Genomic DNA, 45,486 nt, shown 5'->3' on the forward strand with positions numbered 1-45,486 from the left:
GGTTCTAAAGGACTATTAAAAATAAATCAATAGGTATAAATAATTTTTTAAATATCATTAATATTTTTATAAAAAATGACTTATTGCTAATTTAAAATCGAAATTATACGAAAATGCTCCATATTATTCATGTTTACTGATTGTTACCTTTAAATTTTGAAGGGATAATAATAGAGATATAAATTACTAATAATGGTAAAAATTTAAATTTTTATAATTTTGTTTTATTAATAAATAAACCTTTTGTGATTCATAGAGTAATGAGATTTCCAAAGGATTTCAGAGGCTTGTTGTAGAATACACATCCCTTAGATGAGTATTCAAGTAGCAAGGAAACATTTTTCTAATAAACTATTTATTTTGGTTTTCTGTATTGAAAGTAAGGCATTAATTATATCAAAGGGTTATAAAGTGAAGCTTCAATCAGTGGGGGTTTTCCTTATCCCCCGCTGATTGTTGATAAAGGGACACAAGCTAAGAACTTCACATCCTGTGAAAATGCTTGTGTGACCAACATCATGTTGACCTCAATCGGGCTTTTACGGACTGTTATCGCCCACCTATCCTTTTTGTTTTTCTCAAATCTTGAGGTGGGCGTCTTACTGTCCGTTAATGCGGGATAAATAGGGATAAAAGATACCATATGTCTCCAAAATGAAAATAATAGATGAGGAAAAAGTAAAAATGCCAGCTCTTCTTATTCTCTGAAGATTTTCCAATACAGTAACAATAAAAAAGAGCGCTCAGATGAAAGAAATTGAACTTGTGATAGGAATCCGCTATGAAGAAAAAACAAAAGAAATGTGTACCTCTAGTATTTATATCATCAACCCTTTACTCGAAATACAAAAAGGGAATTTATAGCCTGCAGTCCTTTAATTGGAAAATTTTAAACATAAAAAAACTAGGAGCAGAATCTCTCGCTCCTAGTTCTCTGATTTCAACATATTTCTTTTTGTATAGCTACGCAAAATAACTAACTATTCTAGTAACTTTATAATTAATTCATATTCTACTTGTTTGCATTGAGAAGTAACTCTTTATTTCACCAATTCGACTACAGCCTGCTTCACCATCTCAAGTTTCTGCTGTGCTGCTTCCATCGTACTATCCACAACACCGATATAAAACTTACATTTTGGCTCTGTACCAGATGGACGAACGGCAATCCATGTGCCATCTGCTAAAACAAACTTCAATACATTTTCCTTTGGTAATGCGAGTGCCTTTATCTCACCAGTTACCAATGTCGCTTGTCCTACTAAGTAATCCTCCACTTGCTGTACAGCTAAGCCCGCAATCTCTTTTGGCAGACTCTCACGTAAATGTTGTAAAATAGCTTGCATTTCCTCTTGACCATTTTTGCCCTCAAATACTTGCGACACCAGTGTTTCTTGGTAATAGCCAAACTCTTCATATAAACGTTCTAGTTGATCTAATAATGTATTGCCTTGTAACGCATAGAATGCTGCCATTTCAGCTACCTTCAATGCAACTTGTACCGCATCTTTATCGCGTACAAACGTTTCAATTAAATAGCCGTAGCTCTCTTCATAACCAAATAAATATGTTTGCTCACCTGTTGCTTCATATTGCGCAATCTTCTCTGCAATATATTTAAAGCCTGTAAGCGTATTTTCTGTTACAATGCCATAGCTTTCTGCAATTTTTGCACCTAGTTCTGCAGTCACAATCGTTTTGACTACCACACTATTCTTAGACAATGTCCCATCTTGCTGCTTCGTAGCTAATAAATAATGCAATAATAATGCACCTAGCTGATTTCCCGTTAACAGTTCATAACGTACACCATTCCATACAGCGACGCCTAAACGATCTGCATCTGGATCTGTTGCTAACAAAAGTTCTGCGCCATTGCGCTGCCCCAGTTCCACCGCTAATGTAAATGCTGCTGCTTCCTCTGGGTTGGGATAAGATACTGTTGGAAATGCACCATCCTGTATAGCTTGCGCCTCCACAACTGCTACATCTGTAAAACCAAAAGCATGCAAGCCTTCTCGCACAGGAACTAAGCCTGCACCATGTAAAGGGGTATAAACAAGCTTCATATCAAGTGCTACTTCACGCGTATCCTTTAATGTCAGAAGCTGCTTTAAATACGCTGCATCAAGTTCTTCTAATAACCATGTGAAAAGTTCTTGCTGCACTAACTGTTCAAGCTCTGCTACCTCAATTGCAAAAATATCCTCAATCTCATGCATGTACTGTACAATCGCATTCGCCCCAGCTGGAACAAGCTGTGCACCATCTTCACCATACACTTTAAAGCCATTATACTGTTTGGGATTATGGCTGGCTGTAATCACAACTCCTGCATACGCATTTACTTCGCGTACAGTAAACGACAGCTGCGGTGTTGGGCGAGGCTCTTTATAAACATAAGCTCGAATACCGTGCGCTCCTAAAACACGCGCTGTTTCACAAGCAAACTCGTAAGAAAAATGGCGTGTATCGTATGCGATGACAACACCACGTGCCTTTGCATCTTCACCATTTGCTTCAACATAACGAGCTAGCCCTTCCGCTACACGCCGAATCGTATAAAGATTCATACGATTTGTACCAGCACCTAGCACGCCGCGCATACCGCCTGTGCCAAATGAAACATACTGATAAAATCGATCCTCTATCGCTTGTTCATCTGATGCAATCGCTGTTAATTCTTCGACCAAATACGCTGGCAATGTCTGTTGCTCCCATTGTTTAAATAGCTCTTTTACACTCACTCTGTTACCGCCTTTTCTTCTTTCAATAATTCTAACATTTTACGTTTATATGCTTCTACCCCTGGCTGGTCGAAAGGATTGACCTCTAATAAACAAGCACTCATCGCACAAGCTTTCATAAAGAAGTAAATTAAATAACCAAGATGGTATGCATCAAGCTTCGGCAATTCCAATTGAATCACTGGCACATTACCCTCCGCATGGGCTAAAGCTGTTCCTTGCTTTGAAATCGCATTAATCTCGTTAAATGTACGATTCGCTAAGTAATTTAAGCCGTCCTCATTGCGTGCATCATACGGTACTTCCATATCGCCTTCAATCTCATGGAAATGCAATAATGTTTCAAATAGAATACGACGGCCTTCTTGAATGTATTGTCCAATTGCATGTAAATCCGTTGAAAAGCTAACTGTTGAAGGATACAATCCCTTCCGCTCTTTCCCTTCACTCTCACCAAATAGCTGCTTCCACCACTCATGGAATTTACTTAAACCAGGCTCAAACGAAGCCAACAGTTCATTTGTATATCCCTGCTCATATAGCATATGGCGCATCACCGCATACTTATAAGCATCATTAAATGCTAAATCCGGCTCTGCAAGCTCTGCCGCTGCATGACGTGCCCCGTCCATTAATTCCTGAATATCAACACCAGCTACTGCTACAGGCAGTAAACCAACCGCCGTTAAAACAGAATAGCGTCCTCCTACATCATCTGGAATGACAAACTGCCGGTAGCCAGCTCTATCTGCAATATCTTTCAAGATCCCTTTTTCGGCATCTGTTGTCACAATAATACGCTCCACTGCTTTATCTCCGTAACGTTCCTCCATATAAAGGCGCAACACACGAAATGCAAGCGCAGGCTCCATCGTCCCACCAGATTTCGAAATGACATTCACATAAACTTGTTTGCCATCTAAATAAGCAAGTAATTCCTTGATATAAGCACCACTCATATTCAACCCAGCATAAACAACCTCAATACCACCTTTAGGCAAACCAAAATAAGGGGCTAATGCCTCCTGAATGGCACGTGCTCCTAAAAAGGAACCGCCTACACCAATGACAACAAGCACGTCTGCACAAGCTTTGATTTCACTAGCGACGTAGTTAATTGATGTCAAAAGCTCTTCATAATCTTGTAATGGTGCATCCATCCAACCTGTTGCATAATGATTTGGTAAATCTCCATGAATTTGTTTTACTCGATTTTTATATGTTAATATATCCTGTTCATTTAACGAACAGTTTAATAAAGTTGTTTGTAGAATTTCCTTTTTCACAATAAAAAATCCTCGTTTCTTCTTACAAGTATAATAGTCTTATTATGCCATAGAACCATCGGAAAAACCATTTATAATACAAAAAAGCATGTTCTAACGCAGAACATACTTTCATTTTTAAAATTGTTTTTGATGCCAAGCCCAAGCACTTTCAATGATAGTCTGTAAATCAAATTGTGCTTTCCAGCCAAGCTCCTGATATATCTTCTCTGCATTTGCGACAAGTATCGCAGGATCGCCAGCTCGTCTATCTATATACTGTATATTTGCCTGCTTGTTAGCTACTTGCTCACACATTGCTATAATTTCTTTAACTGAATATCCATGACTATTTCCCAGATTATAAACGGAAGCTGTCAGTGTACCATTCAATAAACCTTCAAGTGCCAATAAATGCGCTTTAGCTAAATCTGTTACATGGATATAATCTCGAATACATGTCCCATCAGGTGTATCGTAATCCGTACCATAAACTGAGATAGCGCTGCGTTGCCCTAATAAATGCTGTAAAACAAGTGGAATTAAATGTGTTTCAGGTGAATGGCTTTCTCCAATTTCAGCTGTCTCATCGGCTCCTGCTGCATTAAAATAACGCAACACAGCATACTTCAAGCCATAGCTATAAGCTAAATCCTTAACCATTTGCTCTACCATCAATTTTGAGTGTCCGTATGGATTAATTGGTGCAGTTACTGTATGCTCATCAATTAATTCAACATCAGGTGTACCGTATGTGGCAGCCGTTGAAGAAAAAATGAATTTATCAATATGGTTGTCTTTCATTAATTTCAATAAATTGAATGTAGCGATAACATTATTTTCATAATATTTCATAGGATCCGCTACAGATTCACTAACTAAGCTAAATGCCGCAAAATGTAACACAGCCTCAATCGTATAAGTATCGAATAAGCGCTGTACTGTGTCAGCATCTCCTAAATCACCCTCAATAAAAGTCGCTTTCTGGTCAACTGCCCACCGATGCCCTGTACTTAAATTATCTAACACCACCACATCATGTGTTTTCACTAGCTCTTTTACAAAATGACTGCCAATATAGCCAGCTCCACCGACAACTAAAATCATCCTTACTCACCACTCAGTTCCTTCGCTTTTTGTAAAATAAATGCCTTTATACCTTCACTCAAATCTTCACGGGCTAAAGCAAAATCAATTGTCGTCTCGATAAAACCTAGCTGCTCTCCAACATCATAACGCTGTCCTTCAAATGCATAGGCAAATACTCGTTGTATGCCATTTAGAGATTCAATAGCATCTGTTAATTGAATTTCACCATTTTTTCCTTTTTTCTTTTCATCTAAGAAACGGAAAATTTCAGGTGTTAATATATAACGCCCAATAATAGCAAAGTTAGATGGAGCCTCTTCTAAAACAGGTTTTTCTACAAATTTAGTTACTTGCATTAATCGATTATCTGTACTAATTGGATCAATAACACCATAACGATGTACTTCCTCATCTGGCACTTCCTGTACACCAATAATACTTGAGGAAGTTTTTTCATATTGATTCATTAATTGCTTTAAACAAGGCTTTTCACTTTTTACAATATCATCACCAAGTAGAACCGCAAATGGTTCATCTCCAATAAATTTACGCGCACACCAAATCGCATGACCTAAGCCAAGTGCTTCTTTTTGACGAATATAGTGAATTTCAACATTGGCTGACTCTTGTACTTTTTCAAGCATATCAAGCTTACCTTTTTCCATTAAATTCGTCTCAAGTTCCCATGCATTGTCAAAGTGATCTTCAATCGCTCGTTTATTTTTACCTGTAACAATAATAATATCTTCAATACCAGCTGCAATTGCTTCCTCTACAATATATTGAATCGTTGGCTTATCTACAATTGGCAGCATTTCCTTTGGCATTGCTTTTGTCACTGGAAGAAAACGCGTTCCTAGTCCTGCTGCTGGAATAATTGCTTTTCGGATTTTTTTCAACGGTCTCACCCAAATCTATTAATTAATACGCATTTTTATTAACAAAACCATTTACAATTGTCTTAAAAATAATACGGATGTCAAATAGTAATGTCCAGTTCTCAATGTACTGAATATCATGCTCTATGCGATCTTCAATAGACGTATCTCCACGTAAACCACATACTTGAGCCCACCCTGTAATACCAGGTCTTACATGATGCTTAATCATATATTTAGGAATCTCTTCTTTAAACTGATCGACAAAGTATGGGCGCTCTGGTCTTGGTCCTACAATACTCATATCGCCTTTTAAAACATTGAAAAACTGAGGGAATTCATCTAAGCTCGTTTTTCGAATGAATGTACCAAATTTTGTTCTCCTTGGATCATTCTCAACTGTCCATTGAGTATCTGAAGCTGTAGTTGGCATATCCTTCATTGATCTAAATTTATACATAAAAAATGATCGACGATTTAAACCAACTCGCTCCTGTTTAAATAAAATCGGACCTGGTGAAGTCAGTTTTACACCTATTGCAATCGCTATTAATAATGGCGAAGTAATAATAATCGCACATAAAGCAAACACAATATCAAATAAACGTTTCAACATTCTATTTACATATTCATCTAATGGAATGTCACGCACATTAATAACTGGTAAATCACCAAAGCGCTCAAAATGAGGCGTGGCAGGTAAAACATCGTAAAAATCAGGCACAATCGCTACACGTACACCAGCCTTTTCACATATAGAAATAATCTTATCGTATTTAGAAAATACAGTCAAAGGTAATGCAATCACAACTTCATCAATAATTTTATTTTCTAAAATTGTTGGTAAATCCGCAATTTTCCCTAATATTTTTTGTTTCCTATTCTCTTGCTTATAATCATCTAAAAAACCTATAACTTGCAAGCCATACTCTGGATGATTCTCTAAATTCTCAATATATCGCTTACCAATAGACCCCGCACCCAATATTAAAACAAATTGCTGATTAAATCCTTTTTTACGCATGCCTCTTAAAAATTGCTTTACAAAAAAGCGATATGTCACAATAATGAAGAAGCCTGTAAGTAAATAAATCACCAGGAACATACGTGAAATATCAATAGTTTTCATAAGAAACAAAACACTTAATAGTACAAACATACTATAGATTTGCACTTGAATAACTTTTGAAACTTCCTTCGCAAATTTCATCTTTCGCTTTGGAATATACAGATGTATTAAAAATCCAATTGCTAAAAAGGAGACAGCATAAATAATATGCCATGTAAAGTAATCAGACATTGGCAAATAAGACCCTTGCTCCTCTGGATTCACGACAAATCGTAAATACCATGCCAGAATAAATGCTAGCTGTAAAAAGAGGAAATCAGTTGTCATATACAACTGTGTAATAAAGCGTTCCTTTCCTCGTATCATTGTAATCACCTATTTTTCATATTTTATCGACCTTGCTTCAATACATTTGTGATTGTTGCAAGTGCTAATTTCAATGTAATCCCTGTATAGACGATACTGTTCACTAAAAAGTTATAGTTTTTAGCAAAATGCTTTTTATGAAATAAATACATCGCTCGATGAAATTCATAAACAATTTTAAATGGCTTCCTTCGGCTGCTTGCTCCCTTATAATGAAGAATCGAAACCAATGGATTATAAACAATCCGCCAGCCTGCCTCTTTTATTCGATAACACCAATCAATATCTTCTCCATACATGAAGAAATCTTCATCTAAAAGCCCTATCTGCTCAAATGCTTCCCTACGTACAATCATAAAGGCCCCTACTAAACAATCAATATCGTGTATTTCTTGCATATTCATATAGCTTTTATGATAACTATTAAACTTTGGACTGTCAGGATATTTTCGAGATAAGCCCATCATATAATAAAAAGAGGCTTCTGGTGTTGGAAACCCTCTATGACATGCTTTATCTAATGATCCATCTACTAGATTCACTTCACAGCCTGCTGCCCCAACATCAAAATGAGCATCCATAAACTGCACCATCGTATCGAGCGTATCTTCATGGACAATCGTATCTGAATTAAGTAGCAAGACATGGCGCCCTTTACAGATTTTAATTGCTTGATTATTCGCCTTAGAGAACCCTACATTTTGCTTGTTTGCTATAACAGTTATTTGTGGAAAAGCATCTTTTAATTGTTCAACAGAATTATCTGAAGAAGCATTATCCACTACATAAATTTCATATTGAATATTCAATTTTGCACTCAGTATTGATTGAATACAATCTATCGTCAATTTCGGTGTATTATAATTAACAATTACAATGCTTAAGTCCATTTTATTTTACCATATTCCTTTAAAATACTCATATATTTGTTTAGAAGGTACTTTACTATTCATTTGTATCCACCGTCTTTTCCTTTTTAAAGATTTATATTCTTTAAAAAGTAGTTGATACGCACTAATTAATTTCGGTTCCTTTAGTCCTATATATATTAAACAAGCTAATTCATATAGACAAATGATTGGCAAATGTAAAAGGAAATATACTATTTTATCATTCTTCAATATATAAAAATGTCTATTAATATACGAATGTTTTCTTGTTTTAAGAGAAATATTTTTTCTTGATTGATTACCCTTCCAACCTCTTTCATGCTGGGCAATGGCTTCTGGTACAAAACAAATTTCCCACCCTGCCAAACGAGCTCGCCAGCTAACATCTACATCTTCTTTATATGCAAAAAAGCTTTCATCAAAAAACTGCCCTTTATCAGATATACTTTCCATCATAGCTCTTTTATAAATTGCAGCTGCACCAGATACACCAAAAACATTTATGTCCTTATCATATTGCCCTTTATCTACCTCTCCACTACCACGATCTACTGCACGTCGATTCTTCTTTATGTTGATGCCTGTACTATCAATAATACGTGATTGCACATCTCGATATAATTTCCCTGTCGCCGCACCAATATAATCTTTTAGTACAATGTATTCCATAATTCGTTCTATATAAGTTGGTTCTAAAATAACATCTGGATTTAATACTAAAACGTACTCTGAATTCGAAAAATCTAGTGCCTGATTATGTCCACCTACAAAGCCATTATTCACACTATTTTTTACAAAATGAATATGAGGATATAATGTAATAATTTCCTCTATACTATCTTTTGAATTATTATCTATCACTATTACTTGCTGAATTGGATAAGTTTGTGCAAAAACTGAATCCAAACAAGTTCCTATATCATCTGCACTGTTATATGTCACAATCTGTACTGCTATACTAGTCAAACTACCCCTCGTTTCTATAACAAACTTTTCACCATAAAACCTTCATATTATATTATATCAATGATATTGGAATAGAAAAGGCTTCGATTCATAAAACAGAATCAAAGCCTAATTAAATTAAGTTTAATAAAATACTAAGTATCAATGCTACACTCACTATAAGTATTAATAAAAGAAGTGTATACTTCACATTTTTGGGCATGTAATGAAGCGTGGTTAACCAAAACTTAAATAACCTCATTACACTATAATTGGACTTGCTATTTCCCCTCATATGATGCTCTGTTAATATGTTAGTAATATTAGCTTTGCTTCTTAGTAATATTCCTTGAATTATGGGTTTAGTTGAGGAATCCATAACAATTACCTTAACCACTGATTTTCTCATAATCAGAAAATTACTAAATGAAATTTTTTGCTTCGTACTTAAAATTATAAATGATTGATTTAAACTAGACAAAAATTTCCTTAGCCATGTCTGATTATAAGTTATTCTTTTAGCAATAACAACATCATATCCTTCTTGAATCTTATTTATCAATTTTTTGACCTCAAAAGGGGGATTTTGCATATCATCATCCATTAAAACTACAAAATTTCCGCTACACTGTTTAAGACCCGTCATTAAAGCCTGATGTTGACCTTGATTTTTCTTATGATGTATTACTTTCACATTCGCATATAAGTTACCCATTTTCTCACAAATTTTTAGACTGTCATCTATACTGTTATCGTCAATAAGTATAATTTCTAATAGAAACTCTTTATTATAAAGGTAAATTAATGATTCTACTACAAGCCCAATCGTACTTTGTGAATTATAAACAGGTATAACTATTGATAATTCAACCTTTTTCACTTCCAGATACTATCCCATCGATTTTCTTAAAATATAATAAATTCCTTTAACTTCCAAACCAACAGACAAATTAGCTCTCAATGCTTCCAAATTATTACTTGAAACTTTTGTTGTAGCTTTAGTATACCCCATCTCAACTAACCAATAGAGAGCTTGCTGCAAAAATTCTAAACCAACGCCTCTTCTTCTAAATGTTTTGTATACACTAGCTAATACTGCTTGAATTATTTGATTGTCTTTTTCGGTGAAATAAAAAAACCCTACCCTATCTTCTTTATCTAGTACTTCAATAATTAAAGTGTCTTCCCTATCAAAACTATCTCTAATCCAATTAATATAACGCTTATGAGCTATTTTATTTCCTAGTAATGGATCTAGTGAAATTCTATCTGTAACAAAAAGATCTTCATCAATTTGAGCTAAAACTCTCTCTAAATGTTCTATATTATTGACAATTTCAAATTTTAATTTATCTACTTTTTTCATAGTTAATTGTAGGGACTTGTTTAATTTCCTCAAATTCATCGCCATTTCCATTTGTGTTTCTACAAATCTAAATCCAAATTCTTCAAGTTCATGTAAAAGTTCTATTTTACACTTAGGTACTTTAGCTACTATATAATTATAATTTAAAAAATCTCCTTGGAGAGTTCCTAAGCAATCCAGTGAATCATCCATCTCAAATTCAACTTCTAAAACTTTTTTATTAAAATTCTGTTTTTCCCAATAGGCGTCTACTTTTTTCATCTGAATTCTCCTTGTCGAAATAGTCCCTTATCAATGAAACTATATCGAAAATATCACTTTGCTTTAAACCATAATACATGGGGAGTCTCAATAACCTTTCACTTTCTATGCTAGTGTAGATATCTTCTTTGTTGAAGACTCCATGTACTTCTCCCATATCCGAGCTATGCAAAGGTATGTAGTGAAACGAAGTGGAAATTCCGTTTTCCTGTAAATAAGATATTAACCCACTTCTAATGCCCTTACTTGGAACCTTGATATAAAATATATGTGCATTATGATTTACTTGCCTTGGAATAGAAGGTAACGTAAGTTTATTTTCAAGATTTAAATTGATCAAAGCTCTATAATATGTTTCCCAGCTTTTTAGCCTATCATTATTAATATCCTCTGCTATCAATAGTTGAGGATACAAAAAAGCTGCATTCAATTCACTCATTAGATAGGAAGAGCCAATATCGACCCAAGTATATTTATCTACCTCCCCTCGAAAATAGTTTTTTCGATTCGTTCCTTTATCTCTTATGATTTCTGCCCTTTCAATAAATCTTTCATCATTGATAAGTAATGCTCCGCCTTCACCACAATGATAGTTTTTAGATTCATGAAAGCTAAAGCACCCTAAATGACCAATAGTACCCAAATATTGATTTTTATACTTACTCATTAGTGCATGAGCTGCATCTTCAATAACAATTAAATTATATTTATTTGCTAGTTTCATTATTACATCCATTTCGCAAGATACACCTGCATAATGAACTGCAATAATTGCTTTTGTTTTTTCACTGATTGCTTGCTCGATTAACATTTCATTCAAATTCATCGTATCAGGTCTAATATCTACAAATACTAATTTGGCTCCATGAAGAACAAAAGCATTTCCAGTTGAAACAAATGTAAATGACGGAACAATAATCTCATCCCCATTCGAAATATCTAACAACATAGCAGCCATTTCTAATGCATGAGTGCAGGAAGTTGTAAGAAGAGCCTTCTTACATTCTAAGGTACTCTCCAGCCATTCCCTACATCGTTGAGTAAATATACCATCGCCAGAAAATTTACCTGTTTTTATAGCATCATCAATATATAAACTCTCTCTCCCTGTTACTAAGGGTTTGTATAAAGGTATCAATTAATATTTCCCCATTTCTAATTACTCTGCTTCTGTATACCGCAAGAGAATATAGTTTGAAGGCAAATTTCCCACCAAAATTTCTTCATAATATTGATTAAAATATTCCCACAAAATAGGATGTGTATTGCGGAAACGCAATTCCTCCCTATTATCTAATGCTATATCTCCTAAGAGAACTAAAGTCACATTTTTCTCTTGCATTTCTTTAATCTGTTCATATTGTCTCTCTTCCGTTTCAGGAAATAATAAATAAATATCCCATATAGGAGATGTAATATTTAGGATAGGATATAGAGTAGGAGAATGTGGAGCTACAAAAAATTTTTCCCCTTCTTTAAGATGCTTACTTTTAATACTCTCCACTGTTTGAATAAAATTAGCACTATGTACATCTATCCATAAATTATTGTGTGTAATTGTGTAATTTACAAATTCAGTAGAAGGAGCTATTAATTTTTGATATAAAGGTTGTACCCTAACAATTGAAAGGTAGGATATACTTAGCATCCCAACTAAGAAAATAACCAACCTTTTTTTATTATTCTTAAAATATTCTAAAGCGAAAAAACAAATACCTAATAGTAATGGTGAAATAGATTGAGCTAAGTGCCCTAAATCTGCACGTGAAAAAGCTACATGGGCATAAGGTAGAGCTACAAATGCTGCAGCAATAATATACAAGTTTGCTTTCTTAGCAACGAATGCATAAATGATCCAGAAAATAGGCCAAATTACCATAAGTATAAAAAAAATTCCTATAATAACTTCACGAATACCATCCATTGTAGATAGCTGTGCAAAATCTACTCTCCAAGGCCATGGAGTAGGTAAAGGAAGGTTCGTACTCCCCATTTTTAGTAACCAAATAAGAGTATTAATAAAATTTTCAAATAAACCAGGAATAAATATAAACATAAGAAGCCGTGGAGAATAACCTATAATAATTCCTAGCCCCATCATTCCTATTCTTTTTAAAAATTCTTCTTTGTCAATTTTCAAAAAAATATATATACAGGTAATAGCAAAAGCAATAGATACATATAGACCGTGATTACTCCCTATAAAAGCGGCTAAGCCTATTACTATTCCACTACATAAATAACGTAATTGCTTTGGATTTTCTAACAATAAAATAACCATATAAACTGCAATCATACAAATACTCATATCAAATATCTTATGGCGAGGATATATCCATAATAGCAGAAGAATTCCTATCACTAATAAATGCCACCATGATTTAGTTAGACGTCTTACCGCTAATAATGCACAAGTAAGCCCCATTACTAAAAACAGCATTACAGCAATGCGAAGTGTAAGCATACTGGTATCTCCAAACACTTTGAACCAAAAAGCTGACCAATAATACCTCCCCGGATCATAAGATTGGAAATCTAACAATGGAACCTCTCCTAAATATGTTTGAATGGTTCCATACCAAAGATAGCCCTCATCTGCTAAATTAATGCCTATATTTCCTTGTAGCATAAACATAGCTGCTACTAAAACAGAGGATAAACCTGTAACGTATAGGCAATCTGGAACTTTTCTCATAAAGCCACATCCATTCAAAGTGTAATTTACCTAATTCACTTTTTATAACCTTGTACTATACACTTCGATTAATTTTATAGCGAATTATAATTAAATAGTTTATTATATGAATGTTAAATTTAGGTTAAAAAAACTAGAATTTTTTTGTATCTCTGTCTCAGCCTTGATTTTTTATCCACCGCAAATAAATGCACACAGAATTGTAGCCTAATTTTAGTTACATGAGATGTTTCAGCTGTTTGCAGGCACTGAAAGGAAATTTTATTGACTTATTGTTTGTAGTAGACATTTGTAGAAGAGATAGCTACTTATTTTTGCTCTTTGAACATAAAGGAAGGAGGAGAGGAATAAATGGCAACGAACGAACGGCTTTTAAATCCTCGTTATGAAATCATTGAGGGGGAAATCGTGATGATGACACCCAGCCCGTCAGTCAATCGTAATACAGTGATTACAAACTTGTCTATATTATTTGGTACTTATTTAAAAGGGAAAAAGTGCCGCAGTTTTACAGATGGCGTGGATGTGCATTTAGACGAACAAAACACTGTAATTCCTGATTCCATGATTATCTGTAACAAAGATATCATCAAACATAAGGGTATCTATGGAGCCCCTGATTTAATTGTTGAGGTACTTTCTCCTGCTACTGCACGTCATGATAAAATGAGAAAAAAGATGCTCTACGAAAAACATGGTGTCAAAGAATATTGGATTATCAATCCCACAGATAAATCCATTGAAGTTTATTTATTAAATGGTGCACAATATATCTTGGACAATGTTTATACTGTCATTCCTAATTGGCAATGGGTGAAAATGACGGATGAAGAAAAATCAGAGGTCGCTCTTACCTTCAAAGTGTCGTTTTATGATGACCTTATTTTAAATCTTGAAGATATATTCGATAATATTGACTAAAATAGTTACACAAACCCACCGAGCTATTAAGCCCAGTGGGTTTGTGAATACAAAATATAAATGTATACGGCTGACTATTAAGAAGATATGTTGTTTATATACTCCCTCAAAGCCTCTTTCCAATGCCTTCTAACGCTATACCCATTCATTCGTAATGACAAATCACCTAATACCGAATAAGCAGGTCGTTTCGCAGGTCTTGGAAATTGATCTGAAGTCAACGGATTCACTTGTATATCCTTCTTAGCTAATTTAAATATCTCTTGTGCAAATTCATACCAAGAGCATGTTCCACTATTCGTACAATGATAAATGCCATATTTCTCAGTTTGCACTAGCTCTATTAAAAATTCTGCTAAATCAACTGTATAGGTTGGCGAACCGACTTGATCATGAACAACTCCTAGTTCAGATTTATCTTCAGCTAGTTTAAGCATAGTTTTGACAAAGTTTGAACCATACTCTCCATAAACCCATGCTGTACGCACAATAAAATATTTCGTGCTAAGTGTCTGTGTTAAAAGCTCTCCTGCATACTTAGACTGACCATACACACCAAGTGGATCTACATGCATATATTCAGAATAAGGAGCCGTTGCTTGTCCATTAAACACATAATCTGTACTAATATAACAAATTTTCGCTCCAACTTTTTCAGCAGCTACAGCCAAATTCCTTTGTCCTATAGCGTTTACCTGAAAAGCTAGCTCTTCATTTGTTTCTGCTCCATCTACATTTGTATAAGCAGCGGCATTGATAATAATATGCGGTTGAATCTCCTCACATACAGCATTTACTTGGTCCATATTTGTAATATCTAATGCTGTTTTAGTAAATGCGAACAATTCATACTCACTAGCATTTACTTGTTTCACCAATTCTTGCCCCAGTTGCCCATTCGCACCCGTCACCATAATTTTCATTATAGCTTACCACCATACTGCGCTGTATAATAGTTTTGATAATCACCTGAAATGATGTTTTCCCACCATTCCTTATTATCTAAATACCATTGTACCGTTTCTTTTAATCCTGTTTCAAATGTATACCTAGGCTCCCAACCTAATTCTTCTTGCAGCTTTGTTGGGTCAATCGCATAGCGACGGTCGTGTCCTAAACGATCTTCTACATATTTAATTAATGTCTCTGGTTTATCAAGTTGTTTTAAAATTTCCTTGACAACTTCAACATTCGTCTTTTCATTATGTCCACCAACATTATATACTTCACCATTCACACCTTTATGCAAAACTAAATCAATTGCACTACAGTGATCAAGTACATGTAACCAATCACGTACATTTTTTCCATCACCATAAACAGGTAGTTGTTTATCATTCAATGCATTAATAATCATTAAAGGAATTAGCTTCTCTGGGAAATGAAATGGGCCATAATTATTTGAGCATCGTGTGATATTTACAGGTAAGCCAAAAGTTTCATGATAAGCAAGTACTAAAAGGTCTGCCCCAGCTTTACTTGCACTGTACGGACTATTAGGAGCTAATGGTGTTTGCTCTGTAAAGTAGCCATCTTCTCCTAGTGAGCCATATACTTCATCTGTTGATACTTGTAAATATTTTTTCACATTATATTTCTTAGCTGCATCTAATAATACTTGCGTTCCTTGAATATTTGTTTGCACAAAAACTCCTGGGTTCGTAATGCTTCGGTCCACATGAGATTCTGCTGCAAAGTTGATAACAGCATCCACATTATCACCAATTAACTGATCCATTGTAGGTGCATCTGTAATGTCTGCTTTAACAAACTGATAATTAGGTTTTTCTTCAGATTGTTTTAGGTTCGCTAAATTCCCCGCATATGTTAAAGCATCCACATTAACAATTGTATATGTAGGATACTTCTCCACCATATAGTTGACAAAATTGCTACCAATAAAGCCTGCGCCACCTGTTACTAAAATTCTCATATTCATCATCCCTTACCCTTGTAAATGAATTGTGTTTCTAAATCCTTTAAATTTGGTTGCTTCGTATCTTTATCAGATAATATAGGATTCGTTACAGGCCAAATAATATTCAAGTTTGGATCATTCCACGCAATGCCTCTGTCATGATCTGGAGAATAATAATTATCTACTTTATATAGAAATTCTGTATTTTCAACTAATGTACAGTAACCGTGTGCAAAACCTTTTGGCACTAGTAGTTGTCTTTTGTTATCCTCACTCAAAATAACCCCTTCCCACTGGCCATAGGTAGGAGAACCTTCTCGGATATCAACAATTACATCATATACCGCTCCCCTTGTCACTCGTACCAACTTCGTTTGAGCAAATGGTTCTAGTTGATAATGTAATCCCCTTAGTACACCACTTTCTTTTGATAAAGCATGGTTATCTTGTACAAAATGAAAAGGAAACCCTTGTGCCTCTAACAATTGAGTATTGTAAGTTTCCATAAAGAAACCACGGTGATCTCCAAATACTTTTGGTTCAAAAACAAAAGCGTCCTTTAATTTTGTTTTAACAATATTCACTATACAGAACCCCTTATAGTTTTTTATTTGCCAATTTAATTAAATATTGACCATAACCATTTTTCTTTAATGGCTCTGCTAATTCTAATAATTGTTCCTTTGAAATATATCCTTTGCGAAATGCTATTTCTTCTAAACATGCAACTTTTAAGCTTTGACGCCTTTCAATTGTTTCAATGAACGCAGAAGCCTCTAAAAGTGATTCATGTGTCCCTGTATCCAACCAAGCAAAGCCACGTCCTAATAACTCTACATGTAAATTTCCTGCCTCTAAATAGGCTTTATTCACATCAGTAATTTCAAGCTCTCCACGCGGCGAAGGCTTAATTGATTTCGCAATTTCTACAACGTTATTGTCATAGAAATATAAACCTGTTACGGCATATGTCGATTTAGGTTCTAAAGGCTTTTCTTCAATAGAAATAGCCTTCCCATCTTCATCAAATTCTACAACACCAAAACGTTCAGGATCATTTACATTATAACCAAAAACAGTTGCTCCACCTTCTCTTGAGGCAGCTCTTTCTAGCATTGAGGTAAATTTATGTCCATAAAAGATGTTATCGCCTAAAATCAGTGCTACTGAATCATCACCAATAAACTCTTCGCCAATAATAAAGGCTTGTGCTAAACCATCTGGTGAAGGTTGCACTGCATACTCTAAACGAATGCCTAAATCTTCACCATTGCCTAATAATTGCTCAAAACGTGGTGTATCCTCAGGTGTTGAAATAATTAAAATTTCCTTAATTCCTGCCAACATTAAAACAGAAAGTGGATAATATATCATCGGTTTGTCATAAATCGGTAATAATTGTTTAGATACTGAACGGGTTAACGGGTATAATCTAGTACCACTACCGCCTGCTAGAATAATTCCTTTCAATCTGGTCACCTCTATTTTCAACAGAATAATATGCTTTTATTTCTTTTACTATATTTAATACTTCTTCTTTAGTAATATCATAATATAATGGTAAGCGTAACAGCCTCTCACTTTCAACTGTTGTTGCCAAATCAGTGCCTATAAAAGTCCCATATTTCTTACCTGCCTCCGAGCTATGAAGTGGTATATAATGGAATACAGCACCTATTTCTTTTGTTTTTAAATGTTCTATCAAGTTGCTTCTTTCTTCCAAGTTTTTTACCTTTATATAAAACATATGTGCATTATGCCCACAAAATTCAGAAACAGTAGGTAATTCCAATACTTTATTATCAGCTAAAGGTTTTAAAGATTCATAGTACAAATTCCAGCTACTTAGTCTATCATCATTGATTAAGGTCACATTTCTCAATTGCCCATATAAAAATGCAGCATTAAATTCACTTGGTAAGTATGATGAACCAATATCAACCCAACCATATTTATCTACATGCCCTCTGAAGAATTTTGATCTATTTGTCCCTTTTTCTCTGATGATTTCAGCTCTTTCAATAAATCGGGCTTCATTTATTAATAAAGCTCCGCCTTCACCACAATTATAGTTTTTTGTTTCATGGAAACTATAGCATCCTAAATGCCCTATTGTTCCTAAAGCCTGTTCTTTGTAAAAACTGTTAACACCTTGTGCTGCATCTTCTACTACAAACAAACTATACTTCTCAGCAATCTCCATGATTGTATCCATTTCACAAGAAACTCCAGCATAATGCACAGGGACTATTACCTTTGTCTTGTTAGTTATAGCTTGTTCTATCTTAGTTTCATCTATATTCATCGTATCAGAGCGAATATCAACAAAAACTATTTTGGCTCCTCTTAATACAAATGCATTGGCTGTAGATACAAAAGTATATGAGGGCATAATTACCTCATCACCTTCTTTTATATCTAAGAGAATAGCAGCCATTTCTAAAGCATGTGTACATGAAGTAGTTAACAATACTTTCTTAACATCATATAAATCCTCAATCAATGCGGAACATTTTTTTGTAAATAACCCATCTCCTGAGAATTTCTCACGATTATTTATGAGTTCATTCACATAATCGACTTCATCGCCTATTACCGCTGGTTTATTAAACGGAATCATTATACTACACCTCTCATCTGTAATTTATTTATAACTGAAAATACCTACTCCGATAAGAACTACTATCGTTCCCAATAGTGTTTTCTTACCCATCTTTTCTTTTAAAAAAAGGAATGAAAACAATCCTGTTACAATAAAATTAAACGCAAGAATAATTGTGAAATACTTCATAGAAATATATTTTAATATATATATCGTTAAAATTGTACTAACTAAAAAAAGGCCATATGCCGAACATAAGTATATGTACATCATTTTCCTATTGAGTTTTTTTAATGCAGCTTGTTTCATCAATATTTGTCCAGAAGCATTAATAATAGGTAACAAAATAGCTATGAAAATATACATTTTTCAACTACTCTCCTCTAGGCTAATGATATATATACCTATTAATATAATCGAGGTTCCTAGTATATTATTCAAAGAGATTGGCTCGTTAAAAAGGAAATATGTATAAATTAATATAAATACATAGATTAAACCTGTATATGGATAAGCTTTAGATAAATTCATATACTCTAGTGTTTTTTGCCAAAAAAACGCTTGTAGCACTAAACAAAAAAGAGAAGCTATATAATAAGGATTAAAAATATAATTAATTATACTGTTATCCTCTATATGTAAAGCTGCCAATTTACTAAAAATAAACGATACAGATTGAAAGAATATACTCAAAAAAATAAAAATATATCTAAATTTTTCTTTTATCAATGGTATCAACTCTCTCAATCTTTAGATGTTTTAAAACTTTAGATATAATAAGGTATGCCTTTACCATACATAAAAAATTAGTCTGTTATATCTCTCCAACCCCAAATATAATAGGGAGCATCAGGACCTTTATGGAAAATTAAATCTAATATACTAACTCCATGTTCAAATGGCGCATGAAATTGTTCGTATTCAGGATAGTTTGAATAATCCTTGTAAACCAAATGTATACCATTCTCAATAAATAACGAATCATCATTATAATTTTTAGCTGCTGGACCAGATATATACGTCTCTCCATTAACAGTATTAACTAGGCTAATAACCTTCTCTTGTTTCTTACCATCTTGTTCTAATTCAGAACTGTTCATAAATATTGTTTTTATATTTAATATTTCTTTAGCAATCATTTTGATAATATATTGATTCATAACTGAGAGATTGGTCCATTCTTTATTTAAATAAATATCCTCAAATAATGCTCTATATTCCCCAAAATAAGCAGCATCCTTATAATTTATTTCTATTTTATTCCAGTGTTCTTTTTGCCAATTTGAATTTTTTAATTCGACTTCATTTATTAATCTATTTAAATTAGAGCCTGTAGGAATAGTTAACCAACTAGCCCCATTAGAAGTCTTTATTTTATTTCTATTCCGCCAATCATTTTTAGTATATTGAACATCATCCAAAAAAATAAAAATATCTGAATCGTTTATAATATCAAAATATCCCTTCCAAGGAATATAATTCGATTGTATAATCGCAACTTTAGTCATAATTAACTTTCCACCTGTTTTTTCTTATAGTATAAGCTCCCTGCTTTAACAAATGTATTAGCAGGAACATTCAAATGATTTACTATTACTGCGCCAGCTCCAATAAAACAATTCTCTCCAACATTAACAAATCCACAAATCGTACTTGACGGGGACAAAAAGCAATTATTGGAGACTTCACTATCATGATTTACTATTGAACCTGGCCACATTACAACCAAATCATTTATTTTAGCATTCAGCTCAACTATAGCTCCAGCCATGATAATATTGCCTTCACCTATAACACTTTTTGAATCAACTATTGCTTTAGGATGTATCAAATTTATAGATTCATAATAATTATTTCTAATTTTCTGTTGAATTTCCCATCTTGCTTTAAGATTATTATAGCCTATACCATTAACTATTTTATATTCTTTATATGAATATTTGTTTATAACATCTTCAAAGGTACCAAGTACGGATTCACCTATCGGATTTAAGTCATCTATAAAACCAATAAATTTATGTCCACAAATCTCAATTAAATTTTTTACAATATGTGCAAATTCTTTTGACCCATAAACAATCACTTTTTCCAAATTACTTAACTTCCTTTCAAGTATTTTTTCTATTTTCTAAATTGATTTTTTGACCTACCAAATACAATGGTTTTTTAGACGTTTTAAAATTAATTCTATAAATATATTCACCAATAACTCCAAGAACCATTAGCTGGATTCCACCAATAAATAATATTGCTGCCATAGTTGAAGCATAACCACTTACAGTTACTGCACCAATAATTCTTTGTATTAAGATAATTACCACCCACACTAAACCAAACATTGACGTAAATAAACCTAGCCAAGAAGATAGTTTCAGAGGAATCTCAGAAAATGAGATCGAGATATTAATCGTGTGTTTTAAAAGTTTTGAGAAAGTGTAGTTACTTACTCCACTTTCTCTTTCAGAATGGGCCACTTTTAAAGTAGAATAATTATTTGTAATCCAAGATAGATACCCATCTATAAATGGATAGGGTGAATCAAACTGTTGTAATTCTTTTGCAATACTACTTTTAATAATTCTAAAAGATGTATATTCATAATTTAGACTTGGAATTGCCATTGTAAATAGTTTTCGTGCACAATGTGACGTAAAATTTCTCCACATTGAATGTGAACGTTCTTCAAATACACCGTATACCAAATCATAACCTTTTAATGCTTCTTCATATAGCCGAACTATATCTTCTGGATTTTGTTCTAAATCATCATCAATTGTAACTATCCATTGCCCTTTTGCTTGTGCTATACCACAAATTGTAGCAGCATGTTGTCCGAAATTTTTACTTAATTTCACGGCAGCTACTCTTGAATCTTGAGAAGTTATCTCTTGTAACACTTCCCAAGAGTTATCTCCTCCACAATCTTCTACAAAAATAATTTCAAATTGTTCTTTTAGAAATTCTAGAGAATTTATTAATTCTATATATAATTTTTTTAAGTGTACAGATGATTTATACACAGGTACTATCACAGATATTTCCATTCCATCACTCCATAAATAAACCTTATAAATATTGTCCTGGGTTTTCTTTTCCACATTTTATTAATATAAAATCAAATATACTCAAATTTACAATAGTCCTAACTTTGTTTAATTCCATTGAAAAACGCTTCCTCAAAACCTTCGACCTTCTTCTGAAGCACTGTACAATACATCGGAAATATACCTCACCAATAAATGAGATGTAAAGCCGTATTCATTTACTCCTTATTGAAGCATATTTAGTAATCCAAGTTAAAAACATTTAATCAAAGAAATCATACATTCCTTGAACATCTACTCCCCTTAAATCGTATAAAATATATTGAGGTGTTTCTATTTTTATTAACTGAACATCATTTTCTAGTATTTGAATCACATTTTTTACAGTTTCATAACCATCTGCCCTTTCTTGAGGGATAATAATACAATCAATCTTTGCCCACAAAATATAGCCAAGGAAGTCTTTTTCTGTAGCAATAATTTTTGAATTACCCAGATGATCAGATGCAATACCTTCAATATGCTCGAATCTTGTTGGTAGGTGATTTAATGTTTGTGCCACTCCAAAACCAATTGTTCGTGTAATTTCTTTAGAGTTAAGTAAATAATCTTCAATAGCAACTAGTCCATTTACCTCCATTAATGTCGCATTATTTTCTAAAGTATAAACATTTAAATTAGAGGAAAATTCTTGAGTACCCCATTTCCATGAAGGATGCGATACAAATGTTAAAGACAATTGAAAAGGTAAAAATACTGCCAAGCAAATATTTAACCATCTTCTCTGTTGTTTGTTTGAAGTCACATTCAACCAAACAAACAAAGCAATGAAAGAGAAAATTATAGGGATCAAGAAATAATTTCCATCTCCTCCATTTCTCATAAAAGTGCCAAAGAATATTCCTACTAATGTAATCGGGGTCATAAATATAATTAACCCTACCATTTCTCTCTTTAATTTTCTACTTTCTTTGAATATCAAAAAGACTACCGATACTAAAAACATAAATGCAGTCACATTGCCTACCCAAAGCATTATTATATGACCAAAATCGGCTGGGTCAAATAGTAATTTATACCATCTAATTGACATTTCTGTGAATACAGTATGTACTTCTAATCCATCAACACTATGCTCTGAAGTAACAGGATACTTCGCCTTGAATCCCATTTTATTCCACAAACCTAAACCTGCTGGGTAGACAGGATATCCAGTTAACTTAAATGTTCTGTAACAAGTAAATAACAAAACAAATATAGAAACCAATAAAATCCATAAATAAGATTTAATTTGTACAAGAGTATTGAATATTGATAATTGCTTCCTAAAATAAATCATTATTAATAGAAAACCTATTAAAATTATAGGAACATATAAAAAGCTAGTTGATTTTCCTCCTAAAGAAATAATTAGTGATGAAAATCCAAATATCAAGCTTTCATTATTTTGCTTGTAGATAAAATTTAATAATTGGTAAACACCAAATACTATAAAGAAAACAGAAAAAATATCTGGTTTTGCTGTAGCTGAAATATTAGCAATGGCAGGGATGCTACATAATACTAGTGTCCCAATTAAAGATACAAATCTATTTTCTAAAAATAAATTTATTAATTTATAGATAATAATCATAGTCATGATAAAGAAAGTAATATTAATTGAGTAAATAAAACTATAATCCTTTAAGTTACTTAGTGGTAAAGTAAAAAGCTCGAACAGTTTTGGGTAAAAGTGTATAAATTGAACTAGACCTAAATTGTCAAAAAATGAATTTTCCCCCACTAAAACATACTCTGGTCTTAATCCATACCAAATAGAATCATAATCTATTGCGCGATTGGACTTTACAAACAACGTTAATATCATAACAGTTAATACAGAGAGTATACCTTTTTCTCTAAGAGAAAACATCTGTATTTGTTTAATTAAAAATAAAGAAAACGGCTTATTAAATCCATTTAAAAGGCTAAACAAAAATAATAATATAGTTATTACTCTAACGTTATTTATGGTACCTAACCCTAAACCTGAAAAAGTCAAAACAATTATTCCCCAAATTATAAAGCCTACAAAAAAAGCTCTTAAATAATAAATAAGGCTATCATCATTTAAACTTTTTTGATAATATTTTTTAGTAATAAAAATACCTATTGATATAATTACTTCAAAATATAAAACTGCTGCCAGTACAGGTAATAGAAGATTAGTATTCATTAAATACAAAATAGTAACCAAACAAATTAAAAAAAGCCTATATTTTTTTGAAACAAATCTACTTATTACTAAAAAACTTAATAAAATTAATATTGTTTGAATAAACCCTTCGATAGTCTCTGGTTGTTTCAAGTGCCATTTATATACATCAATTAATATATTTTCAAAAACAATTATTTGCATTAATAAAGCAATTATAGCGAAGAAAACAAAAAAATATGCTTTTTTATTAATAGAGAAGTTCAACAATAATTATCTCCCTCTTTTTTAATATTTAATAATAGGCTCTATACATGAGAAACTATTATCTCGTCTAACATTTTTAATACGTTGTTCCAATCATATATATCGCTATTCTGTTTAATATCTTGATTCTCTTTATTATAAATAAGCTCTAGGCTTTTTCGTATATTTATAATATCATTCGGATTACAATATATTGCAGTGTCACTGAAATATTCTTTTACTGGTTCAGTATTAGATACTATTATCGGTATACTAAGAGCTTTAGCCTCTAAAGAAGCCAACCCTGGTGTCTCAATAAAGCTAGGCTGAATATGTCCTTTACTACTTTTCATAATTTTAAAAACTTCTTCTTGAGGAAGATGTTCTAAAAAATATATATTCGATCCAGATATAGACTTTATCTTTTTAAAATAATAGTCATACCCATATGATGCTTTACCAACTAAAACAATATTAATATTCCCTAGATTAGCGGCTTTCACCAGATTTAATTGATTCTTTCTTGGACCAATACCACCTACACAACATATATAACTATCAGGTAAATTATATTTTCCTTTTATTAAATCATCTTGCTCTATGCTTTCTAATTTTTTAAAATCAATACCATTATAAATTACTTTTATATTTTTATTTAATTGGTTCAAATTAAAATTATCATTTAAATGGTCCCATTCTGCATATGAATTAGGACATACAAAATAAGCATTTTTCAAAAGACTTTTGATACATTTTTTTATATTAAATAGCTCGGTATTTTTAATACCAAAAAAAACCATAATCTCTGCATTATTCTCTTTAAATTTAGACGCTCTAATGTATGATTTTAAAAAACTAGGCATTATTTTTTTAGCTAACATTTTCACATTAAATTGGGTAGGCATTTTTAAAGAATCTAAATTCCAATAAACAGGAAAAAGAATATATGGCTTATTATATTTTTCGCATGCCTTCATACATACATATGCTTCTAATGGATTAGTTAAATTAAAAATAAAAATATAATTATATTCACTTAAGTTTTCCAAAGGATTATTACTTACTTTAACATCATAATTATGTTTAATTAAAAAATCTCTTATTGCATTAATTTGAATCGTATCTCCACCTGGAAATGTTGAAGAGTTCATGCGGTCAAAAATTAGAATTTTTCTCATATTTCCTCTCAAATATATTCAAGTATTTTCTTTACACGTTTTTCCCAAGTATGCTTTTCTGCAATCTTTTTCAATGTTTGAAGTTGTTCGTTCCCTTTTAGCTCCAAAGCCTTTTGTATTTGCTCTTCAAACTCTTCCTTTGTTTGCCCAACAAAGACACCTTCTATGTCTAAAACTTCAGGTAAAGGAGCACTAACTACATTTTTCCCTCCAGCTAAGTATTCAAACACTTTAACTGGGGAGGTATTTAATGTTATATCATTTAATATAAAAGGCAAAATAGCAACGTCAAATGAGTTAAGTAAATATGGGATTCGATCGTAGGATATACGTTCTAATATTTTTATGTTATCGAACTCCTTTAACTTTTTAACTTTATTTTCAACGGTAGGGTATACTTCTCCTACTAATGCAATTATCCATTGAGGGTTTAAAGTCGCCAAATATTCAATAGTTTCAAAATCAAACCATTCTGCTATAGCACCATAATAGCCTATAATTTTTTTCTCTTGATTTTTTATTTCTTCTAAATTAGGCCAATTAAATTTTTTATATTCATGGAAATCCTCTATCGCCACAGCATTTGGAACGTATAATATTTCTTTTTCAAAACGATTTAAACTATTTTCTATCGTTTTTGCAGTTGCTAATAAACAATTGGAACTTTGAATAGATTCTTCAAAGTCACTTAAAATAGTATCATAAGTATCGAATGTTTCGATAAAGTCTATACAATCATAAATTCTATACATATCTTTGTGCACATAATTCCAACTATTGATTGTTTTTAATTGATGCGGCCAGTATTGCCATATATATAATTGCTGATTTATAAGAGCTTCTATTAAATATTTACCTTCTACATTATCGTTAAATAAATAAAGATTAGGCTCTACTTCTAAAATACCCCTCACATTCCAATCGGGTTCATGCGGAAACGAAGTATCTACCAGATAAAAGACAATATGACCTTCTTTAGCCAATGCTCTAGCTAATTGTTGAGGTCTTTGAAACATATATCCCCACGGACAAGATGGAGAAGGGAAAATAAAAATTTTCCCTTTATGATTATCTAAAGTTAGTAAAATCTCATCTTTAATTTTCGAGGATGCCGGAAACCTTAAGAGTGCTCCCTTAAGGTCCCTAGGCAGTTTATGGATTAGTTTTCTTCTTATTACTACAGGCTTGTTTTTAAATAATTTAGAAAACTTTTTTATAATTTTCATGAAAACTCCAATCCTTTATGATTGTTTTTTCGCTTCTTCTATATATTTTATTGTACTTATTTCTGCTTGCAATTTCTCAATATCAAAAAATTCATTAAATAGAATCTTTTCTTTAAATCTCACTTTTGAAATTAACTCGACAGTGTTAGTTATATAAAGATTCTCTGTGACTTTACGAAGTCCATGGTATACTTCACCATTGTAAAATGCTGTCACAACGATGACTAATTGATTTTCACTTACTAGGTTCTCTATAAATTGTTTGAATTCAACATTCCCATTTGTCCACTCACCTACAATAACAATGGGATTTATTTTTAGTTCTACAATTCTATTAGCGATAGAGGTAGAATCTGTCAAATTCAAAAATAGAGAATTCGGAGGCTTAGGCATCTCCCATGATTTGTTCCATTTTTGTTCAAAATATTGTTTATTTCGTTCCCATACTTTTTTATATTGCTCAGATTGTAATTTCTTAAAGCTCACACTACCATGGTGATATATAAAGACATCCTCCACAATCACCAATTTATATCCAAGACTTCTTATTGTTTCACAATAATCATCATCTTCAAACATGCCGATACCATAGTTTGTATCTAGATCACCAGCTTTTTCATAGGCTTCTCTCTTTATTGCTACACAATAAAATCCTAATAAATTTGTGTCTCGAAATTTCTCTTTATTCAATTGATTAAAATCCTTTAACCACAATTCAGATGGGCCAAATAATGGATCACTAATACAAAAATCTAACATTTGGTCATTTCCTACTGAATTTGATACTGGTCCAGCCATACCAATATTTTCATTTTCCTTCAAAGGTTTAATAAGTTTTTCAATCCATTTCGGCGTTACAATAGTATCGTTATTTAGCAAAATAATATATTCACCAGTCGCTAAATTACACCCTACTTTATTCCCACCTGCAAATCCTAAGTTTATTGGTGAAAACATAACTTTTATATTAGCGTTATTTATACGTGCTAACTGTACCTTTGTTTCATCAGTAGAAGCATTGTCAATAATTATAATTTCAACATTTGGATACTCATTATTACGAATTAAACTTTCCAAACATTGCTTTGTATAAGTCCAATTATTATAAGTAACAATTACTACACTTACTTTTGGCTTATCACTAATTAAATTTTGAGCAAGTTCAAAATATCTTGATTCCCATGTATTTTCAATGGCATATTGCTTTCTTTTTTCTCTGAGCTTATTATCACTTTCATTTAAACTCTTTACTATACACTCTTCAAAATCGTCTACAGTGGTAGCTAAGTAAACCAAATCTTTCATATATTCTAATTCAGGAAGTTTTGTTGAGACTACAGGTTTCCCAGCTGCTAAATATTCATAGACTTTCACAGGATTTGTAGCTAATGTTAAATTATTTATCAAAAATGGGATTAAACATACATCAAATTTATATAAATAGCTTGGTAAATCTTTATATGGAACCTCTCCTGTTAACACAATATTGGACATTTTTTCTGCATGAGAAACATCACATCCAAACGTATTCCCAACTAAAACAAATGTCCACGATGGATTTTGCTTTGCTAGTTTCTCAATCAATTTTATGTCAAACCACTCTGAAATAGCTCCATAATATCCTATAATAGGACCTTTTAAATTTTTTATTTCCTCCGCAAAATGGGAAGGGAGGGTTGCGAAGTGACTATATTCACCTGCATTTCGGATTAATAACGTATTAGGGTTTTTCTCTATAACTTTCTCATATAATCTTTGTGAAGAAGCCAACACTATATCGGCTGAATATATTAATTCCTCTTCATTTGATAGCATTTCAATTGAATTTGTTGAAAACCCTTCATGGTCATCCATACAATCGTAAATTATTAAGTTATTATCTAAGCTGTATGCTACTGTTGACCAGAATGGCAAATCAAGAATAGAATATGTTGATCCAATGTTAAATTTTTCTTTTAAATACACTAAAGATTGATTCATAATTTGAAGGTTTTCTTGATTAATGTTATCTCTATACGCATTTAAATTATTTAATGAACATAACTTCACCCAGTAAATATTAGGTTGTAATTGTTTAATGACTGTATGCTTTACTACTTCTTCAAATGATGGGTTAGCCTTTTGCAAACCAAAAGTTTCAATAGAAAAATAAAATACTCGATGATTGTGTTTTTCAAATTGCACAGACACTTGCTGAGGTCTTTGCCATCTAAAATCCCATTCAATTACAGGAAATCTGAATAAATCAATTTTTTTAGGATAATCAGCAAACAATTCACTATTATCTATTTTATCAACTACATTTTCTAGGGAATTTGTAATTTTATAATCAGGAATTCTATATTCTTCAATATTTTGTGATTGAATTGGACTAAATTGAGCCAACTCTAAATTTTTAGGTATAGGCTGTTTAGACATTTTCAATTTCATCCATTTTAAAAACTGTTTTTTATCAAGGCTACTACCTTTTAAAAGTTGTTCATTGATACGTCTTGCTAAACACATTAATTTCCATGCTTTAGTAGACTGCACCAATTCCAATCTATTATTATACTCTAAAGAATTTTGGTAATAAGAGTCATTAAGCCTTCTGTGCAATTCTATATATTCTTGAATATCTATTTGTTTATTATCTTTCATTCTAGCGTCACCACTTTAATTTACTCCCCCTCTTTTTAGATTATTTTGAATATACTCAGATACTTCAGCAATTTTTTTGTTTAACTCTTCGATAATTCTATCCCTTTCAAGAACTTGTTCATATAATGATTTGCCCCATATCGAAACTTTATTTATTTCTTCATTCAATTCAATGATTTGGGCATCTCTAAAAATTACATCCTGTTCTAACTGTGTCCCCCATGCTGAAATTGTATTGATCTTTTCATTCAATTCAATGATTTGGGCATCTTTAAAAATTACATTGCTTTCTAATTGTTTTCCCCATAAAGATACTTCATTAATTTTTGTATTTAACTCTTCAGTGGCTCTATTTGTTTCGATATTTATTATTTCATTTATACTATCATTAGACTTTAAGTATTTTTCTTTGTATATTGAAATGTCTTTACCCACGTACTGTCTAAAGGAACTTTCCATCTTTCGGTATATCTTCACTTCATTTAACGAAATTCCTAAGTAGTCAAAAATTTTGTCGACATCAATTAAACTACTCAAATATAAATGATACTTAATGTCAAAACTGATAACTGCACGATATATGATATAATTTAATGGCACTAGAAAATCAAAAACCCATTCATAATCTATAACTGTGACTTGTTCATTATGTTTAATTAGATTATCAAAATTTAAATCAATATTTGCTGTTTTAACTGCTGGAACCCCATCTATATTTGGAATGCTTCCAAATATTCTAGTAAATTGTTCTGTTACTACAAATGGCACTACCTCTTCTTGTAATAATAGAGATTTATACCAACTCAATATCTCCTTAAATCCATCTATATCTTTATTCATAACATATTGCATAAGTATAGAATCAATGCTCTCTCCATCTATATACGAAAAAACTACACTATTCTCTTCTAATACAGGTTTAACCAAAACCATTTTCGAATTTTGTAGTAGTTTATAATTAGTATTAATTATTTTTATATGATTAATTGATTTTTGAGAATACGCCTCTTTCTTTACAATTTTAATTCCGTTGTCTTTATAGATAATTGTTTTTATTTGAAATTCTTCTTTTCTATCTATACTATACTTAATTTTTAAAATCTCCAAAAGTATTGCTCCTTTATCATTACTCACAGACTATAAGAAACGAATTAGAAAAGAACTCAAAATTCCCACTTGAAATTAAAGAATCTGAAACCACACCTTCATCAAAAAACTGAATTCTGCTATTATCATAATTATGAATAAGTTCCCTTAATTCTCCGATCTTAGGTAATTCATCATCTGAAAAAATGTGGAACGGTAACTTGTAATCTGGTATAGGGTAATACAACTTAATATTGTCCAACCCAGATTCACATAATAATTTTTCTATTTCATTTTTAGAAAAAGTACGTACTCCCCTTGATCCTCTATAACCTTCAATTGAATCAAATAACTTTCCTGTATGGTCTTCTTTTGCACCTGCCCAATATTTCAAACCGTATCTATTTTCAATTGCAATAAATAATTTCCCATTAGGCTTTAAAAGACTTTTTACATATTTCAAAAAATCCTGAAATGGTGTATTAGAATTTGAAAATGACGGAGCATATTCTAAAACTCCTATTAATGTTATATAATCAAATTGACATTCAAACTTCATTTCATTAAAATTACCAACACATATTTCGATATTTTCTAGATGTCGATGTCTATACGCATTAATTAGTGCCCTTCTTTTAGACAACTCTACACAAGTCACATTTTTTGCTTTCTTGCTTAATGCACCTGTAATTGCTCCACAGCCCGCACCTATCTCTAAAATAGTGCTGCTTTCATTAAATGGATACCACTCAATAATATGCTCCCTATATTTCGACAAATGATATAGAATTGGCCATCTTGTATCATTTTGAATAATATCATCAAAAGTATCGTGATTTTGCACAATTTCTAACAGTTCATTCTCTATATCCCCATCACTATATTGGTCCTCACCAGTATAATAAGTTAAATCAAGTTTCACATTCCCAATTTTTTCTATCATATTATTCACCTATAGTTACAGTAGACACTTCAACTTTAGAATTCAAGTCAAAATATCCTACAGAATTTTTTGATGATATTACTTGAAATGAAATAATATCATATAATCGATGATATACTACAAATTCACCACTTTCAAAACCAGTACATCCTAACGAAAGAAGATAATCCCCTGCACGAAGACTCATTTTTTGACTAAATGAAACTTCAATTATTGTCCCTGTTTGCGTTTCTTCAATTACGATATTTTCCACCATAGTATTAGTTCCCGTGATTTCAGTACCTTTCAAATCTTTAATTGTAAATGCAAAAATAGGGAATTCTAACGGCAAATTAAATTGTATTCTTATCTTGAATTGGCAATTACTCTCTTTTTCAATCGTTGAAGTCAATTCACCAAATTCATCAAAAAGCCCAAAATCCACTATATTTGCTTTATCATTTCCGTAATCTAAATGATCAGGGTTAATTTGATAAAAACTCTTCCATTCTTGAAGTTGACTTTTATTTTCTACTTGCTCTTCTACTACTTTTTGTTTGTGCAAATTAACAACAAGCTTTTTAAATAAATCTACGCCTTCTTTTGCATTATACACCCCTAAAGAGTCACCATTGTTTAATACTAAAACATTATCGCAATATTTAATGACACTACTCAAATCGTGTGTTACTAGTAGTATGGTTTTTCCTTGTTTTTTAAATTCCTCAAATTTTTTATAACATTTAACTTGAAAAAACATATCTCCCACTGCTAATGCTTCATCAACAATTAAAATATCTGCATCGACATTAATTGCCACAGCAAAAGCTAAACGAACATACATACCACTTGAATAAGTTTTTACAGGTTGATTAATAAATTCACCAATATCAGCAAATTTTTCAATCTCTTCGAATCTCATTTTCATTTCTTCTTCAGAAATTCCTAGTATAGAACCGTTCAAAAAAACATTTTCTCTGCCTGTATATTCTGGATTAAATCCACTTCCTAACTCCAACAATGCTGCTACTCGCCCATTAACATTAACTTCACCTTCCGTAGCCGTTAAAGTACTAGCCAAAATTTGAAGTAATGTACTCTTTCCTGAGCCATTTTGGCCAATAATACCAAACGTTTGCCCTTGTTTCACTTCAAAATTGATTTTGCTTAAAGCATTGAACTCACGATAGTGTATCTTCTTCCCAAATGAAAAAGATTGCTTTAACCTATCTATTGGTTTTTCATATATTTGGTATACTTTGGATAAATTTTTCACGCTAATTGAACTAGTATTAGAGGACATCTGCAAAACCCTTCCTTGTCTTTTTAAACCACACGTATCCCAAGATAGCAACTACTGCTCCTATAGCTGTCACAATACCTAGTAGCCCCCAATGAGGTAAATCCCCCCAAATAATCGCTCCTCTCATATCCTCAACCACATAAGTAATTGGATTTAAAGAATAGAAAAATTGAAATTCCTCAGGTATCGAAGTTCGTGGATAAAATACTGGACTCATAAACATTAATGCTGGAATTGCAACTACAATAATTTGCCCAACATCTCTAATATATACAGCCAGCGAAGCTAAAAACCACGTAAGACCTAATACAAAAAGTAGTAATGGCAAAATAATTATCGGAAACAAAAATGCGGTCCAATGAAATGTCCCTGTTAATAATAGTGTTGCCAACAAAAGTATTAAATAGCTAATAAACGCCTGAAAAAGCGCTGATCCTAAAGTTACAATAGGTAAAATTTCCAAAGGGAACACTACTTTTTTTACATAGTTACTATTAGAGATTATTAGACCAGGAGCTCGAGAAATAACATCAGAAAACACATTAAAAACAAATAATCCTGTAAATAAAATTAGAGCAAACTCTACTTTACTTGTTTCTCCTGTTGTTCCCCACTTCGCCTGAAATATAACACTGAAAACAAAAGTATATATTGTTAACATCATTAAGGGCGTAATAAAAGACCAAACTATCCCTAAATAAGATCCTTTATACCTATTAGAAACCTCTCTTCTTGTAAATTGATTAATTAACGATTTTTGAGCAAATAAATATCTTATTTCCCTTATGACTGAGTTTATCATTTGAATACTCCTTAATAAATTACCGTATTATCAAGTCTATAAACAAGAATAGGGAATAATAAATTCCCTTTCTACACTTAAATTATTTTATTGTTAGGTGCTTTTGTATTCACCATTAACATCCCCATCAACACCATTATCGGTGCAGCTATCCCTGGCAATGTGTCATTAAACACGGCTTGGCATAAAAAGGCTAATGTAGCTACTGCTAATACAGTAGTCACAGTCTTTCCATTTAAAACTACCTTTAAGCTTTTTACTGTTACAAATGTGATTAATGCTAGGAAAAATACAAAGCCAATAATCCCTGTACCATATAAAACTCCTAAGTACATATTATGGGGCTTATCCACTATTACAGCTTCTGTTTCAAGATTGGCTCTTGCATCCTCATTATAGTGAGGGAATTCATACATTAACGTATCTAGACCATAGCCTAAAAGAGGTCGGTCTTTTACTAAGTCCATCATATATGACCAAATGTAAACACGCCCTGAACCAGCACCAACACCTGTCCCTGCTGGAGAAGGAAGTTCAAATTGAGCATCTGCTGCATATACACGATTACTCAAGCTAAATAATTCGCTATTCAAAGACATTGCTTCTTCTTTATATGGGTTGTTTGAAATAAAGAAACCGATTGATTCATCCCAAACCTTTGCATTTTCTTTTGCTAGTACATGAACGCCTGCTACAGCAATTACACAGAATGCAATAACTTGAACTAAAGCTACTACTTTTTTGTCATTTTTAAATGCTACCCATAAAATAAATGGCAGCATAACTACAATTGTTAAGAAACCACTTGTTGATAAAGACATTAGCACAATCAAGATAGACAAAGCAGCCATGATGAAGCTAAAAACTTTATCGAACATTTTATCATCTACCAAGCTATTAACTAGAAATAGAGCTGCTACAATAGCAAACATACCACTCATATAGTTACCATGGTTTAATGTTCCCAATAGTTGTGAGCCTTCTGAAATGTTTGCGCCGCTTGGAAGGAATAATGATACTAACTTGCCCGCCCATTCACGTTGTAAAAGATCTTTACCTGTGAAGTTCAGTACAATAATGATAAAGTTGATAACTGCTAATGGTGCGAATGCATACGTTACATATTTAACAGCCTTCTTTGGATACTCAATATTCATTGCAATAAACAACAACGCAACATAACATAACCAACTAATTGCACCATCTGAACGATTATAAAGGCCGTTTAAAGCAACAGTAATTGTTGGTGAAGCCATTGTCGAAACAATAATGGCTCCAGCAAATACACCTAGCACATAGTTTAATTTAGTTTTGCGGATTGTTCCACCCATAAAAAATATTTTTGATAACAATAAGACACTAGCAATTACCGTAATCACTACTAACAACAAAGCCTTATAATGTGTAAACAACTCACCTTTGATGCCAGATGAAAGTACGTCTACATTAGAAATAAGTGGGCTGATTACTTCCTCCACATTTGCCATAACAATCAATGGCATAAATCCAATCACTAACAACAACAATCTAAAAATCCATTTATCTACATTAGCACGTGATTGTGCATTTTCTTTTTCATCGCTCACGACATTGGTCTTTTGGAGCTCTTCGTAAAATGAAGCCATGTACGTTATCCTTCCTTATTGCATATTCTCGATTTGAGTTAATATTTCTGTCACACGACCTTGATAGTCTGGGTACGACTCTGGTGCCCATCCCCACTCACGACATTTTTCTAATACCACTTTAGCATCATCGGGACGCCCCGCAAAAAATAGCACTTCTGCAAATTGCAACATAAACATTGGGTCTTCTACTTTATATGGATTAACATCCAATGTTTTTTGTAGAAGGATTGCTGCTTGTGTATAATCTGCTTTATTTGCAGCAATTAAGCCACCTAAATAATTCGCCACTTCAGATTTGGGCTGCCTTTTTAATAATTCATTAACCATTTCAGAAGCCTCTTCGTAACTACCTTGACTATACAATTGACTTGAATATTGATACAATGCGTCATCCGCTAAAAATTCATCATCCTGCTTTTTTGCCATTACTTTCGCAGAAACTAAGCCAATAACGATAAATAAAATCATTCCTAATAATATATATTTTCTTGTCGATTCTTTAAGTTGCATCGTCCACAATCCTTTATCAATTTTTGAATAACAGTGTTATTATACACTAAAAGCTATGAATTTTCCTTACATTGATAGAAGTTTTATGGAAGTATACTAACATTTTGACCTTTATTTCGACAAACGATTGCTACGATTATCCAACATTTCTCAACAAGAAAGGTTAGATTTTAAAAAATGGGGTATGTGTATTAATTGAAGGAGGTGGCTACTTTGCAACAAAGTATCTTATTAGACAAAGCCATTCAACAATATTTACAGCATTTATCTTTTAGGAAATACAGTGAACAAACGATACGGGGATATGACATTGATTTGAGACAGCTGAATCATTTTTTAACACATCTTGTAAATGCACCAATATTCATAGATGAAGTGACAGCTGAACATTTAGAGTCCTTCCAACAATACCTCATTTCTCAGCAGCTCTCACCTGCATCGATTAATCGCAAAACTCATAGTAGTAAAAGCTTATTTAAATGGGCATTAGCTAAAAAAATGATTGCTGCTAATTGCGCTCTTGAAATCATTCCCTTAAAGCTTCCACATAATGAACGTCATTTTTTAACGAAAGCGATGCTCCAGCAATTTTTGCAGCATGTCCACCACCCGACCATACAAATTATTGCACAATTTATCGCCAATACAGGTTTGCGCATCACTGAATGCACGCAGCTACTTCTCACTGATATCAATTGGGACTTGCATACTGTCAATGTAGTACACGGCAAAGGTGGTAAATCAAGAACTGTGCCATTAAATGCTAGTATTTATAATCTTCTGCACCATTATATTGCAGAGATTCGTCCTAAAAATTGCACATCTCTTTACTTATTTGCGCTACCGAAAACAGGCAGTATTTCAGCACAATATGTCAATTCAATTTTTAAAAATGCAAGTACTGAAATGAAGCATCCAAAGCCAATTACCTGTCATATTTTGCGTCACACATTTGCTAGCAACCTTGTTAAAAACAATGTCCATATCGCTGTTATTCAAAGGCTACTCGGTCATGCCAATGTCCGCACTACATCTGTCTACATGCATACAGACTTCAAAGAGCTTCAGCAAGCTGTCAATTCTTTAAACTGTTTAGGAGGTGCTTTTCGATGATGGACTATCAAGATGAGAAAACAATATTTATTCAACAACAGCTTGAACAAGGTAAAACGCGCACTGAAATCGCTCACAGCTTCAACCAGCATTGGAAATCCATCGATATGCACATGCGTAGACGCGGCTTTCGTTGGGATAGAAAAAATCAAATCTATTTTCTTCAAGAAAAACAAATAAGCCCTACTAAAGCACAAGCCATTTTGCAAAGCTTAGCTACCAAAAATCCAAACTTCAAAAAAATAGCACGGCAACATGGCTTTCAAACGGTCGAAGCAATGGGTCACTATATGAAAGAACAAGGCTACGTGTGGCATCCTGAACTACAAAACTATTATTATACCTCTACACCTGGTAACACAAATCAACACCTTGCACTGAATGAATCAACCTTAATTCAATTTCTATTAGCCAACCAACAAACACTCACAAATGTCCTAACAACTGCTGCTCTCAGTAGCAATACACTCATCACAAATGAAATCACAATAACGCTCACAGCTTCACTGTATGAAACATTACTAAGAAAATGTGCTGACAACCAGCTAACCCCCCAAACCATTATCGAACTTGCTTTAACTGAATATCTTGCTGTTAATTTAGTTAAAAGCAATTAACAACACTACTGTTGAAGTAACATTAGACGAAGAAGTAGGCAACATCAACGATTACAAATTCGAAATTGCTGGTCTTGACGTGAAAAACGTTGCGAAAAAGCAATCTGACAGCAAAACAATTGTATTAACAACTGCTGTACAGGAAGGCGGTAAAGAATACGTAGTATCTTTAAACGGTAAAGAAATTGGTAAATTTACTGGGGTTTCAGCTGTTATCCCAACAGCTGTAGATGTTGTAGAGAAATCTAAACAGGGTATTCTTGGTGAGCAAATTACTGTACAGGCAAAAGTTACTGTTGCTGACGGTCAATCTAAAGCAGGTATTCCTGTAACATTTAATATTGTGACTACACAATACAACATTAATCCAGGTGGATCTTTAAACGCACCAATCGTAACTGAAGTAACTACAGATGAGAATGGTGTAGCTACGTATACTTACACTCGTTACGCATCAACTGCTCAACAATTAGCAACTAGTGACGAAGTACAAGCATATGCAACTGGTAAACCATCTGCACGTTCATTTGGTAAAGTATATTGGGCAGCTATTCAACCATTAGCAATTACAGAAGTTACAGAAGGTAACGCTGTTAATAATGGTGCGAAAAAAGTTTATAAAGTAAAAGCTGCTTTAGAACATGCTGAAGCAATCTATAACGGTTCAACTTTAACTGGATATAAAGTAAACGTTGGCTTCAAAGAAAATGTAAACGTTACTCCAGATAAGGCTGTTAAAACTGTAGTTGTTACTGATGCTAATGGTCGTAACTTAGGCTATCCAGGTCAATATACTACTTCAACTGTAGGAAATAACTCAGCAGACAAAGCAATTGAAATTTTATTGGATGCAAAAGGTGAAGCTACTTTCACTTTAACTGGTAGCAATGCAACTGTAACTCCATTTGTATTCGTAGACCAAAAAGTAAACCCATCTAACGCAGCTGGAACAATTGCTCGTTTTGATGAAACTGAATTGGTAGCATATGCTCCAGAGTTATCATTTGGTAAAATTCAAAACTTAGGTTTAAATCTTACTTCAAATGGTACTCAAAATGCAGCTGCTTACCGTACTACAGCTCCACATGCAAGTAATATTGCTACGTATGCAACTGGTCAAGTATTAACATCAGGTGAATTTGCAGCAGCTAATCAAAATTCAGGTGGACGTTCATATACAGCAGTATTAACTGATGTTAAAATCGGTGCATTAGCTCCTTCAAATACTGTAGTGAAAGTATCGTTAGCAATCGGCACTGCATTATCTGCAAATAATGATAACGCAATTGTATACTTAGTAGATGAAAATGCTAAAAAAGTATATAAAGTAAAAGATGGTCAAATTATTGATCTTTATACGGATGCAAAAGGTCAAGTTGCATTTAAATTAGTAGGTGCTAAAGACAGCTATGCTACACCAACTGTATTCTCTGATACTGGAGATACTGTAAATCGTTTAGATAAAAATGATTTACAACAAGCTGGCGAAATTGCATACTTTGGCGATGTGAAAGTTGAAACTGCTAAATTAACTGTTGATAATAAAGATGTTCAAACTGCTAACGTAACAGATAAAGCAGTATTTAAATATCAAACGGTTGACCAAAATGGTTTCGCATACTATTCACATGATTTCGTAGCTACATTCCAAGTAGATGCTACATTCTCAAGTGCAAAAGTAACATATTTAGACGTTAATGGTGTAACTCGCACAGAAACAGTGCAACATGGTGGTTCATCTACAAGATCATTTACTGTAAAAGCTGTGAATGGTGTAGCGCAAATTGAAGTTGAGGCAGTTAGAGGTACTCGCGTTGATGTATCTGCTAATGCACATAACTTACCAAACTTACACGCATCAGCAACATTCCAAAGTGTAGCTAATGATGGGATTGCAGCAGGCGCAGTTATCACAGGTCGTGTTATTGCTGTGGATAAAGTATCCAAACGTATTCTATTAACAAATTCTTCAGGTCAAACTTATGAATTATCATATGCAGGCGCTGATTTAGTAACAGTTGCTACACCAAATAGCATTGATACATTTGAAGCAACTTTAACGGTACGTGATGAAATTCAATTTACAAATGCAAAAGAAGGTACTACTTCTAAATTCATTAATTATAACAATAACGATGGTACTTTAGCAGCTACTATTAGTGAGCCTAATTCATCTGCAATTGATATTAAGAACAAAACAGTATCAATCGTAATTAAGCAAGACTTAGCTAAATATGATTCTGCAACTTCAGAAGCAAAAAAAGGTTATGATTTCGGTGGCGAAACAATTGGTTCTGCTACACACCCAGCAGTAATTAACGTTACTGGTAACAATACAATTATCAAGAATGCGATAATTTATGGTGATATTACTGTAGACGTAGCAAATGATATTTCATTTGAAAATGTTACTCACCATGGTAATATAATTGTTAAACATACTGATGGAGACACAATTAATGTAACTAATTCATCTTTAGATGTTGTAAAACTTGAAACTAAAGAACATATTAATTTAGTTGGCTCTTCTATTAAAGAAGTAGTAGTTGCAACTTCTAATGAAATTAAAGTTACAGCTGATGCAACATCATCAGTTGCTGGTTATACGGTGGTACCAGGTATTGCTACTACAAATATTAAACAAAATGGTGTAGTTCAAACTCCAGTTGTTGAAGTTCCATTTACTTCAGTAGTAACAACAACAACTACAACAGGCGATACTATTTCTTTCACATTCAGCCCAGCTGTAACTGAAAGTGTTACATTGACTGTTGCTGGTACTGTTGCAACTTTAGATGTAGCTACTGCTTCTGATACAAGTAAAAAATTCACATTTGTACCAACTAATAATGCTGCATTAGTATTAAAAATTGGTAGCAAAGAATACACAGCTACTTACAGCGGTTTAGGTACTGTGACATTTACTCGTAAATACTAAGATTAAAATTATTTTTAAGAAATCCAAATTTAAGTATTTAGTGAAATCCCATGTAAGAGAAATCTTGCATGGGATTTCTTTTACAATATAAATTAAAGGATACGCCGAAAGAAAAGTAGTATATAATTTCGATATGCTCGACAAGTGATTAAAAATCTGAGTAGCTTTGGGTATCTAACTCTTATTTTAAACATATTGCTTGAATTGATTTCGATTTAATACATGTACTTTATTTGTAATATTCGGCTTATCATTTATATATGACAATGAAGTAGATTCAAGCTCTCATAAATTAGTGCAGAAATTATGTAGTTTGATATTGGAGCCCCTGTTGGTAGGATCTCAGCTAACAAAACTAAGCAGGGAGTTAAGCTAGAAAGAATACCTAGCATATTAAATCTTCCACATAAAGTGTAATTATACATAATATTATTTATAGACTTTATTTTCGTTTATAACCTTTGTTGATTGACATAACCAATGGCAATTATTACAGAGTTATTTTGATTGAGAAAAAGCCATGTAGAGATTTTTCTCTACATGGCTTTTCTAGATGTGAAGAGGATTAAATCCTCGTACCTTATATTACTATTAGAATTTACGAGTGAATGTTAAGTTACTACCTGCAACACCGTTAAATGTTGCTTCAAATGTACGACCATCTACAACCAAAGTAATTACTTTGTTTGTTGCTGGTGTAAATGTGAATGTAGCAGTTGTTACATTTGCTGTATCAGTAGTAGTTGTTGATGCAACAGTACCATTGATTGTAGCTGCGTTAATAATTGTTGCATTTGTGTTAGCAGCAAATGTTAATTCTACTGTGTCACCAGATGTAGTTGTTACAACTGCTTTGTTCACTGGATTCTCTACAGTTGAAGTTGGTAATGCATAACCAGTTATTTGAGAAACTGGTGCATTTACTGATGCCGTAGAAGTTGTAACTTTACTAATAATAGGAGTTACTCCACCTACATAAGCAACTGTGCCATCAGAATTTAGAATTGCATTATTTGACACAAGAGCACCACTTTGGTATGCAATTAATTCTCCAATTGTAGAAGCTGCACCTGCAAAGTTGATACGCTCATTTTTGAATAAGTGTACAATATCAAAGTTTGAACCATTTACTAAGTTAAGTGTTTGTTGTGCATTTGTATGAACATATGCTTGACCATTTAAATTTACATTGTCAGCAGTGAATTTTTGAACGTTGATTTGACCTTGGTAGTTTGCAGATGTACCGCCACCGCCAACATCAATTGAACCGTTTAATACTAAGTCTTTAACTGTTACATTGTCGTTATTAACAACAATTTTCACTGGTAAAGCTGCTGTACCGATAGTTTGACTATGGAAATTATAAGTTGCATTTAAGTTTGTTAAATAGATTGCAGCACCTGATTTGAATACAATGTTTGAACCAGTATTAGCAATTCTAACTGTTGTTGGGTTAGAATCTTTAGCAAGCGTATAAGTTACTTCTTGACCAATTAGATTTGCACCTGGAACAGCTACAACATTTTGATTTTCAAATGTTGATTCAGAGATGTTAGCTCCGTTAACAGCATAGTATTGTGTGCTAGCACCGCTGTAGTCAACATCTTTAATTGTTACACCATCATTCATTAATAATAATAAACGGTTGTTAACTGTATCTGTTGCGATAACTTTACCAGTGTAAGGAACACCTGGTTGGATACCTTCAACATTATTTAAGTTAAATACTGCTGAAGCAGTTAAACCTTGTGGTAATGAAGGTACATTACTTGCACCAGCTAATGCTGATACTGTTGTACCACGAGTTGCTTTTACATATACAGTTGCGCGACCATTAGCATCAGCATCAACAGTTAATGGAGCAGTATGAGCGCTACCCATATTTACATAACCGAATGGTGTTGCACCAGCAGCTAATTTACCACCAACTACATCAGATGCGCGGTATACTTCTGCACCAGCAAATGTAGCTGTAAATTGGAATGTTACACGTAAGTTAGCTTGGCTATACGTATTATATGGTTTTTTGTTTTGATCTACTGTTTGGTATGTGAATGCAGCTAAATCGCCAACATTTACAGATTGCGCATCTTTACCATCAACAGTTAAGATAGCAGATTGTACTAATGCATCACCGAAGTATGCAATGCCACCTTTTTGTTGTAAATCATTTTTGTCTAAACCAGCACGGTCACCAGTTTCAGAGAATACAGTTGGTGTTGCATAAGCATCTTTTGAACCGATTAAAGTAAATGCTACTTCACCTTTTGCATCTGTTGCAAGGTTAACAACTACTGTAGATGCTGATGCAGCATTTTCAGTTAAACGGTGAACTGAATTAGAGTTTTTATCAACTAAGTATACAGCACCACCAGCTGTTCTTAAACCTGAACCAATCTCTACAGATACACGTACTTGTGTACCAGTTGGTGCAAGATTACCTTTTTCATCTTTTAATACAGCTTTATAATCACGACCACCAGTATTTACCAATGTGTCAGCTAATTGAGCAGAAGCTGATTGACCATTAGAAATATTATAGAAAGTGTGTACTGATTTTGTAGCACTGAATAAACCATGTAATGAACCAGTTGGATTTCCTACTGTACCTTGTTTAAGAACAAAACCAGCTGGTACTGTTTCACCAGTACGTAATGGATTTGTTTGGCTAACATAGCTTGCACCAGTTGGAAGCTGTGTACCAATAGTAATCCAAGTAATGTTGTTTGCTGCATCACGAATTAAAATGCGGTTATTAACTGAATCTTCATACGTGTATGATGTAGCTGTGCCTGCTGTAGCATATGCAGCAGCATATTCAGTACCTAAAGATTCTAATTCTAATTGTAAGTTTTGAACTTTACCGAATGTTAATTTTGGAGCTTCTGCAAATAATTCAGTTGCATTAAAGCGACCACGGTTACCAGTTGCATTTTGTGGGTTTTCTTTGTTATCCACGAACACGATTGGTGTTACTTCTGCATTGCTACCAGTTAATGTGATGATTGCTTCACCATTGCGATCAAGTTGAACTTTTACAACTTTCACACCTTGTGATTGATCACCTAAAGATGTTGTGAATTGACCTGGGTAACCCAAGTTTTTACCATTGCCATCGATTACATCAACAGTTTTCACTGCTTTGTCTGGTGTTACATCAATGTTTTCTTTGAATGCAACATTAACATAGTTACCTGCTGGATATACTTGACCATTTTCAGTGAATGCTTGTGTATAACCTTCTGCATGGTATAATGCAGCTTTAATTTTGTATTGCTTTTTCGCACCATTATTTACTGAGTTACCTTCTGCTAATTCAGTAACTGTTAATGGCTTGATAGAAGCCCAGTATACTTTAGAGAATGAACGAACTGATGCTTTACCAGTTGCATATGCTTGCACTTCGTCAGAAGATGCGATTTGTTGGCTAGTTTGTGCATAACGAGTGTATGTGTAAGTAGCCACACCATCAGCATTTGTTAATGCTTCTGCAACGATTGGTTGGTTTAATGTACCTGTGCTGTTATCACCGTAGTTGTTTACGATGTTAAATGTTACAGGGATGTTTTCTTTTGATTGACCTTCAGCAACTGTTACTTGTGCTTTTACAGTTACTTGGTTACCTACTACTTCTTGTAATGATTTTTCAGTAATATCGATTGCTGTTGGTAATACTAATTCTTTACCTACGAATTTACCTACTACATCACCTTTGTAAGATACAGTATATTCTTTACCAGCTTCTTGTGCAGAAGTTGTTAATACAACAGTTTTTGCATCTGATTGCTTCGCTGCTGCTGATTTTACTTCTAAGCCTTCAATTGTGAAGTCAGAAGCTGTTACTGTACCAACAGTGTTAGCAAAAGTCACTTCAACAGTAGTGTTGTTAATTGCTTTTACAACACCAGTTGTAGCTGAAGCGCCAGTGAAGTCAGCGTTGATTACGTTGTTTAAGAATGTTGCGAATTGACCACGAGTTACTGTGTTCTTTGGTAAGAAGTTAGAAACTGTAGTGATGTCGTAGAAGTCTAATACATCGATAGCTGTGCGAGCTTCTGCTTTAGCAGCGTTGATGTCTTTTACTTCACGAGTGAAATCTTGAGAAGCAACATACTCTTCAAGGCTTACATCATTTAAAGTGTTTACCATACGTACAAGTACGATAGCCATGTTTTCACGAGTGATTGCATCACCAGCTAATAAACGACCGTTAGAACCGTTGAATACGCCGTTGTCAGCTACTACTGCAGCGTATTGTAATAACTCATCGTTTGAAGCTGAAGTTAAATCAGCGAAACGTGGGTTTGATTTGTAATCTGTTGGTACTTCGTAACCTTCAGACACTAAGTATTTACCTAATAATTTAACTACGTCAGAACGAGTTAATTGCTTGTTAGGTTGGAAAGTACCATCTGGGTATCCAGAGATAATTCCAGCATCAACTAATGCGTTGATTGCTTCCTTGTGCGTGTTATCAGCGATATCGCTTAAGCTTGCTGCAGAAGCAGCTGGTACGATTGCAGATGCTACTAATGTAGCTGTCGCAGCTGTTGCTACGAATTTTTTGTATTTCTTTGGTTGGTTAGCCATTGAAAAATTTCCTCCTCATATTTCAAGTAATCTCTTAGTTACCAACTATTTTAAAAAATAGCGTGGATAAACTAACTACACATAAATTCTAGTAGTATACAATTGCAATGTCAATCCTTTTTTCAAACAAAAGTTTTTTAACATCGTTTGTACACCTAAAAATATATGTTGTAACTAGCTTTAAAAGGCAACTTAGAATTCCTTATATTATGACATAAAACTACTACAGAAAACAACATTTTCTTCTTAAATATATTTAGATTGCTATAATCAGCTATGAATCTATTCTATTTTTTGATATTTTTATGATTTTATAAAGTGGAATTTTTGGAAATGGACACAAAAATATTAATGAATGCGATATGAAGTGTTTATGAACTTTATTTGTGTGGATGTTTTTTACGTACAAGGTCAATATCTGTCTCTTATACACATCT

At 33.0% G+C, this 45,486-nt stretch carries 36 protein-coding genes; 4 read left to right on the plus strand and 32 right to left on the minus strand.

Features of this window, described 5'->3' with window-relative positions; all coding sequences use genetic code 11:
• Nucleotides 1-1,040: 1,040 nt before the first annotated feature.
• The 11 genes from C9J34_RS07100 to C9J34_RS07150 form a co-directional block, all read right to left on the minus strand.
• Nucleotides 1,041-2,747 carry a phospho-sugar mutase gene (locus C9J34_RS07100; protein ID WP_107839163.1) on the minus strand — a complete coding sequence of 569 codons (1,707 nt, stop codon included), beginning with the start codon at nucleotides 2,745-2,747 and terminating at the stop codon, nucleotides 1,041-1,043.
• On the minus strand, nucleotides 2,744-4,033 hold the full coding sequence (locus C9J34_RS07105; protein ID WP_107839164.1) for a glucose-6-phosphate isomerase: 1,290 nt from the start codon (nucleotides 4,031-4,033) through the stop codon (nucleotides 2,744-2,746). The genes C9J34_RS07100 and C9J34_RS07105 overlap by 4 nt, the downstream gene beginning before the upstream one ends.
• A 117-nt stretch (nucleotides 4,034-4,150) precedes the next feature.
• The gene (gene galE / locus C9J34_RS07110; RefSeq protein WP_107839165.1) at nucleotides 4,151-5,119 is read right to left on the minus strand and encodes a UDP-glucose 4-epimerase GalE; all 969 of its coding nucleotides are present in this window, start codon (nucleotides 5,117-5,119) and stop codon (nucleotides 4,151-4,153) included.
• Between the two features lie 2 nt (nucleotides 5,120-5,121).
• Entirely contained in the window at nucleotides 5,122-6,000 is an 879-nt protein-coding gene (gene galU / locus C9J34_RS07115) for a UTP--glucose-1-phosphate uridylyltransferase GalU (RefSeq protein WP_107839166.1), read from the minus strand.
• Between the two features lie 22 nt (nucleotides 6,001-6,022).
• Nucleotides 6,023-7,414 carry an undecaprenyl-phosphate glucose phosphotransferase gene (locus C9J34_RS07120; protein ID WP_107839167.1) on the minus strand — a complete coding sequence of 464 codons (1,392 nt, stop codon included), beginning with the start codon at nucleotides 7,412-7,414 and terminating at the stop codon, nucleotides 6,023-6,025.
• 23 nt (nucleotides 7,415-7,437) lie between these two features.
• On the minus strand, nucleotides 7,438-8,304 hold the full coding sequence (locus tag C9J34_RS07125; RefSeq protein ID WP_107839168.1) for a glycosyltransferase family 2 protein: 867 nt from the start codon (nucleotides 8,302-8,304) through the stop codon (nucleotides 7,438-7,440).
• A 6-nt stretch (nucleotides 8,305-8,310) separates the two neighbouring features.
• Nucleotides 8,311-9,270 (minus strand): glycosyltransferase family 2 protein, encoded by a 960-nt coding sequence (locus tag C9J34_RS07130; RefSeq protein ID WP_107839169.1) that lies wholly within the window; start codon nucleotides 9,268-9,270, stop codon nucleotides 8,311-8,313.
• Between the two features lie 112 nt (nucleotides 9,271-9,382).
• Nucleotides 9,383-10,129, minus strand: coding sequence for a glycosyltransferase family 2 protein (locus C9J34_RS07135; RefSeq protein WP_193768925.1), 747 nt, complete (start codon nucleotides 10,127-10,129; stop codon nucleotides 9,383-9,385).
• Nucleotides 10,130-10,138: 9 nt separating this feature from the next.
• Entirely contained in the window at nucleotides 10,139-10,876 is a 738-nt protein-coding gene (locus tag C9J34_RS07140; RefSeq protein WP_107839171.1) for a GNAT family N-acetyltransferase, read from the minus strand.
• Complete coding sequence (rffA, locus tag C9J34_RS07145; protein ID WP_107839172.1) at nucleotides 10,836-12,014, minus strand: dTDP-4-amino-4,6-dideoxygalactose transaminase; 1,179 nt, start codon at nucleotides 12,012-12,014, stop codon at nucleotides 10,836-10,838. The genes C9J34_RS07140 and rffA (C9J34_RS07145) overlap by 41 nt, the downstream gene beginning before the upstream one ends.
• 21 nt (nucleotides 12,015-12,035) lie before the next feature.
• Nucleotides 12,036-13,571, minus strand: coding sequence for a hypothetical protein (locus C9J34_RS07150; RefSeq protein ID WP_107839173.1), 1,536 nt, complete (start codon nucleotides 13,569-13,571; stop codon nucleotides 12,036-12,038).
• A gap of 351 nt (nucleotides 13,572-13,922) precedes the next feature.
• On the opposite strand from C9J34_RS07150, the gene C9J34_RS07155 reads away from it, so the two are divergent.
• Entirely contained in the window at nucleotides 13,923-14,492 is a 570-nt protein-coding gene (locus C9J34_RS07155; protein WP_107839174.1) for a Uma2 family endonuclease, read from the plus strand.
• Nucleotides 14,493-14,569: 77 nt separating this feature from the next.
• On the opposite strand, the gene rfbD is transcribed toward C9J34_RS07155, so the two are convergent.
• From rfbD to C9J34_RS07255, 20 genes are all read right to left on the minus strand, one after another.
• Nucleotides 14,570-15,415 (minus strand): dTDP-4-dehydrorhamnose reductase, encoded by an 846-nt coding sequence (rfbD, locus tag C9J34_RS07160; protein WP_107839175.1) that lies wholly within the window; start codon nucleotides 15,413-15,415, stop codon nucleotides 14,570-14,572.
• A complete protein-coding gene (gene rfbB, locus C9J34_RS07165) occupies nucleotides 15,415-16,425 on the minus strand; it encodes a dTDP-glucose 4,6-dehydratase (protein ID WP_107839198.1) in 1,011 nt (336 codons plus the stop codon). The genes rfbD and rfbB overlap by 1 nt, the downstream gene beginning before the upstream one ends.
• A gap of 5 nt (nucleotides 16,426-16,430) precedes the next feature.
• Nucleotides 16,431-16,994, minus strand: coding sequence for a dTDP-4-dehydrorhamnose 3,5-epimerase (gene rfbC, locus C9J34_RS07170; RefSeq protein WP_107839176.1), 564 nt, complete (start codon nucleotides 16,992-16,994; stop codon nucleotides 16,431-16,433).
• 13 nt (nucleotides 16,995-17,007) lie between these two features.
• Nucleotides 17,008-17,880 (minus strand): glucose-1-phosphate thymidylyltransferase RfbA, encoded by an 873-nt coding sequence (rfbA, locus tag C9J34_RS07175; RefSeq protein WP_107839177.1) that lies wholly within the window; start codon nucleotides 17,878-17,880, stop codon nucleotides 17,008-17,010.
• On the minus strand, nucleotides 17,852-19,030 hold the full coding sequence (rffA, locus tag C9J34_RS07180; protein WP_107839178.1) for a dTDP-4-amino-4,6-dideoxygalactose transaminase: 1,179 nt from the start codon (nucleotides 19,028-19,030) through the stop codon (nucleotides 17,852-17,854). Before rffA (C9J34_RS07180) ends, rfbA begins: the two co-directional genes overlap by 29 nt.
• 24 nt (nucleotides 19,031-19,054) lie before the next feature.
• Complete coding sequence (locus tag C9J34_RS22825) at nucleotides 19,055-19,378, minus strand: EamA family transporter (RefSeq protein WP_107839179.1); 324 nt, start codon at nucleotides 19,376-19,378, stop codon at nucleotides 19,055-19,057.
• A 3-nt stretch (nucleotides 19,379-19,381) separates the two neighbouring features.
• Nucleotides 19,382-19,759 carry an EamA family transporter gene (locus C9J34_RS22830; protein ID WP_107839180.1) on the minus strand — a complete coding sequence of 126 codons (378 nt, stop codon included), beginning with the start codon at nucleotides 19,757-19,759 and terminating at the stop codon, nucleotides 19,382-19,384.
• Nucleotides 19,760-19,818: 59 nt separating this feature from the next.
• The gene (locus C9J34_RS07195; RefSeq protein ID WP_107839181.1) at nucleotides 19,819-20,520 is read right to left on the minus strand and encodes a WbqC family protein; all 702 of its coding nucleotides are present in this window, start codon (nucleotides 20,518-20,520) and stop codon (nucleotides 19,819-19,821) included.
• 2 nt (nucleotides 20,521-20,522) lie between these two features.
• On the minus strand, nucleotides 20,523-21,095 hold the full coding sequence (locus C9J34_RS07200) for a PglD-related sugar-binding protein (RefSeq protein ID WP_238600591.1): 573 nt from the start codon (nucleotides 21,093-21,095) through the stop codon (nucleotides 20,523-20,525).
• Nucleotides 21,096-21,120: 25 nt separating this feature from the next.
• The gene (locus tag C9J34_RS07205; protein WP_107839183.1) at nucleotides 21,121-22,056 is read right to left on the minus strand and encodes a glycosyltransferase family 2 protein; all 936 of its coding nucleotides are present in this window, start codon (nucleotides 22,054-22,056) and stop codon (nucleotides 21,121-21,123) included.
• 262 nt (nucleotides 22,057-22,318) lie between these two features.
• Nucleotides 22,319-24,517 (minus strand): hypothetical protein, encoded by a 2,199-nt coding sequence (locus C9J34_RS07210; RefSeq protein ID WP_153062618.1) that lies wholly within the window; start codon nucleotides 24,515-24,517, stop codon nucleotides 22,319-22,321.
• Nucleotides 24,518-24,558: 41 nt separating this feature from the next.
• Entirely contained in the window at nucleotides 24,559-25,674 is a 1,116-nt protein-coding gene (locus C9J34_RS07215) for a glycosyltransferase (protein ID WP_107839185.1), read from the minus strand.
• An 8-nt stretch (nucleotides 25,675-25,682) separates the two neighbouring features.
• Entirely contained in the window at nucleotides 25,683-26,900 is a 1,218-nt protein-coding gene (locus C9J34_RS07220) for a glycosyltransferase (protein ID WP_107839186.1), read from the minus strand.
• 15 nt (nucleotides 26,901-26,915) lie between these two features.
• On the minus strand, nucleotides 26,916-29,540 hold the full coding sequence (locus C9J34_RS07225) for a glycosyltransferase (RefSeq protein WP_107839187.1): 2,625 nt from the start codon (nucleotides 29,538-29,540) through the stop codon (nucleotides 26,916-26,918).
• A gap of 15 nt (nucleotides 29,541-29,555) precedes the next feature.
• Nucleotides 29,556-30,647 (minus strand): hypothetical protein, encoded by a 1,092-nt coding sequence (locus C9J34_RS07230; RefSeq protein WP_107839188.1) that lies wholly within the window; start codon nucleotides 30,645-30,647, stop codon nucleotides 29,556-29,558.
• A gap of 19 nt (nucleotides 30,648-30,666) precedes the next feature.
• Nucleotides 30,667-31,569, minus strand: a complete 903-nt coding sequence (locus C9J34_RS07235; protein ID WP_107839189.1) for a class I SAM-dependent methyltransferase — start codon at nucleotides 31,567-31,569, stop codon at nucleotides 30,667-30,669.
• Between the two features lies 1 nt (nucleotide 31,570).
• On the minus strand, nucleotides 31,571-32,902 hold the full coding sequence (locus tag C9J34_RS07240; RefSeq protein WP_338016201.1) for an ABC transporter ATP-binding protein: 1,332 nt from the start codon (nucleotides 32,900-32,902) through the stop codon (nucleotides 31,571-31,573).
• The gene (locus tag C9J34_RS07245) at nucleotides 32,841-33,653 is read right to left on the minus strand and encodes an ABC transporter permease (RefSeq protein WP_107839191.1); all 813 of its coding nucleotides are present in this window, start codon (nucleotides 33,651-33,653) and stop codon (nucleotides 32,841-32,843) included. Before C9J34_RS07245 ends, C9J34_RS07240 begins: the two co-directional genes overlap by 62 nt.
• A gap of 77 nt (nucleotides 33,654-33,730) precedes the next feature.
• A complete protein-coding gene (locus tag C9J34_RS07250; RefSeq protein ID WP_107839192.1) occupies nucleotides 33,731-35,278 on the minus strand; it encodes an O-antigen ligase family protein in 1,548 nt (515 codons plus the stop codon).
• Nucleotides 35,279-35,293: 15 nt separating this feature from the next.
• Nucleotides 35,294-35,791 (minus strand): tetratricopeptide repeat protein, encoded by a 498-nt coding sequence (locus C9J34_RS07255; protein WP_107839193.1) that lies wholly within the window; start codon nucleotides 35,789-35,791, stop codon nucleotides 35,294-35,296.
• Nucleotides 35,792-36,004: 213 nt separating this feature from the next.
• On the opposite strand from C9J34_RS07255, the gene C9J34_RS07260 reads away from it, so the two are divergent.
• From C9J34_RS07260 to C9J34_RS07270, 3 genes are all read left to right on the plus strand, one after another.
• Entirely contained in the window at nucleotides 36,005-36,904 is a 900-nt protein-coding gene (locus tag C9J34_RS07260; RefSeq protein ID WP_193768927.1) for a tyrosine-type recombinase/integrase, read from the plus strand.
• On the plus strand, nucleotides 36,901-37,521 hold the full coding sequence (locus tag C9J34_RS07265) for a hypothetical protein (RefSeq protein WP_107839195.1): 621 nt from the start codon (nucleotides 36,901-36,903) through the stop codon (nucleotides 37,519-37,521). The genes C9J34_RS07260 and C9J34_RS07265 overlap by 4 nt, the downstream gene beginning before the upstream one ends.
• A gap of 79 nt (nucleotides 37,522-37,600) precedes the next feature.
• Entirely contained in the window at nucleotides 37,601-40,459 is a 2,859-nt protein-coding gene (locus C9J34_RS07270) for a hypothetical protein (protein WP_107839196.1), read from the plus strand.
• A 591-nt stretch (nucleotides 40,460-41,050) separates the two neighbouring features.
• Here C9J34_RS07270 and C9J34_RS07275 read toward each other — a convergent pair.
• Nucleotides 41,051-45,049 carry an S-layer homology domain-containing protein gene (locus C9J34_RS07275; RefSeq protein ID WP_107839197.1) on the minus strand — a complete coding sequence of 1,333 codons (3,999 nt, stop codon included), beginning with the start codon at nucleotides 45,047-45,049 and terminating at the stop codon, nucleotides 41,051-41,053.
• Nucleotides 45,050-45,486 lie beyond the last annotated feature (437 nt).

Origin of the sequence: Metasolibacillus meyeri (assembly GCF_003049505.1) — a bacterium.
In the GTDB taxonomy this organism is placed as follows: domain Bacteria; phylum Bacillota; class Bacilli; order Bacillales_A; family Planococcaceae; genus Metasolibacillus; species Metasolibacillus meyeri.

Coding starts and splice junctions, on each gene's coding strand:
- galE (WP_107839165.1), bottom strand. CDS start 5,119: ATGATTTTAGTTGTCGGTGGAGCTGGCTATATTGGCAGTCATTTTGTA.
- C9J34_RS07120 (WP_107839167.1), bottom strand. CDS start 7,414: ATGATACGAGGAAAGGAACGCTTTATTACACAGTTGTATATGACAACT.
- C9J34_RS07125 (WP_107839168.1), bottom strand. CDS start 8,304: ATGGACTTAAGCATTGTAATTGTTAATTATAATACACCGAAATTGACG.
- C9J34_RS07140 (WP_107839171.1), bottom strand. CDS start 10,876: ATGAAAAAAGTAGACGCCTATTGGGAAAAACAGAATTTTAATAAAAAA.
- C9J34_RS07150 (WP_107839173.1), bottom strand. CDS start 13,571: ATGAGAAAAGTTCCAGATTGCCTATACGTTACAGGTTTATCCTCTGTT.
- C9J34_RS07155 (WP_107839174.1), top strand. CDS start 13,923: ATGGCAACGAACGAACGGCTTTTAAATCCTCGTTATGAAATCATTGAG.
- rfbD (WP_107839175.1), bottom strand. CDS start 15,415: ATGAAAATTATGGTGACGGGTGCGAATGGGCAACTGGGGCAAGAATTG.
- rfbB (WP_107839198.1), bottom strand. CDS start 16,425: ATGAGAATTTTAGTAACAGGTGGCGCAGGCTTTATTGGTAGCAATTTT.
- rffA (WP_107839178.1), bottom strand. CDS start 19,030: ATGATTCCGTTTAATAAACCAGCGGTAATAGGCGATGAAGTCGATTAT.
- C9J34_RS22825 (WP_107839179.1), bottom strand. CDS start 19,378: ATGTATATTTTCATAGCTATTTTGTTACCTATTATTAATGCTTCTGGA.
- C9J34_RS07195 (WP_107839181.1), bottom strand. CDS start 20,520: ATGACTAAAGTTGCGATTATACAATCGAATTATATTCCTTGGAAGGGA.
- C9J34_RS07205 (WP_107839183.1), bottom strand. CDS start 22,056: ATGGAAATATCTGTGATAGTACCTGTGTATAAATCATCTGTACACTTA.
- C9J34_RS07215 (WP_107839185.1), bottom strand. CDS start 25,674: ATGAGAAAAATTCTAATTTTTGACCGCATGAACTCTTCAACATTTCCA.
- C9J34_RS07220 (WP_107839186.1), bottom strand. CDS start 26,900: ATGAAAATTATAAAAAAGTTTTCTAAATTATTTAAAAACAAGCCTGTA.
- C9J34_RS07225 (WP_107839187.1), bottom strand. CDS start 29,540: ATGAAAGATAATAAACAAATAGATATTCAAGAATATATAGAATTGCAC.
- C9J34_RS07235 (WP_107839189.1), bottom strand. CDS start 31,569: ATGATAGAAAAAATTGGGAATGTGAAACTTGATTTAACTTATTATACT.
- C9J34_RS07245 (WP_107839191.1), bottom strand. CDS start 33,653: ATGATAAACTCAGTCATAAGGGAAATAAGATATTTATTTGCTCAAAAA.
- C9J34_RS07250 (WP_107839192.1), bottom strand. CDS start 35,278: ATGGCTTCATTTTACGAAGAGCTCCAAAAGACCAATGTCGTGAGCGAT.
- C9J34_RS07255 (WP_107839193.1), bottom strand. CDS start 35,791: ATGCAACTTAAAGAATCGACAAGAAAATATATATTATTAGGAATGATT.
- C9J34_RS07265 (WP_107839195.1), top strand. CDS start 36,901: ATGATGGACTATCAAGATGAGAAAACAATATTTATTCAACAACAGCTT.
- C9J34_RS07275 (WP_107839197.1), bottom strand. CDS start 45,049: ATGGCTAACCAACCAAAGAAATACAAAAAATTCGTAGCAACAGCTGCG.